46 protein-coding genes are annotated in these 52,794 nt (G+C 33.4%); 42 read left to right on the forward strand and 4 right to left on the reverse strand.

All coding sequences use genetic code 11. The features are described 5' to 3' along the window. Positions 1-3: 3 nt before the first annotated feature. From PP176A_RS09925 to PP176A_RS09985, 13 genes are all read left to right on the forward strand, one after another. The gene (locus PP176A_RS09925; RefSeq protein WP_071140316.1) at positions 4-1,068 is read left to right on the forward strand and encodes a GNAT family N-acetyltransferase; all 1,065 of its coding nucleotides are present in this window, start codon (positions 4-6) and stop codon (positions 1,066-1,068) included. A gap of 9 nt (positions 1,069-1,077) precedes the next feature. Beyond that, the gene (locus tag PP176A_RS09930) at positions 1,078-2,010 is read left to right on the forward strand and encodes a PIG-L deacetylase family protein (RefSeq protein ID WP_071140317.1); all 933 of its coding nucleotides are present in this window, start codon (positions 1,078-1,080) and stop codon (positions 2,008-2,010) included. Between the two features lie 44 nt (positions 2,011-2,054). After that, entirely contained in the window at positions 2,055-3,182 is a 1,128-nt protein-coding gene (locus PP176A_RS09935) for a glycosyltransferase family 4 protein (protein ID WP_071140318.1), read from the forward strand. Then, positions 3,182-3,673, forward strand: a complete 492-nt coding sequence (locus PP176A_RS09940) for a DUF4330 domain-containing protein (protein WP_071140319.1) — start codon at positions 3,182-3,184, stop codon at positions 3,671-3,673. Before PP176A_RS09935 ends, PP176A_RS09940 begins: the two co-directional genes overlap by 1 nt. An 18-nt stretch (positions 3,674-3,691) precedes the next feature. Beyond that, positions 3,692-4,249: a hypothetical protein gene (locus PP176A_RS09945; protein WP_071140320.1), complete on the forward strand. Its 558-nt coding sequence runs from the start codon at positions 3,692-3,694 to the stop codon at positions 4,247-4,249. Continuing rightward, entirely contained in the window at positions 4,240-5,577 is a 1,338-nt protein-coding gene (locus PP176A_RS09950) for an O-antigen ligase family protein (RefSeq protein ID WP_083381900.1), read from the forward strand. Before PP176A_RS09945 ends, PP176A_RS09950 begins: the two co-directional genes overlap by 10 nt. Before the next feature lie 14 nt (positions 5,578-5,591). Further along, on the forward strand, positions 5,592-6,698 hold the full coding sequence (gene csaB, locus PP176A_RS09955; RefSeq protein WP_071140321.1) for a polysaccharide pyruvyl transferase CsaB: 1,107 nt from the start codon (positions 5,592-5,594) through the stop codon (positions 6,696-6,698). A gap of 4 nt (positions 6,699-6,702) precedes the next feature. Continuing rightward, positions 6,703-7,458, forward strand: coding sequence for a WecB/TagA/CpsF family glycosyltransferase (locus PP176A_RS09960; protein ID WP_071140322.1), 756 nt, complete (start codon positions 6,703-6,705; stop codon positions 7,456-7,458). A gap of 14 nt (positions 7,459-7,472) precedes the next feature. Further along, the gene (locus PP176A_RS09965) at positions 7,473-8,333 is read left to right on the forward strand and encodes a YitT family protein (protein ID WP_071140323.1); all 861 of its coding nucleotides are present in this window, start codon (positions 7,473-7,475) and stop codon (positions 8,331-8,333) included. 10 nt (positions 8,334-8,343) lie between these two features. Next, positions 8,344-9,171 carry a transketolase gene (locus tag PP176A_RS09970; RefSeq protein WP_071140324.1) on the forward strand — a complete coding sequence of 276 codons (828 nt, stop codon included), beginning with the start codon at positions 8,344-8,346 and terminating at the stop codon, positions 9,169-9,171. After that, positions 9,164-10,093: a transketolase family protein gene (locus PP176A_RS09975; RefSeq protein ID WP_071140325.1), complete on the forward strand. Its 930-nt coding sequence runs from the start codon at positions 9,164-9,166 to the stop codon at positions 10,091-10,093. The genes PP176A_RS09970 and PP176A_RS09975 overlap by 8 nt, the downstream gene beginning before the upstream one ends. A 114-nt stretch (positions 10,094-10,207) precedes the next feature. After that, positions 10,208-10,645 carry a protease complex subunit PrcB family protein gene (locus PP176A_RS09980; protein WP_071140326.1) on the forward strand — a complete coding sequence of 146 codons (438 nt, stop codon included), beginning with the start codon at positions 10,208-10,210 and terminating at the stop codon, positions 10,643-10,645. 103 nt (positions 10,646-10,748) lie between these two features. Beyond that, positions 10,749-11,756 (forward strand): LysM peptidoglycan-binding domain-containing protein, encoded by a 1,008-nt coding sequence (locus tag PP176A_RS09985; RefSeq protein ID WP_071140327.1) that lies wholly within the window; start codon positions 10,749-10,751, stop codon positions 11,754-11,756. Positions 11,757-11,819: 63 nt separating this feature from the next. Here PP176A_RS09985 and PP176A_RS09990 read toward each other — a convergent pair whose 3' ends face one another. Further along, positions 11,820-12,401, reverse strand: coding sequence for a 5-formyltetrahydrofolate cyclo-ligase (locus PP176A_RS09990; RefSeq protein ID WP_071140328.1), 582 nt, complete (start codon positions 12,399-12,401; stop codon positions 11,820-11,822). 190 nt (positions 12,402-12,591) lie between these two features. On the opposite strand from PP176A_RS09990, the gene ftsE reads away from it, so the two are divergent. The 5 genes from ftsE to PP176A_RS10015 all read left to right on the forward strand — a co-directional run bounded on the left by ftsE (position 12,592) and on the right by PP176A_RS10015 (position 17,939). Further along, positions 12,592-13,287 (forward strand): cell division ATP-binding protein FtsE, encoded by a 696-nt coding sequence (gene ftsE / locus PP176A_RS09995; protein ID WP_071140329.1) that lies wholly within the window; start codon positions 12,592-12,594, stop codon positions 13,285-13,287. Continuing rightward, positions 13,268-14,164 (forward strand): permease-like cell division protein FtsX, encoded by an 897-nt coding sequence (ftsX, locus tag PP176A_RS10000; protein WP_071140330.1) that lies wholly within the window; start codon positions 13,268-13,270, stop codon positions 14,162-14,164. Before ftsE ends, ftsX begins: the two co-directional genes overlap by 20 nt. 18 nt (positions 14,165-14,182) lie before the next feature. Next, the gene (locus PP176A_RS10005; protein ID WP_071140331.1) at positions 14,183-15,316 is read left to right on the forward strand and encodes a murein hydrolase activator EnvC family protein; all 1,134 of its coding nucleotides are present in this window, start codon (positions 14,183-14,185) and stop codon (positions 15,314-15,316) included. Positions 15,317-15,515: 199 nt separating this feature from the next. Next, a complete protein-coding gene (locus PP176A_RS10010; RefSeq protein ID WP_071140332.1) occupies positions 15,516-16,742 on the forward strand; it encodes a S41 family peptidase in 1,227 nt (408 codons plus the stop codon). A 24-nt stretch (positions 16,743-16,766) separates the two neighbouring features. Further along, positions 16,767-17,939, forward strand: a complete 1,173-nt coding sequence (locus PP176A_RS10015; protein WP_071140333.1) for a hypothetical protein — start codon at positions 16,767-16,769, stop codon at positions 17,937-17,939. A gap of 37 nt (positions 17,940-17,976) precedes the next feature. Here the strand turns inward: PP176A_RS10015 and PP176A_RS10020 are convergent, their stop codons facing one another. Further along, the gene (locus PP176A_RS10020) at positions 17,977-19,560 is read right to left on the reverse strand and encodes a TolB family protein (protein ID WP_071140334.1); all 1,584 of its coding nucleotides are present in this window, start codon (positions 19,558-19,560) and stop codon (positions 17,977-17,979) included. Positions 19,561-19,712: 152 nt separating this feature from the next. On the opposite strand from PP176A_RS10020, the gene uvrB reads away from it, so the two are divergent. The 4 genes from uvrB (at position 19,713) to PP176A_RS10040 (ending at position 26,974) form a co-directional block, all read left to right on the forward strand. Further along, positions 19,713-21,683: an excinuclease ABC subunit UvrB gene (uvrB, locus tag PP176A_RS10025; protein WP_071140335.1), complete on the forward strand. Its 1,971-nt coding sequence runs from the start codon at positions 19,713-19,715 to the stop codon at positions 21,681-21,683. Between the two features lie 4 nt (positions 21,684-21,687). Continuing rightward, positions 21,688-24,507, forward strand: coding sequence for an excinuclease ABC subunit UvrA (gene uvrA / locus PP176A_RS10030; RefSeq protein WP_071140336.1), 2,820 nt, complete (start codon positions 21,688-21,690; stop codon positions 24,505-24,507). Positions 24,508-24,563: 56 nt separating this feature from the next. Continuing rightward, on the forward strand, positions 24,564-25,112 hold the full coding sequence (locus PP176A_RS10035; protein WP_071140337.1) for a hypothetical protein: 549 nt from the start codon (positions 24,564-24,566) through the stop codon (positions 25,110-25,112). Between the two features lie 83 nt (positions 25,113-25,195). Next, positions 25,196-26,974, forward strand: coding sequence for an aminopeptidase P family protein (locus PP176A_RS10040; RefSeq protein ID WP_071140338.1), 1,779 nt, complete (start codon positions 25,196-25,198; stop codon positions 26,972-26,974). A gap of 36 nt (positions 26,975-27,010) precedes the next feature. Here PP176A_RS10040 and PP176A_RS10045 read toward each other — a convergent pair whose 3' ends face one another. Then, positions 27,011-27,691, reverse strand: a complete 681-nt coding sequence (locus PP176A_RS10045) for a hypothetical protein (RefSeq protein ID WP_071140339.1) — start codon at positions 27,689-27,691, stop codon at positions 27,011-27,013. Positions 27,692-27,822: 131 nt separating this feature from the next. On the opposite strand from PP176A_RS10045, the gene uvrC reads away from it, so the two are divergent. From uvrC to PP176A_RS10095, 10 genes are all read left to right on the forward strand, one after another. Beyond that, on the forward strand, positions 27,823-29,679 hold the full coding sequence (gene uvrC / locus PP176A_RS10050; protein ID WP_071140340.1) for an excinuclease ABC subunit UvrC: 1,857 nt from the start codon (positions 27,823-27,825) through the stop codon (positions 29,677-29,679). A gap of 12 nt (positions 29,680-29,691) precedes the next feature. Then, positions 29,692-29,880: a PspC domain-containing protein gene (locus tag PP176A_RS10055; protein ID WP_071140341.1), complete on the forward strand. Its 189-nt coding sequence runs from the start codon at positions 29,692-29,694 to the stop codon at positions 29,878-29,880. Positions 29,881-29,900: 20 nt separating this feature from the next. Continuing rightward, complete coding sequence (hprK, locus tag PP176A_RS10060; RefSeq protein WP_071140342.1) at positions 29,901-30,842, forward strand: HPr(Ser) kinase/phosphatase; 942 nt, start codon at positions 29,901-29,903, stop codon at positions 30,840-30,842. A 213-nt stretch (positions 30,843-31,055) separates the two neighbouring features. Continuing rightward, the gene (nifJ, locus tag PP176A_RS10065; protein WP_071140343.1) at positions 31,056-34,580 is read left to right on the forward strand and encodes a pyruvate:ferredoxin (flavodoxin) oxidoreductase; all 3,525 of its coding nucleotides are present in this window, start codon (positions 31,056-31,058) and stop codon (positions 34,578-34,580) included. A gap of 80 nt (positions 34,581-34,660) precedes the next feature. After that, positions 34,661-35,638: a S66 family peptidase gene (locus PP176A_RS10070; protein ID WP_071140344.1), complete on the forward strand. Its 978-nt coding sequence runs from the start codon at positions 34,661-34,663 to the stop codon at positions 35,636-35,638. A 132-nt stretch (positions 35,639-35,770) separates the two neighbouring features. Further along, positions 35,771-37,090, forward strand: a complete 1,320-nt coding sequence (locus PP176A_RS10075) for an ABC transporter substrate-binding protein (protein ID WP_083381901.1) — start codon at positions 35,771-35,773, stop codon at positions 37,088-37,090. Between the two features lie 98 nt (positions 37,091-37,188). Next, complete coding sequence (gene murB, locus PP176A_RS10080; protein WP_373419514.1) at positions 37,189-38,049, forward strand: UDP-N-acetylmuramate dehydrogenase; 861 nt, start codon at positions 37,189-37,191, stop codon at positions 38,047-38,049. Positions 38,050-38,059: 10 nt separating this feature from the next. Further along, positions 38,060-38,794, forward strand: a complete 735-nt coding sequence (locus PP176A_RS10085; protein ID WP_071140345.1) for a PHP domain-containing protein — start codon at positions 38,060-38,062, stop codon at positions 38,792-38,794. Positions 38,795-38,817: 23 nt separating this feature from the next. Then, complete coding sequence (rapZ, locus tag PP176A_RS10090) at positions 38,818-39,669, forward strand: RNase adapter RapZ (RefSeq protein ID WP_071140363.1); 852 nt, start codon at positions 38,818-38,820, stop codon at positions 39,667-39,669. Positions 39,670-39,687: 18 nt separating this feature from the next. After that, entirely contained in the window at positions 39,688-40,716 is a 1,029-nt protein-coding gene (locus PP176A_RS10095; RefSeq protein WP_083381902.1) for a gluconeogenesis factor YvcK family protein, read from the forward strand. Positions 40,717-40,724: 8 nt separating this feature from the next. On the opposite strand, the gene PP176A_RS10100 is transcribed toward PP176A_RS10095, so the two are convergent. Next, on the reverse strand, positions 40,725-41,252 hold the full coding sequence (locus tag PP176A_RS10100; RefSeq protein ID WP_071140346.1) for a hypothetical protein: 528 nt from the start codon (positions 41,250-41,252) through the stop codon (positions 40,725-40,727). A 310-nt stretch (positions 41,253-41,562) separates the two neighbouring features. On the opposite strand from PP176A_RS10100, the gene PP176A_RS10105 reads away from it, so the two are divergent. From PP176A_RS10105 to PP176A_RS10150, 10 genes are all read left to right on the forward strand, one after another. Next, a complete protein-coding gene (locus tag PP176A_RS10105; RefSeq protein ID WP_071140347.1) occupies positions 41,563-41,970 on the forward strand; it encodes an NUDIX hydrolase in 408 nt (135 codons plus the stop codon). 15 nt (positions 41,971-41,985) lie between these two features. Continuing rightward, positions 41,986-42,945, forward strand: coding sequence for a DNA-binding protein WhiA (whiA, locus tag PP176A_RS10110; RefSeq protein WP_071140348.1), 960 nt, complete (start codon positions 41,986-41,988; stop codon positions 42,943-42,945). A 1-nt stretch (position 42,946) separates the two neighbouring features. Beyond that, positions 42,947-43,213, forward strand: a complete 267-nt coding sequence (locus PP176A_RS10115; protein ID WP_071140349.1) for an HPr family phosphocarrier protein — start codon at positions 42,947-42,949, stop codon at positions 43,211-43,213. A gap of 103 nt (positions 43,214-43,316) precedes the next feature. Then, complete coding sequence (locus PP176A_RS10120; protein WP_071140350.1) at positions 43,317-46,793, forward strand: DNA polymerase III subunit alpha; 3,477 nt, start codon at positions 43,317-43,319, stop codon at positions 46,791-46,793. A gap of 155 nt (positions 46,794-46,948) precedes the next feature. Continuing rightward, positions 46,949-47,143 (forward strand): hypothetical protein, encoded by a 195-nt coding sequence (locus PP176A_RS10125; protein ID WP_071140351.1) that lies wholly within the window; start codon positions 46,949-46,951, stop codon positions 47,141-47,143. A 40-nt stretch (positions 47,144-47,183) separates the two neighbouring features. After that, positions 47,184-48,143 (forward strand): 6-phosphofructokinase, encoded by a 960-nt coding sequence (gene pfkA / locus PP176A_RS10130; protein ID WP_071140352.1) that lies wholly within the window; start codon positions 47,184-47,186, stop codon positions 48,141-48,143. A gap of 22 nt (positions 48,144-48,165) precedes the next feature. Continuing rightward, positions 48,166-49,923 carry a pyruvate kinase gene (pyk, locus tag PP176A_RS10135; RefSeq protein WP_071140365.1) on the forward strand — a complete coding sequence of 586 codons (1,758 nt, stop codon included), beginning with the start codon at positions 48,166-48,168 and terminating at the stop codon, positions 49,921-49,923. 32 nt (positions 49,924-49,955) lie between these two features. Then, a complete protein-coding gene (locus PP176A_RS10140) occupies positions 49,956-50,348 on the forward strand; it encodes an FxsA family protein (protein WP_071140353.1) in 393 nt (130 codons plus the stop codon). Positions 50,349-50,468: 120 nt separating this feature from the next. Beyond that, positions 50,469-51,818, forward strand: coding sequence for a 23S rRNA (uracil(1939)-C(5))-methyltransferase RlmD (rlmD, locus tag PP176A_RS10145; RefSeq protein ID WP_071140354.1), 1,350 nt, complete (start codon positions 50,469-50,471; stop codon positions 51,816-51,818). 356 nt (positions 51,819-52,174) lie between these two features. Next, entirely contained in the window at positions 52,175-52,786 is a 612-nt protein-coding gene (locus tag PP176A_RS10150) for a helix-turn-helix domain-containing protein (protein ID WP_071140355.1), read from the forward strand. Positions 52,787-52,794 lie beyond the last annotated feature (8 nt).

Genomic DNA, 52,794 nt, shown 5'->3' on the forward strand with positions numbered 1-52,794 from the left:
TAATTGGCGGAATTAAGACCTTACAAAATAGGAGACGAAGAAGGAATAGTCAAACTTTTTAATGAGGTATTTAATAAAAATAGAAATGTAGAATATTGGAAATGGGAATTCCTTAAAAACCCTTATGGACAAGGAGTAATGGCTTTGGAAGATGAAAATGGCCGAATAGTGGGACAATGTACTCTTCTTCCTTCCAAAATGCAGTTGGGAGGCAGAGAAGTTTTGGGAGGACAATCAATTGATGCCATGGTTCATAAGGATTTTAGAAGAAGGGGATACTATGAGCATATGGCATTTTATTCCTATGAATTGGGAATAAAAAGAGATATTAAATTTAGATACGGGTTTCCGAGTAAACCAGCTCTTCAGGGAATACTTGAAAAGCTGGGAGGAAGCTTGGTTTGTGATATTCCCCTATATATGGATGTATACAGGATAGATAATTTAATGGAGGACTTGATTAAAAATAAAATTTTAAGTAAAATATTAGCTGTACCTGCAATGCTCATGGTAAAAATATATAGAGGAAAAGTTATCAAAAGCAAAAATACTTATGAAATAGAAGAAATCACTTCTTTTGATAACAGATTTGATGAATTTTGGAAAGAGGTAAAAGATAAGTATCCTACAATGACTGCAAGAGAAAGTGTATTTTTAAATTGGAGAGTGAAGGACCATCCTACCATACCTTATAAGACTTTTGCAGCAGTCAAAGACGGCAATATTAAAGGATACATAATTTTTAAAGTTGAGGAAAAATTTGTCAGAGGAAAATATCCTTTAAAATTTGGGAGTATTGTAGACTTGGTTGGAGAAAATGAAGATGTTATAGTGTGCTTATATGAAAAGGCTAAAGAATATCTGAAAACTGACGGAGTTAATTTTACTGTATGCTGGATATTGAATGGGATGATATATGGAGAAACGATTAAAAAATTGGGATTTATTAAAACTAAAAGTACCATTCCCTTTGCAGTGAAAAATTTGACTGAAAATCATGAAATAGACCCTTATATCTTTGAAGAAAAAAATTGGTATTTAATGCCAATAGAATCGGATATATATTGAGGTGAGAATATGATAAAAAGAATAATAAAGATATTATTGAAATATCCCATTATCCTATTTAATAAAATTTATACTTATTATTATTATAAAAACAGTTCTAAAAATGATAATATTGATGTGGATGATATGTTTAAAAGAGGGAAAAATGTTCTTGTATTTTCACCTCATGTGGACGATGAGACGATAGGATTGGGAGGAGCCTTATTAAAGCATAAAGATAACTCTGATGAAGTATCTGTCGTATATATAACAGACGGGAGAGGAAGCACATCAGAATTTTCTGAAGACAGAACGATAGAACTGAGAAGAAAAGAAGGAGAAGAATTAAAGAAAGTTTTAAACATAAAGGAAATGTATTTTTTAAATGAAGAGGACGGACAAGTAGATTCAAATAAAATTGAATTAATCAATGAAATATGTGAAATACTTAATTCAGTTAAACCGGATATTATCTATACTCCATTTTTGATTGATGGGCATAGGGATCATGTAGAGACTACTAAATTACTTATAAATGCCTTGAGCAAAGAGGGAGGAAATTTTGAAAATATATATATGTATGAAGTTAACTGTCCTATTATGCCTGAAATTATAAACAGTATGAATATTATGGAAGATGATATATTTAAAAAGAAGGAAAAATTATTTTCAATATTTAAATCTCAATGGGCAATGGGTTTCGACGCCTTTATCCTTTTGAACCGGAGAAAAAAGCTTATATTAGATAAGGGAGCCGCGGCAGAAGTATTTGTTAAGGGAAATTATGAGGAAGTCAAAAAAATTAAAGAGTTTCTTGAAACAGAAAAATTTGATTGCAACAACTTTAGACAATTAAGTAGTGAATACAATCTTTTTTTATCATTTCGAAAGGGGAAAGCTTATAAAAAAAAGTACAGCCACGTAGTAAATGAATTTATTGAAAGAAAGGCAGTATCACAATAAGGAAATCAGAAGGGAGGAAAGCTCCATTGAGGAGCTGAAGAATAATGAAAGTACTTCATCTTATAAGCGGTGGAGACACTGGTGGGGCTAAAACTCATATTATATCTTTGCTTAAGGGTTTAGGGAAAAATATTGATGCCAAGGTTATTTGTTTCATAGAGGATACATTTTATGAAGACGGGTTAAAAGCAGGTATTAATATAGAAGTTTATAAGCAAAAAGAAAGATATGATTTAAGTGTAATTACAAGACTTGAAGAAGAGATTGAAAAGGAAAATTATGATATTATCCATTGCCATGGAGCAAGGGCCAATACTATCGGTATGCTTTTAAAGAGAAAAATTGATAAACCTTTTGTTACTACTATACATAGTGATTATAAATTGGATTTTAAAGACAATGTTTATAAAAGAATAGTGTATACGGCAATTAATTCTATTGCATTAAAAAAATTCGATTATTATATTGCCATTTCCAATAACTTTAAAAAAATGCTTATCGATAGAGGTTTTGATGAAAAAAAGATATTTATTGTCTATAATGGAATAGATTTAAATGAAAAAATAGAGTATGTTAATAAAAAAGAATTTCTTGAAAGATATAATATTTCAGGAGAGAATAAAATTTTAGTTGGAATAGCGGCAAGGCTTGATGCCGTAAAAGATCATGAAACCTTTATAAAAGGGGCCGCTGAAGTTTTGAAGAAGAGAGATGATGTTATATTTCTCATTGCAGGTGAGGGAAATGACCAAAAAGAGCTCGTCTCTTTGACGGAAAAATTGAATATATCGGATAAGGTATATTTTTTAGGATTTGTAAAGGATCAATATTCGTTTTTTAATGCAATTGATATTAATGTCCTTACTTCTTTAAGTGAAAGCTTTCCTTATGTAATATTAGAAGGAGCGAGGGTTAAGAAACCTGTAATAAGTACTAATGTAGGAGGTATAAAAGATTTGATAGAAAACGGATACAATGGTTTTCTTATCGATGTGGGAGATTATCGTGCTCTTTCAAAATATATACTTAATCTTTTGGAGGATAAGAGTATAATAAAAACTATGGGAGAAAATCTATATAATAGTGTAGAAGAAAAATTTTCTTCTGATAAAATGGTAAAAGATCATATTAAAACTTATAATGAAATTTTGAAAAACAGGAGGCAAAAATAATGAAGATAATAAATGAAAAGGGAAAATTATTTGGAATAATAAATATAATTGATTTGGTGGTAATAGTTGCTCTTGTATTATTAATAGTAGGCGGGGTTAAAAGATTTGTAACAACAAGGCCTGAAATGGTTTCGGATTCTAAAAAGGCAATTATAACGATAGAAGTTTCCGAAATAAGAACTCCTACAGTAGAGGGGCTTGTAGTTGGAGATCCTTTGTATCATTATGACAAGGGAACTTATCTTGGAAAGATAGTAGATAAAACCGTTGAGGATTACAGAGAACCTGTGGAAAGCGGAGACGGACGATGGGTTAATGCAGTGGTTCCCGACGAATATGTAGCGATACTTACTGTTGAAAGTGATGATGCAAAAGAAACACAGGATGCGGTAATAGCAGGAGGAGAACAGATTAGGATAGGTGCTCAGTACAGACTTAAAAATAAAAAAGTTGCGGTATTTGGGACTATTTTAGGTGTTGAAGTAAAATAGATTCTTAGGAGTGGTAATATGTACAGTAGTATATTTGTAGGCATACTTTCAAAGATATGGAACTTTATTAGAAAAAATTACGAATATAGTATATTAAAAAGAATTTTGAATTTTATAGGAAGAGGAATTAAAGCTTTATTTAAAGGTTCTGTATTTGCAGGTATTTTTATTTCAAACAGAAAGCTTATAGAGGAAAGCTTATTATATAAAATTTATAGGATATTTATAAAAGGCATTAATAAATTCATCGAGTTTATTAAGAAAATAGTTACTAAAGACAAGAAAGGAAGTATTATAAGTAATTGTTGTTCCGTGTTATTTAAAGATGATGTTTCTATAATAAATACTTTTTCCTTTTTCTTTATTTCCTTTGGAATATTTATTATTATAAATGATATGGTCAGAGGGAAATTTACAGGTAAATCCTATATTGTATCTTTTATTTTAATTATTTTTTCTTTAATGAGCTTAAAATTGGAAAAAAATTATAAAGAAATATTGGAAAACAGCTTTATGTTTAATTTTGTAAAAAATTTATTTTTAATAGATGAGGAAAGAGGGGAGAAATGGTGGTAGAAAAAATTCATAAAAAAGAACTAGTCCTCCCTATAGCTTTGGGAATAATTTTTTCTCTAATATATTTTGAATTGCCTTTGAAATATTTCGCCGCTTTATTTATGGGAACGGTAGTAGGAATATTGATACTTCATGATATAAAAATAGGAATATTTTTGGCTCCTCTTTTCATTCCATTTTTGCCTGATATGGCAGGATTGATTTATTTGATTTTCATTTTTGCTGCTTTTTTGTATAAAGGTACTTTTAAGAAGATAAATCCTTTAACTACGAATTCCATAGATACTCCTATTGCTCTTTTTGTTATTGCGATAACTATTTCGACTATTACAAGTTTAAATCCAATGGGAAGCTTCAGGGATTTTGCTATTCATATTTCTGCTATTGCTTTTGCTTTTACGGTAATGAATAGTATAGATAGTAAAAAGGATTTGAATATATTATTAACGGTAATGGTATTTTCTGCAACTTTAATAGCCCTTTACGGATTTTATCAATATAAAGTAGGAATCAAGATGGAGGATAAATGGCTGGATATGGCCAATAATCCGGGTGTAACCACTCGAATATTTTCTGTATTCGGTAACCCTAATATATTGGCGGAATATTTAATAATGTCTACGCCTATATCAATCGGATTATTTTGGTATAATAAAAGGTTTTATAAAAAGATCATGTTTTTGGTCACTTCTTTAATATTGATGCTGGCATTGATTTTGACTTTATCCAGAGGAGGCTGGCTCGGATTTGCCTTTGGAATGTTGGTGTTTGTTTTATTGGTGGAAAAGAGGCTTTTGCTTTTGCTGATTCCTCTAGGAATAGGAGGAGTATATTTACTTCCTGAAACGATAATGAACAGAATAATGAGTATAGGGAATTTAGCAGATTCATCCAATGCTTACAGAATTAAAATTTGGAAGATTGCTATTGATATTATAAAAGATTTTCCCATTGCCGGTGTAGGATTTGGCTATATTCCTTTTAAACAAGTTTTTGAAACTTATATAAGAACTATGCCTGCTTATCATGCCCATAATACATATCTTGAAACTTTGGCTGAAATGGGGATAGGAGGATTTATTATATTTATAATATTAATATTCATTTTGTACAAATATTCAATAAAGAAACTTATAGTAAATCAAAAGGATAGATATATCCGTACTGTGTCGGCAGGGGTTCTTTCAGGGCTGTCAGCTATATTGGCCCATGGAGCTGTGGAAAATGTCCTATATCTTCCTAAAATAATAATTACATTTTGGTTCTTAGTATCTTTTATTTTAGTACTCATGCGTATATCAGATAAATCTGTAGGATTAGATAGGTAAGAAGGAGAATATATATGAAAGCAGATAAGAAGGTACTTATTTCCGGATACTATGGATTTGATAATAGCGGAGATGACGCTATACTCAAAGCCATAGTAAAGGATTTTCAAAAAATGGATGATAAGGTGAAAATACTTGTTTTATCCAAGCGGCCGAGCCATACGGAGAAGATGTATGGAATAAAAGCTATAAACAGATTTCAAATTCATGATATTGTAAAGGAAATGAAAAATTGTGATCTGTTTATAAGCGGCGGCGGAAGTCTTCTTCAGGATGGAACAAGTACCAGATCTATTATATATTATCTGACTTTAATAAAGTTAGCGTTAATGAATAAAAAGCCCGTTATGATCTATGCCAATGGGATAGGGCCCATAAATAAGAAATTTAATAGAAACTTTACAAGGAAGATACTTGATAAGGTGGACTTGATAACCTTAAGAGATGAAGACTCTCGGTATTATTTAAAGGAATTGCAGGTAAAAAATCCAAATATATATGTGACTGCGGATCCGGTTTTTACCCTTGAGCCTTCCAACAATGAAAAGATAGAAAATATATTTAAAGCTGAAAAAATACCTTTAGACAAACCTCTCATAGGGGTATCCGTAAGAGAATGGAAAAGTGCGAAAAATTTAATTTCAAATATTTCTCAGGCCATAGAATATATGATAAAAAAATTTGGAGTTAATGTGGTACTCATACCTATGCATTACCCCGAGGATTTGGATATAAGCAAGAAAATTTATGAAAAAATTACGATAGAAGGTTGTTTTGTTGTATCCGAAAAATACAGCGTAGAGGATATTATGGGAATAATCAGGAGGTTGGATATGATTATTGCCATGAGGCTTCATTCTCTTATATATGCGGCTACTCAGAAGGTTCCCATGGTAGGATTGATTTATGATCCTAAAATAGAGGGCTTTTTAAAATTTATTGAAATGAAATACATGTGTAATGTAGAAAATGCAGAAGTAATAGAACTTTGTTCAATTATTGATAAAGCGTGGAACAATAAAGGTAATCTCAAAACCAAATTAAAAGAAAAAGAAGACGTATTTAAAGAAAAAGCTCTGGAAAATGTCTACATGGCATTAAGATTGATAAATGGTAGGTGATTTCATGGGGAAGATAAACATATTAGGAATAGGAGTGGATAATCTTACTTCAGAAGAAGTAGTGAAAAATATTAAAATCTTTCTAAAGGAAAACAAGCCTAAAATTATATATACTCCGAATACAGAAATGATAATGATGGCGCAAAAAGACAAGGAATTGATTAAAATAATAAATTCGGCGGATTTGGTTATTCCTGATGGGATAGGACTTATTTATGCTTCAAAGATAAAGAAAAATCCATTGAAGGAGAGAGTCACAGGATTTGATACATCCCTAAAAATGCTTGAAGTAGCAAATGAAGAAAAGTTAAAGGTTTTTCTTTTGGGAGGAAAAGAGGGAGTAGCCAAAGCTGCTGCTGAGAAAATAAAAGAAAGATATCCTCATTTATATATATCAGGTTACAATAATGGATATTTTAAGGGAGCTCATACAGGATTTCCGGGAAATGATGAAGAATTAGAGGTAATAAGGAAGATAAATGATTCTGAGCCGGACATCCTGTTTGTCGGTTTGGGAATACCTAAACAAGAGAAATGGATAAACTTATATAAAGACAAGCTTAAGTGTAAAGTGATTATAGGAAATGGAGGAACAATGGATATTATTGCAGGTAATTTAAAAAGAGCGCCGGAGGTATTCCAGAGATTAGGCTTGGAATGGTTCTACAGGCTTATTAAAGAACCATCGAGGATTAAAAGGCAGATAGTTCTTCCTCAATTTATATTAAAGGTTATTTTTAATAAGGATGCTGTAAAATAGGTAAGGAGATATGTATGGTATATATTGAAAAATGGTATAAAAAATTTATTTCATACTCAGGGATTACAATAGGTGTCGCTATAATGGCCGTATCATTAAATTTTTTCTTGGAGCCCAATACTATAGCTCCTGGTGGAGTTACAGGACTTGCCATTGTTATTAAGAAGATTACAGGCGCTCCGGTATATATCACAAATTTAGTTATTAATATTCCTTTATTTATATTAGGAATGTTGATGTTAGGAGGAATATTCGGAGCCAAGACTCTTTTTGCCACAATCGGTCTTTCGTTTTTTTTAAAAATTGTTCCTTATAAGGTTGTAACTACTGATTTGCTTTTATCATCAATATTTGGAGGAGTACTGATGGGAATAGGTCTGGGAATTGTATTCAGAGAAGGAGGAACAACAGGAGGTTCCGACTTAGCCGGTGCAATCCTTAATAAAAAATTCCCGGCTTTAAGTACTTCCGTATTTATGATGGTTATAGATACGTTGGTAGTAATAATTGCCGGTGTAGCGAATAAGAAAATAGAAGTTTCTCTTTACTCTATTATATCCTTATACGTAAGTGTTAAAGTAATAGATTTGATGCTGGAAGGATTCGGATATTTAAAGGGATTTATGATTATAACGGATAAACCTTTAGAAGTAAGTGAAACAATAATGGAAAGATTGAATAGAGGAGTGACTTTGTTTAAGGGAAAGGGTATGTATACTAAGGAGGAGAAGGATATACTTCTCTGTGTAGTAAACAGATCTCAGTTTGCTAAAATAAAAGAAATTGTTCTGGCCATTGATAGGGATGCGTTTATTATGATTACTGAGATGAATGAAGTTATAGGAGAAGGTTTTAAAGAGATAGAAAAAAAGTAGGAGGGATTTTATGGAAAATTATAACGAACTAAAGTCCGTTGCAAAAAAATTGAGAATTGACATTATTAAAATGCTGGAGAAATCAAAATCCGGCCATCCGGGAGGGTCTCTTTCGGCATGTGAAATATTGACGGCTTTGTATTTTAAAGAAATGAAAATAGATCCTAAAAACCCAAAATGGGAAGACAGGGATAGGTTTGTCCTTTCCAAAGGCCATGGTGCTCCCGTACTTTATGCAGCTTTAGCCGAGAGGGGATATTTTCCTAAGGAAGAGTTGATGCATTTGAGACAAATTAATTCAATGCTTCAGGGCCATCCGGATATGAAGGGTACTCCGGGAGTCGATATGACGACAGGCTCTTTAGGGCAAGGCTTTTCTGCAGCGGTAGGAATGGCATTGGCAGGTAAAATTGATAAAAAGAATTATAGAGTATATACTCTCATCGGAGACGGAGAATCTCAAGAGGGAATTATATGGGAGGCATCCATGTTTGCCAGCCATAACAAATTGGATAATCTGACTGCTTTTATGGATCACAACGGATTGCAGATTGACGGAAAAAACGATGAGGTAGTAAGAATAGAACCGATAGATGAAAAATTTAAAGCTTTTGGATGGAATGTTATAAATATTGACGGACATAATTTTGAAGAAATATTTTCTGCAATTGAAAAGTCAAAAAACACTAAAGGAAAACCTACAATGATTATAGCCAAAACGATAAAAGGAAAGGGAGTTTCCTTCATGGAAAATCAAGTAGGTTGGCATGGAAATGCTCCCGATAGAGAACAGGCAGAAAAAGCATTAATTGAACTTGGAGGTGAAATAGATGACTAAGGCAATGGCGACAAGAGATGCATACGGAGAAGCATTAAAAGAACTCGGAAAACTCAATAAAAATATAGTAGTCCTTGATGCGGATTTGTCTAAATCCACCAAGACTATAGTTTTTAAAGAAGAATTTCCGGAAAGATTTTTTGATGTGGGAATATCTGAACAAAATCTTATGGGAATTGCAGCAGGGTTATCGACCTGCGGGAAGATACCTTTTGCAAGTACCTTTGCTATGTTTGCGACAGGGAGAGCTTATGAGATAATCAGAAATTCAATTTGTTATCCCAAATTGAATGTAAAGATAGCGGCAACTCATGCAGGACTTACCGTAGGAGAAGATGGAGCAACTCATCAAGCTATAGAAGATTTAAGCCTTATGAGATCTATTCCTAATATGGTAGTATTGAATCCGGCTGACGGAGTGGAAGCCCGTCAGTGTATATTTAAAGCAGCGGAACATAAAGGGCCTGTATATATTAGACTGGGAAGAAGTAAAGTACCGACTATATTTGACGACAGTTATAAATTTGAAATAGGAAAAGGAGTAGAGCTTAAAAAAGGTAAGGATGTAACCATTATAGCTACGGGGATAATGGTAGAAAAAGCTTTGAAAGCCGGAGAAATGCTGGAGAAGGAAGGGATATCTCCAAGAATAATTGATATTTCTACAATTAAACCTATAGATAAGGATATTATAATCAAGGCTGCGAAAGAAACCAAGAAAATAATTACTGCCGAAGAACACAGTATTATAGGGGGATTGGGCAGTGCAGTAGCTGAAGTTCTTTCTGAGAATTACCCTGTTTTATTGTCAAGAATAGGAGTGGAGGACACCTTCGGAGAATCCGGTACAGTAGATGATGTTCTTGAAAAATATGGGTTTACCGCAGAAAATATTTATAATAGAGTAAAGAAGATTATATAAGAACTTTAAATTTAACGGATAGATAATTATTAGTATGTTATCTATCTTTTTTTTTACATAAACCATTTCGATATAGAATAATATTATGGTAGAGATAAAGTGGAGGGGGTACAGGTGAAGAGAGCCATAGTTATTATTGGAATAATAGGGATAATCATATCAGGAATGATTTTTATTCCAAAATATTTGAATGAAGGTGATAAAAGAGTGAAATTCAAAGTTTTGAAATCTGATGAAGTTCCACAAAAGTTAGAAGATATCCTTCCTAAGTATTTAGTTCAGGAAAAAGCATTAAGCTGTAAAATTGGTGATGAGGTTTATGTTGTAGTAACAAGAGGTGAAAAGATGTCAGGAGGTTATAGTGTATTTATTGATAGAATTGAAAAAATCACAGATAGGAAAGGCACATCTGAGTTGATAGTATATGCCAAATATGTTGATCCAAAACCTGACGAAATGGTAACCCAATGTATAACTTATCCTTTTATTGTTGTTAAGACCAATATGGATGATATTCCTGACAGTATAAAATTGGAGGTGGAAAGAGAATAATAGGGCATATTTTGATTTAGCACCATAAATTGCTTAAAGGAAATAAACAATTTGTATAGAACCCTTATTGAGTTTTAAATTTTATCTGAAGGGAGAAATACAAATGAGAAAACTTAAAAAGAAGGTGGGCATAGTAATGTTGGCTTCAGTGGTGGGGCTGACATCTACATCTTTTGCTACACCTTATACTATTAAAGAAGGAGATTCCTTTTGGAAAGTAAGCCGGCAGTATAATGTAAGTTTAGAGGACATGCTTAAAGAAAATAAAGCTAATAAAAATACGGTGATATATCCGGGACAGATTATTCAGATTCCCGGCAAAGAAGAAGTTAAGATAAGCAGCAGAGGGGGAATAAAAAGAGATGTGCCGGATTTGACCGAATATACTGTGGTTGACGGAGATAATATTTGGGACATATGTAAAAAATACGGCGTTACTATAGAAAGCATTTTTGAGGCAAATAAAGGAATAGATGAGAATACAGTACTTAAAGTAGGGCAGAAATTAAACATAGCAAAACAAAATAAAGAACAACAGAACATAAGCGAAGGTTCCAAAAAAGATGAAACTAAAGTATCAAGTCAAAATGTCAATGAAAGTGTAGAGAAGCCATCCAACCAAAAAATTGATACGGAAGGAAAATATGGAGAGTATTTAGACTGGAGCAAAGTAGACGGGCTGATTCCAAGAGGTACAAAATTTAAGGTAATAGATTTTTATACAGGAAAATCTTTTATGGTTCAGAGGTCTGTAGGCAGCCTTCATGCGGATTGTGAAACCTTGTCTTTAGAAGATACAAATATAATGAAAGATATATGGGGAGGATTCAGTTGGGTAAGAAGACCTGTTCTTGTTCAAATAGGGGACAGGCTTATAGCCGCCAGTGCTACTGCTATGCCTCACGCAGGAAATGATAAAGCCGAGGGAGGAGCTTATACTACTTGGAGAAGCGGAGGATATGGAAAAGGGATAAATTTTGATTATGTAAAGGGTAATGGAATGGATGGACATTTTGATATTCATTTTTTGGGAAGTAAAAGACATATGGATGGACAAACAGATCCCCAGCATCAGCAATGTGTTAAAATTGCAGCAGGCTTGAATAAATAATAAAGTTGCTAAATAAATGATTTTAGTGTATCCTTGAAAGTAAAGAATACACTAAAATTGTTTTTAATCAGGATCTTTGCAGTTGATTAATTCTTTATTTGTAATTACATAATCTACAGGTAAATCATATTTTCCGGCTGGAACCTCAGGAATGATTTGGATATCAAAAGCAAGGCCTAACTTTATGGTATGAGAATCTAATTTTTCAAAAAATCTGTCGTAATATCCTCCTCCATATCCTATTCTATAGCCCTTCCTGTCAAAGGCAACAGCTGGGACTAATACTAAATCAATTTCTTTGGGAGATATTTTTCTTATGAATTCTTTTTTGGGAGTTAATATGTTATAAACCCCGTTTTCTAACTCTTTATCGAAATCGAATAGCTCAGAGATTATTAATTCTCTTGTTTTGGGAATAGAAATGGGAACTCCTATTCTTTTAGATAATTTTAATGAATATTTAATTATTTCTTTTGTTTCCACTTCATTCCTGAAATCAATATAAGCCATAATAAATTTGGAATTCTTATAGATGCCTGAATCATACAATCTTTCTTTGATTAATTTATTTTTTTCTTTTATATCGTCGGTGTTCATATTTCTTCTTTTTTCTAAAAGTTTTTTTCTGAGCAAAATTTTATCCAAAAATACCACTCCTCATAGTTTATTTATTGTTTCTTTTATATTATAATAATATCATTGTATGGATATATTTTGTTGAAAAAAATTATATAAAAATAAAGGAGTTATGAAATTTACATAGAAAGTATTAATATGTTGTATTTTAAATTTTAATTATAAATTATCCATGATATGTGCTAACAGAGGTGATATAGTGATTAGATTCGTTAATGCAAGCAAAACTTATGACAATGGAGTAAAGGCTTTATCAAATATAAATGTTAAGGTAGATAAAGGAGAGTTTGTTTTTATAGTGGGGCCAAGTGGTGCCGGAAAATCAACTTTGATTAAACTCCTTTTAAAAGAAGAGGATTTGACTTCAGGAAGTGTATTTTTAAATGAGATGGATATAACGAAAGTGAAAAGCAGAAGAATCCCGTATATAAGAAGAATCATAGGGGTAGTTTTTCAGGATTTCAGAATTCTTCCCAATAAAACTGTGTATGAAAATATAGCTTTTGCTATGGAAATATTAGGTGCACATCCAAAGGAGATACGAAGGAGGGTACCTATGGTGTTAAGTATGGTTGATTTAAGCAATAAAGCAAATTGTTATCCCAATCAGTTGTCGGGAGGTGAACATCAGAGGGTTTCCATTGCAAGAGCAATAGTTAATAATCCGCCTGTACTTATTGCGGACGAGCCTACCGGAAATCTTGATCACGATACAGCATGGGGAATAATGGAAATATTTAAAGAAATCAATAGAAGAGGTACTACAGTTTTAATGGCTACTCATGCCAAGGAAATAGTTGATTTAATGAAAAAACGCGTAATAGCTCTTGAATCAGGAAGAATAGTAAGGGACGAAGAGAAGGGTGTGTATAACCATGAGACATCGCATATTTAAGAATATAGTCAAACAAGGTTTTCAGGGTATGTGGAGAAACAGAACAATGGGTTTGGCTTCCGTAGGCTCCATAACGGCAGTTCTTGTAATACTTGGTATGGTTCTTATTATTGTATTGAGTATAAATAATGTGGTAATTGAAACTAAGAATAAATTTGATGAGATACAGGTATTTTTAGATGATAATGCAGATGAGGAACAATTAACTAAAATTGAAAACCGTATTAAAGAAACAGATGGGGTAAATTCAGTAGTATTCCAATCTAAAGAACAAGCTTTAAATATAATGAAAAAAGAATGGGGAGACGAAGGGTATCTCCTTGAAGGACTGGAAGAAAATCCTCTTCCTAATTCTTACGTAATTCAATTGAAGGATATAAAATATGCTGATAACGTAGTGGACAAGATAAAAGGAATGAGCGGGATAGAGGAAATTAAATATTATAAGGATATTATAGATAAGATGTTGACTGTATCAAGGTATATAAAAATAGGCGGTATAGCAATAATTGCTATATTAATGTTTATTTCCGTATTTATTATCTCAAATACCATTAAAATTACTGTTGCAGCGAGAAGAAGGGAAATAAGCATTATGAAATATGTTGGAGCAACTAACGGATACATAAGAGGACCATTTATTATTGAAGGCATCCTTCTGGGAGTTGTAGGAGCCGGATTATCCATATTAATAGTCAATTTCGGGTACAAATATTTGTTTAAAGTAATAAACGAAAGGCTGTATATCATATTTACGGTATATTTAGTTTCTCCTTATGTTTTATTTCAGGATATAGTCATAATATTTCTTGCCATAGGTATAGGTATAGGGGTTCTGGGGAGTTTGTTATCACTTAAGAGATTTTTGGATGTATAACGGTAAGGAGGTAATTTGATGAAAAAAAGAATAATAGCCGTACTCTTAATCGGAATTTTTCTGTTTTCCTGTTCCGTATCCGGAGCGGAGAAATCCTTAAATGATTTAATGAAAGAAAGAGATAGTTTAAAGGAAAAAAGAGAAGAAAATCAAAAAAATATGAAAGAGACCAAAAAAAATATCAGCAATGTCAGTGAAGAAATAGCAGAGTTGGACAAACAAATCAATGATGTAAGTAAAAAGTTAGGTGATGCTGAGGAAAATTTAACTAAAATAAATGCCGACATAGGAAAAGTTAAAAAACAATTAGAAAAATCCGAAAAAAACATTTCGGAAAAAACCGATACTTTTAATTCACGGCTTAGGGTGATGTATAAAAATGGTAATATCGGATATTTGGAAGTTCTCCTTTCTTCGGCAAATATCAGAGATTTTCTTCAAAGAAAGGATATGATTCAATCTATAGTAAACTATGATAAAAATCTTTTAAAGTATATGAAATCCCAAAGGGACATTATCCAAACAAGTAAAACAAAATTGGAAGCTCAGAGAGCCTCGGCAGAAGTTGTGAAAAATGAGATTAAATCCAATAAGGCTGATCTGGAACTTGCTTCAAGAAGTAAGGGCAAATTTATGGAACAGCTAAGTTCAAATCTTGAAGCACAGAAGAAATTTGAAGAACAATGTGCAGAAGATGAAAAGAGGATTCAAGAGGAAATAAGCAAAAGACAAGTAAAGACCGGTCCTTATTCGGGAGGAATAATGGGTTGGCCTGTCCCCGGCTATTCAAGGATAAGTTCTCCTTTTGGCTATAGGATACATCCTATATACAAAATAAAAAAATTACATACTGGTATTGACATTCCTGCACCTACCGGGACTAAAATAGTTGCGGCAGCAGATGGTATCGTTATTTTTGCGGGAAGTCTCGGAGGATATGGAAAGGCCGTAATGATTGATCACGGAGGAGGAATCGCTACTCTTTACGGACATAATTCATCTCTTCTGGTAAGCGAAGGAGAGGAAGTAAAGAAAGGTCAGGGAATTGCTAAGGCAGGAAATACAGGTACTGCGACAGGTTCTCACTGCCATTTTGAAGTTAGAGTAAACGGCAAGTATGTGGATCCCATACCTTATCTTAAGGGAAAATAATCATATAAATGAATTTCAAAAAGGCTTCTTTTAACATGTTGATGTTTCAACAGAAGCCTTTTTTCATATGTAAAAGATTATAATAGATTACGTATACTGTAAACATTTTTTGAAAAGTGGAAATGCTAATGGTATAATGTTTACATGAGTTTAATAAAATAGATTACATAATGTTTTATAGATAAGGTGGGAATACAGAATGTCTAAAAAGAAAAAAATTATAGGTATAATCCTCTTATTAGTGGTTACTAATGTGTTGACTTTTATTTTTTCCAATGTTTTATCTTTAACTTATGATAATAAAGTGATTCTTCCGAAGGACGAATACAATCAGTTGAGTGATATGTATAAGAAATATTCCAAGAATTTAGCTTTAGAGGATTTTATCAAAAAAAATTATTTAAAAAATGTAGATGAAGAGACTCTTGCTAACGGAGAATTAAAAGGAATGTTTCAATCTCTAAATGATCCCTATTCTACATATATGACAAAAGATGAGTTTGAAGATTTCACGGAACATACAAAGGGAATATACGGAGGAATAGGGGTAATAGTTACTCCGGGGGATGATAATTTAATTACAGTTGTGTCTCCTATAGATGGAACTCCGGGAGAAAAAGCAGGAATCAAAACGGGAGATAAAATAACTAAAGTAAATGGAAAAGAGTTTAATGCAGATACTATGGATCAAGCAGTAAAAGTTATGAAAGGAGATCCCGGAACAAAAGTAAATATAACGATAGTCAGAAAGGATAAAGAAGGAAACAACAAGGAAATGGATATAACTATAGTAAGAGAGGAAATAAGGCTTCAAACGGTAAGCTCGGATATTATCGAAGGCAATATAGGGTATATAAATATAACAAGTTTTGATGATTTGACTTATAAGGATTTTAAGAAAGAAATTAATGGTCTAATGGATAAAAATATTAAGGGGATAATATTGGACTTAAGAAATAATCCGGGAGGACTATTGGATGTATGTGTAGATATTGCAGACGAATTCTTAGATAAAGGTATTGTAGTATATACGCAAACTCGAGACGGGCAGAAAGAATATTTGAGATCTGATAATGATAAAATAGATCTTCCTTTGGTAGTTCTTGTTAATAAGGGAAGTGCCAGTGCATCTGAGATATTAGCCGGGGCTATAAAGGACAGAGGAAGAGGAACCTTAGTCGGAACAACTACTTTTGGGAAAGGGATAGTTCAGCGGATAAAACAACTTTCAGATGGCTCGGGATTTAAGCTAACAGTATCTCAGTATTTTACTCCGAAGGGAATTAACATTCATGGAGTGGGAATAAAACCTAATGTAGAAGTTGAACTTCCGGAGAATGTGGAAACGATAGGTGTGGAAAATTTGAAAAATGATACTCAGCTTCAAAAGGGATTAGAGATATTAAAGGGAAAAATAAATCAGTAGATGGTGTCAATAGGGGAGTTGCATATGTTTGAGCTGAAAGAAATATTTAAGTCTTCTTTATATACTGTACTTTCTTCTGTGAAATTACCGTTATATTGGATAGTTATAATAATAATATTTTTTCAGTATTATAAACAAAACAAAATAGAAAAAACAATATTAAAACAGTCTAAGCAGCCGTTATTTTTAAAAGTAGTATCATCGGCTGCTTTTGGCCTCTTTGGAGGAATCATAGGAAGCGTCATAATTATTCTTTTGAGGATTACTTTGAATCCTAAGGATTTTGAGATGATATTTTTGTTGGCATTGGTCCTTGCATTATTTCATCCAAGATTTTTATGTTTTTCTTATGGAGGAGGAATTATTTCTCTTATAAGTCTTATATTTGGATATCCTCATATCAACGTTGAAAATGTACTATCAATAGTTGCCGTTTTGCATATGGTAGAAAGTGTTTTAGTAATACTTGACGGGCAAAGTTCGAAGATTCCTATATTTATGGAAAGAAATGATCAGATAGTGGGAGGATTTTCAATGAGCAGATTTTGGCCGGTACCTTTCTCGGTATTTGTCAATGGATATGGAAATTTTCCTCTTATTACAATTGCGGCTTTGGGGTACGGAGATTATGCTTTAACGAAATATCCGTCTCAAAAGGTAAAAGAAACGGCAGGGCGGCTTTTCCTTTTCAGCTTTATTTTGCTTTTTCTTTCTCAAATATCTAAGAACAGTTTGCTGTTTAAATATATAGGTTCTGTTTTTTCTTTTTCTGCCCATGAATTTATAATCCAATGGGGAAGAAGAGAGGAGAGTAGGGGAATACCTATATTTAAGCCTTCCGAATTTGGAATAAAAATTTTATATGCTTTTCCTAAGGGAATAGGAAAAAAGATGAAGTTGAAAACCGGAGATGTTATTATTTCAATCAACGGCCATAAGATTTTATCAAGGGATGATTTAACCAGAGTTATGAGCCTATGTCCTAACTATATCCGGATGGAAGTATTTGATAGAAAAAGAGGAGTTGTTGTTAAAGAGTATAAGGATTATAAAAATCGAATAAAAAATCTGGGTATTTTTATCATACCTAAGGATCCGGAGTATGCCTTTGTGATGGAGGAGGGAGAACCCAGGATCAAAAAAATCATAAAAAAACTTATATTAAAAGAGAAAGAGAGAGAATATCTTAGAAGATAATTAGAGATGTATTTAAAAAGAGGCTTATTAGGCCTCTTTAATTTAATCCTATGTTGGATTTATTGAAATTGATAGAATATATGATATTCCTTTTGGATTCATTTATTGAAGGACTTAAATTTAAATATCCGGTATTTTGATTACTGTCATAGAATAAGTTATCTCCTACTATTTTGGCTATGGAAGTTTCGGAATAGTTATCCATATCCAATTTTACAAGAGTATAATCGTTATTATAAGTGTTTCTTGTTATAAGTACCAAATCGCTATTGTTGATCAGTAAATAATTTTTAATATCCAGCTGATCTTCCACAATCTTTGAATCCTTATTTAATGTGTAAGAACATAATATGTTGTTATCATTCTTCTGAATATTTTTTAAGTAAAGCACATCTTCTTTACCGGCAAAGTTGATGTTAAATCCCTCATCTATTTTTTTAAGATCTGATCCTTCTTTTGTAATGTAAATATTTTTGTTTAAATCTTTATCATCAAATTCCGTAAAGACAAAATATTCTCCGTTAAAATCGAAGCTTGATACATTTTTATTTATGGAAAACAGCCCTTCTGTTTTTCCCACATTCAATGTATACTTTGAAAATAGCGATGATTTTTCGGAACTGTTATTTACGAAGTAGAGGTGATTTTTATCTGCCCATTTCATCAGCCAAATGTGATACTGACCTGACGGAGTTATATTTTTTGATGATTTGTCATTTATATTGATTAAGTATATACTTGAATTTTCATTATGGTTTTCAATTAAGGACAGATTTTTATAATCCGGACTAAATTTAGCATCATATATTAAATTGGTTGTAGAAAAAATTTTTTCCTTTTCTTTAGTCTTAATATTATATAACCAAAGAATTTCATATTTTCTTTTGTCAATTAAAACTTCCTGCTTATAAAGAAGATATTTATTTTGGCTATAGTCAACAACAATTCCATCATCTATATAATCAGATATTACGTTTTTTTCAGAAGAAATTATTTCCCCTGTATCGGCATTTGCTTTAACTTTTAAATTTACAAGGGGAAGTTTGGAATTTTCTTTGTCAAAGATACTGTTAAAGGTTATGGACCATATATAATCATCTTTATATCTTAAAAGATTTACATCGGGTATTGTATTAGGCGATATTTTAAATTGAGAATATATTTTGTTTAATATTTGGGTTTTGCCAACAGCTATATTAATGGGTGTGTAATTTTCATTTATTATGTTGAATTTTAAAGTATCCAATTTCTCAGATACATTTTTATCAAAGGATAGTAGTATTTGTGGTATTGACAGTTGAATTTTATCTTCTTCCAAAAGACGGTTAATATATATATTTACTTCGTTATCTACTTTTGTTATTTTATCGATTGTTACTCCCGAACACTCTACTAAACCCAATGAAACCAATACCGTATTATCGTTATTTTTTTTCGTTATTTCTACGTTAGGTTCTATTGATTGATAACCCTTTGAAAGAACAATATGTTCTATTTTATATCCTATAGGTTCTTCTTCATTTTTTTTGGAAGTTTTAGATTGAGAATTATTTGTATTATTACAGCCGACAAGCATAATCCAAATAATCGCTGTAAATATGAATAAAGATATTTTTTTCATATCATATCCTCCTTATATATCAGTTTATAATATTAATTGCATAATATCAACTTTCTTTTTTCAAAAAATAAAAAATCTATTTATTTTTTATATGATATATATTATAATGGTATTATTGCATACGAACATGCGTTCAATGAGAGGTGATAAGTATGGGTAAATTTAAAATAAGATCGGATTTTAAACTTGAAGGAGATCAACTAAAGGCGGTAAATCAGATTTCCAAGGGGATTATAGATGGGATAAAATACCAGACCCTTTTGGGAGTTACCGGTTCGGGAAAGACTTTTACTATGGCCAATATCATTGAAAGAGTTCAAAAGCCTACTTTGATAATTGCACATAATAAAACCTTGGCATATCAACTTGCTAGTGAATTCAGAGAGTTTTTTCCGGATAGTGCGGTAGAATATTTTGTAAGCTATTATGATTATTATCAACCGGAAGCTTATGTGCCTCAGACGGATACTTATATTGAGAAGGATGCATCCATCAATGATGAAATAGATAAATTAAGACATTCAGCCACTGCAGCTTTATTTGAAAGAAGAGATGTGATAATTGTTGCCAGTGTATCATGTATTTATGGATTGGGAGATCCTATAGATTATGAAAATCTTGTTGTTTCTTTAAGGCCGGGAATGGTAAAGGATAGAGATGAAATAATCAAGAAGTTGGTAGATATACAATATATAAGAAATGACATTAATTTTACAAGAGGGACATTTAGAGTGAGAGGGGATGTTTTGGAAATATTCCCCGCATCATCCAGTGAACATACTATAAGAGTAGAATTCTTCGGAGATGAAATTGACAGAATAGTGGAGGTAAATTATATTACAGGAGAAATTATAGGATTGAGGTCCCATGTATCAATATTTCCGGCATCTCATTTTGCCACTTCGGAAGATAAAGTAAAATCTGCGATTATAAGGATTCAAAATGAGCTGGAGACAAGGCTTAAAGAACTCAGGAGTGAAAATAAACTTTTGGAAGCTCAAAGACTTGAACAGAGAACTAAATATGATTTGGAGATGCTTAAGGAGATGGGGTACTGTCAAGGAATAGAAAATTACTCCAGACATTTAAGCGGAAGGGGAGCAGGAAGCAGGCCTTTTACTTTAATAGATTATTTTCCCAAGGATTTTCTTATGATGATAGATGAATCTCATGTAACGATACCCCAGATAAGGGGTATGTATGAAGGGGATAAATCGAGAAAAACCACTTTGGTAGAATATGGTTTTAGACTTCCTTCGGCATTGGATAACAGACCTCTTAAATTTAATGAGTTTGAAGATCATATTAATCAAATAGTATTTGTAAGTGCAACTCCCGGGCCTTATGAGATTAAACATTCGGCAAAAGTTGTAGAACAGATTATAAGGCCTACGGGATTATTGGATCCGGAATTGGAAGTAAGGCCTACACAACATCAGATAGATAATCTGATTAAGGAAATAAGGATAAGAGCTGAAAGAAAAGAAAGAGTTCTTGTTACGACTTTAACTAAAAAGATGGCAGAGGATTTAACTAATTATTTTAAAGAGATAGGAATAAAAGTTACTTATCTTCATTCTGATATAAAAACCATAGAAAGAATGGAAATCATCAGGGATTTAAGAATGGGTAAGTATGATGTCTTGGTAGGGATAAATTTGTTGAGAGAAGGATTGGATTTACCGGAAGTATCATTAATAGCCATACTGGATGCGGACAAAGAAGGATTTTTAAGAAGCGAGACCTCCTTAGTTCAGACTATAGGGAGAGCTGCAAGAAATGTGAATGGAAAGGTAATAATGTATGGAGATGTTATTACGGAATCAATGAACAAAGCAATAACTGAAACTTACAGAAGAAGAAAGATACAAGATGAATATAATAAAGAACATCACATAATTCCTAAAACTATAAAGAAAGGGATACGGGATATTATAGAGGCTACAAAGGTCGTGGAAGAAGACGGTAAATATGATACAAAGGTATCCAAGGTTGAGGCTTTAGATATGATCGAAAATTTAAGAGAGGAAATGCTGAAAGAGGCAGAAAACTTAAACTTTGAAAAAGCAGCGGAATTAAGAGATAAAATGATAGAGCTAAAGAAAAAGGTAAACCAGAGGTGATAAAATGTCAAAGGAAAATATAATAATAAAAGGGGCAAGAGAACATAATTTAAAGAACATTGATGTAGAACTTCCAAGAAACAAGTTGATAGTTATTACAGGGCTAAGCGGCTCAGGAAAGTCTTCTCTTGCTTTTGATACTATTTATGCAGAAGGACAAAGAAGATATGTCGAAAGCCTTTCTTCCTATGCCAGACAATTTTTGGGACAAATGGAGAAGCCGGATGTGGATTACATAGAGGGACTTTCTCCTGCTATATCCATAGATCAGAAGACGACTAATAAAAACCCCAGATCTACAGTAGGAACCGTAACTGAAATATATGATTATCTGAGACTTCTGTTTGCACGAATAGGAACTCCTTATTGTTATAAATGCGGAAAGGAAATTTCAAGTCAGACGGTAGACCAGATGGTAGATAAAATAATGAGTCTAAATGATAAAACAAGAATCCAAATTCTTTCTCCTATAATAAGGGGAAAGAAAGGAGAACATCAAAAAATCATCGAAAATATAAAAAAGGACGGTTTTTTAAGGGTAGTAGTAGACGGTCAAACCTATGAGGTATCGGATGAAATAAAAATGGAAAAGAATAAGAAACATACTATTGAAGTAGTAGTTGATAGGGTGATAGTAAAAGAAGGAGTAGAAGGAAGACTTACGGATTCCCTTGAAACAGCCCTTAAATTATCCGACGGCCTTGTAATAATTGATATTATAGGGAAAGAAAAAATAATGTTCAGTGAAAAACTTGCATGCCCTGACTGCGGAGTTGTTATAGAAGAACTTTCTCCAAGGATGTTTTCCTTTAACAGTCCCTTTGGAATGTGTCCGGAGTGTAATGGAATAGGATATTATAAAAAAATTGATCCGGACCTTATAATTCCAAATCCCTCTTTAAGTATAAATCAAGGAGGGCTTGCTCCTTACAGCGGTTCTGCAGAAGATACTTATTATTATCAGATATTTAAAACAATAGCCGATTCCTATAACTTTAGCATGGATGCCCCATTAAATACTGCTCCCAAAGAATTTTTGAATGAAATTTTATATGGAACTAAGGGGTCAATTAGTTTTGAATTTAACAGCCATTTTAGCGGAAGGCGAAGTTTTAACGGAAGATTTGAAGGTATCGTTCCGAATTTGGAAAGAAGATATAGGGAGACCAATTCAGATTATATAAGGGATAAGATTAATGATTTTATGGCTGAAAGGCCGTGTACCAAATGTCACGGAAAAAGGCTTAAAGATGAAATATTGGCGGTAAAAATTAATGGCCTGAATATATGGGATGTTACCAATCTTTCTTTAAAATCGGCTCTTGATTTTTTTAACAACATAAAGCTTACGGAAAGACAAGAACTCATTGCTCATCAGATTTTGAAAGAAATAAGATCAAGGCTGAAATTTCTTCAAGATGTAGGCCTTGAATATTTGACGTTGTCAAGAAGCGCCTCAACATTATCGGGAGGGGAGTCTCAGAGAATCCGTCTAGCTACTCAAATAGGGTCAAGCCTTGTGGGAGTTGTATATGTATTGGACGAACCGAGTATAGGGCTTCATCAGAGAGATAATGAAAAGCTTCTAAAGACGCTGAAAAATTTAAGGGATCTGGGCAATACTCTTATAGTCGTGGAGCATGATGAAGATACAATGAGAAATGCCGATTATATCGTAGATATCGGTCCGGGAGCGGGAATTCACGGAGGATATTTAGTTGCCGAAGGGACGGTAAAGGACATAGAAAAATGTAAAGAGTCCATAACAGGACAGTATTTATCGGGGAAGAAAAAAATCGACATTCCTAATAAGAGAAGAGAACCAAATGGAAAATGGATTGAAATTGTAGGGGCTAAAGAAAATAATTTGAAAAATATTGATGTCAAGATACCTCTTGGAGTACTTATATGTGTTACCGGAGTGTCAGGTTCGGGCAAAAGTACTTTGATAAATGAAATATTATATAAAAGCCTTGCTCAGAAATTGAACAGATCAAAGGCAAAGCCCGGAAAATACGACGAAATAAGGGGAGTAGAAAATTTGGACAAAGTAATTGTTATAGACCAGTCTCCTATAGGAAGAACTCCCAGGTCTAATCCTGCTACTTATACAGGAGTTTTTGATTATATAAGGGACGTATTTGCTATGACTCCAGATGCTAAAATGAAGGGGTATAAAAAAGGAAGATTTAGTTTTAATGTAAAAGGCGGAAGATGTGAAGCGTGTAACGGGGACGGGATAATTAAAATTGAAATGCATTTTCTCCCCGATGTGTACGTGCCTTGCGAGGTGTGCAAAGGAAAGAGGTACAATAGAGAAACTCTCCAGGTAAAATATAAGGGAAAAAGCATATCGGATATTTTGGATATGACAGTAGAAGAGGCAGTTGGATTTTTTGAGAATATCCCTAATATAAAAAGAAAAATTCAAACCTTGTATGATGTAGGGCTGGGATATATAAAATTGGGGCAGCCTTCAACCCAACTTTCCGGAGGAGAAGCACAGAGGATAAAGCTTGCTACGGAATTGAGTAAAAGAAGTACCGGAAAAACTTTGTATGTTTTGGATGAGCCTACGACAGGTCTTCATGTAGCTGATATTCATAAATTAATAAATATATTGGAAAAATTGGTGGAGGGAGGCAATTCCGTAGTGGTAATCGAACATAACATGGATGTAATTAAAACTTCTGATTATATACTGGATTTAGGACCCGAAGGTGGAGATGAAGGCGGAAGAGTCATAGCCCAAGGAACTCCCGAGGAGGTAGCGAAAGTAAAGAATTCTTATACGGGACAATTCTTAAAGAAAATCCTTGAATAAATTGAGTTTAAAATCCTCAAATTTTGTCTATAATTCCTTTAAAGGAGGGGTTATAGATGAAAAAGAGGATTTTTTTATTTATTGTTGTTATGGTTATGGCTTTTATGATATATTCAATGGCATTTTCTCAAGGGGAATCGGTAAAGATAAATGTGTTCTTTAAGGAGTTTGTATTGAAAGTAAAAGACGAATGGACGAATTTGGGCAGAAGTGTATTCATATATAATAACAGGATATATGCACCTATTTCCGAAATAGTGAGAATCATGGGAGGAGAGGCGGCCTTAGATGAAGAGAACAAAACAGTAGAAATAAAAACATATAAGGATTTTTCCGAATGTGATTATCTTAAAGGAGAAAAATTTGTCTATGGTTTGATTACTGAAATAAATTATGAAAAGAATGAGGTGGAAATAGAACAGCATTTTGATGATAATTCCGTAGAAGTATTTCCGGTATTGAAAGTAAGAAAGGATGTAATAATTCTATTTGAGAGAAATGAAAATAAAATGAATATTTCATTTAATGATTTAAAAGTGGGAGATGTAATAGGGGCGACATTGGATAAGAATGGATATGTGAGAGGAATTATCCTGTCAAGGTAATTAATTAATATTTGTTAAAATAAAATACTCTTATCTTGTGATATAATGAATGTAATATAATGAAATTACAAGGAGGTAAGAGGATGATCATTAATGAAAGAATTAAAAGCTTGAGAAAATTAATGAAGGAAAAAGGGATAAATGCTTATATTATACCCACTTTTGATCCTCATCAGAGCGAATATCTTGGAGATCATTGGCAGGATCGGGTATGGATTTCAGGATTTACCGGTTCTGCAGGGACTGTGGTGATAACTGAAAGAAAAGCAATACTGTGGACTGATGGCCGATATTTTATTCAAGCGGAAAAACAAATTGAAGATAGTGAAATAGAGTTGTTTAAAATGGGAATGCCGGGAGTTCCTACTTATCAGGAATGGATTATCGATAATTTGAAGCCGGGAGATACTGTGGGAATAAACGGAAAAATATTTCCCCAATCAGATGTGAAAAATATGGAGAAAAAGTTTTCTTCGAAAAATATAAAGATTGTAGATAGTGAGGATCTGATAGGAGAATTGTGGTCGGACAGGCCTGAGCTTCCGATGGATAAAATATTTGTTCATGATGCTAAATATGCCGGGAAGACTCCAAGAGAAAAAATTGAAGAAGTAAGAGGGGAATTGAAAAAGAAAGGGGCGGACTATTATATACTGGGCAGCTTAGATGATATAGCATGGCTTTATAATATCAGAGGCAATGATGTCAGATGTAATCCTGTAGTTACCTCTTATGCTTTGATATCCATGGAGAAGGCATTTCTTTTTGTTCATCAAGAAAAAGTTCCGAATGAAGTCAGAGAAGAGTTAAAGAAAAATGGAATCGATATAGAAGAATACAATGAAATAAGAAAATATGCAGAAGAAATTCCGAGAGGGAAAAATGTATTTTTAGATCCTTCAAGGATTAACAGATGGCTGTATAAAAGCATACCTAAGGAGTGCCATATAATAGAAGGAATTAATATTACAACAACATTAAAGGGAGTTAAAAATTCCGTAGAGATAGAAAATCTGAAGAATGCTTATATAAAAGACGGAGTAGCTTTGGTAAAATTCATCTATTGGCTTAAAAACAATATAGGCAAGATTTCCATGACTGAAATATCTGCTGAGGACAAATTGGAGGATTTCAGGAAACAGCAAAAACTATTTGTTGAACCGAGTTTTGATACCATATGTGCCTATAAGGATCATGCTGCAATGATGCACTATTCGGCTACAAAAGAATCTCAGTATACTTTAGAAAAAGAAGGTATGCTACTTATAGATTCGGGAGGTCAATATTTAGACGGAACTACGGATATAACCAGAACCTTTATTCTCGGAAATATTTCCGAAGAGGAAAAAAGAAGTTATACACTGACCTTGAAAGGGCATATAGATCTGATAAAAACCAGATTTTTATATGGGGCTACAGGTTCGAGTTTAGATATTATGGCAAGATTTCCTTTATGGCAGGAAGGAATAGATTATAAATGCGGCACAGGTCATGGAGTGGGATTTTTCTTGAATGTTCATGAAGGACCTCACAGAATAAGTCCCGTCCCTAACGATATTAAGATGGAAAAGGGTATGGTAGTGACCGTTGAACCGGGAGTATATAAGGAAGGAAAATATGGTATAAGAATAGAAAACGATGTTGTAGTTCATGAGGATATAAATACTGATTCAGGACAGTTTATGAAATTTGAAATTCTGTCTTACTGTCCTATAGATTTGGAAGGAATAATTCCGGAACTTCTTGATGAAAGTGAGAGAAAATGGCTGAATAATTATCATGAGAAGGTATATGATAAATTATCTCCTTATTTAAATGAAGAAGAAAAAAGATGGCTTAAGGAAGTAACAAGGAATATATAATTTTATATGAATTTAAGAAAGATCAGCTATAAAAAATCAACTGATCTTTCTTGTTTCTATTCCATTCTTTTTAAGAATGGATATTATTTTGTTTATGGTATTCTTATCTTCTTTTAATACTAATTTTCCCTGTTCGTATTGAATAAATATCTGAATTTTATCGGGGTAGAAAATATAACTGTCTATTGCATTATAAGGATAGTACCCTTCCAAATTGTCTATAGGTTTTCCGAGAGGAATATATAATCTTAAGTCCAATCCGGCCACTATTATTCCTCTTTCCGTAAAATAAGTTTTCAAACTATTTTTTGAAACTCTTAACAAAAGTTCAAATATTACAATCGAAGGGAAAAACATAAATATATTAATTAAAGGAACGTTTTTGAACGATAAATCCCTTATAAGAGGGGTAAAATATATAAGAAATACTAATAAATAAATCCAAAGTTTTTCTGACAATGTAAATTTATCGATGTTTGCGGAAAGAAGTACCTTTTCCTTTAGTAACAGTTTTTTATTCCATCTTTTATTTAAAGAGCCTTGAAAAGTTATAAAAAACATAAGACCTAATGTCAATATGAGGTTTATTAAAATAGTTCTGGTGCTTTGGTTATTTAAATTGAAAAAAAGGCTCATGGTATTGGAAAGAGCGTATATAAATATTATAGTTACTAAAATGGATATAAAAAAGGATAAAGATTTTTTAACTGATATCATTCATTTACCTCCCGATTTTCTGTATTAATATTATTATACAATAATAAAAAAATCTGTTCAATTGTATACTGATAATATGATAATATATTTTAGAAGATTAAAACTTATATTTTAATGACAAAGGTGATTTTATGTTTAATATAGAAGAGGAATTAAAGAAGATACCGGATAAGCCCGGAGTGTATATAATGAAAAGCATAAACGACGAAATAATATATGTGGGGAAGGCAATTTCATTAAAAAAAAGGGTGAGACAATACTTTCAATCTTCACGTAATAATACTCCCAAGGTAAATGCAATGGTGAAAAATATCAGTGAATTTGAGTATATAATAGTAGACAATGAAGTGGAAGCCCTGATTTTGGAGTCCACTTTAATAAAGAAACATAAGCCTAAATACAATATACTTTTGAGAGATGATAAGTCTTATCCATATATTAAAATAACAACTAATGAGAAATTTCCTCGGATAATAAAGGTAAGAAGGGTTTTAAAAGACGGGGCTAAATATTTTGGACCATATCCAAGCGGATATGCAGTAAACAATACATTAGAAATAATAAATAACCTTTATCCTATCAGAATGTGTAATTTAAACTTGGAAAAGGATATGGGAAAGAAGAGACCTTGTTTAAATTATTATATAGGAAGATGTTTGGCGCCTTGCCAGGGCAATATAGATGAAAAGGAATATATGAAATATATTGACGAGATAATAATGTTTCTCAACGGAAAGGAAGAAAAATTAGTAGAGGTTATAGAAAATAAGATGAAGGATGCTTCGGAAAAACTTGATTTTGAAAGTGCTGCAAGGTATAGAGATCAGTTTAATTCTTTAAATATTATATTGGAAAAACAAAAGGTAGTATCTACAAACGTAACTGATCAGGATGTAATAGGAATGGCTAAAGGCACAGACGATTCATGTGTTCAGATATTCTTTATAAGAGGCGGAAAAATAATAGGACGAGAACATTTTATATTGGAGGATACTTTTGAAGAAGAGAGAGGAAGGATATTGAGTTCCTTTATTAAACAGTTTTATATTGGAACAGCATATGTTCCAAAGGAAATATATGTAGAAACAGAATTTGAAGATATGGAGCTTATATCTAAATGGCTTGGTGAGAAAAGAGGTTCTAAGGTTAAGTTTAAAATACCTCAGAGAGGAGAAAAAAGCCAGTTAATGGAAATGGTGAAGGATAACGCTCAGGACATGTTAATTAAACATAGCGAAGAAATAAAGAAGAAGAAGATGGAGAAAGAAGGAACTTTATTGGAGCTTAAAAATATTTTATCTATGGATAAAATTCCCATGAGGATAGAAGCTTATGATATTTCTGATATTCAGGGGATAGAGCCTGTTGGCTCTATGGTGGTCTATGAAAACGGGGATGCCAAGAAGAGTGATTATAGGAGATTTAAAATAAGGACGGTTACAGGTCCTAATGATTATGCAAGTATGGAGGAAATAATAAAAAGAAGATTTAAGAGAGGGGTAGAAGAAAGAGAAAACTTTAAGGAGAAGGATATAAGATTCGAGGGATTTTCATCCTTTCCGGATTTGATAATGATAGATGGAGGAAAAGGACAAGTATCTATAGCCGAAGAAGTTATAGACAACATGGGGATAAGAATTCCCGTATGTGGATTGGTAAAAGATGATTACCACAGGACCAGAGGAATAGTGTATAATGGAAGAGAGATATATATAGAAAAAAATTCTCCTCTTTTTAGGTTTATAACTCGTGTTCAAGATGAAGCTCATAGGTTTGCGATAAGTTACCATAGGAGCTTAAGAAGTAAGGATATATTTAAATCACAGTTAGACGATATAAGAGGAATAGGTAAAAAAAGAAAGGTTTCTCTTTTGAAACATTTTGGTTCTGTTGAAAATATAAAGAATGCATCTTTGGAAGAGTTAAAAAAAGCAGAGGGAATGAATATAAAAGCTGCAGAAGAAGTATACAATTATTTTAGAAAATAAGGGGGATTCAATATGACAAAAAGGTTGTACAGGTCGGCAAAGGACAGGAAGATATGTGGGATATGTGCAGGAATAGGTGAATATTTGGATGTTGATCCTACCATCATAAGATTAGTCTGGATATTGTTTACTGTTTTTTCTGCCGGCATTGGTGGAGTTTTAGCATATTTTTTAGCTTGTTTGGTTATACCGGAGCAATAGAAGGGAGATAAAGGTAATTTATGAATTATGTTACTTTGGATAAATTGGTTAAGGATTTGGACTTGGAAATTATATATGCTTCAGATGATATAAGTCAGGTGAAAATCAATAAAAGTGAGGTAAATAGGCCGGGGCTTCAAATGGCAGGTTATTTTGAACATTTTGCTTTTGAAAGGCTTCAGGTAATCGGAACTGTAGAATGGTATTACAGCAATAATCTGGAAGAAAAAACGAGGATTGAAAGGATGAGAAAAATTTTTTCTTATCCTATTCCTGCTGTAATTATCTCACGAGGATTACCGGTTTTTCCTGAAATGCTGCAGTTTGCCAAGGAAAAAAATATATCGATATTTAGAACGGGTATTTCCACTACTAAACTTATCAATGTATTGATTAATCACCTTGACTATGTTTTGGCTCCGGAAATGACGGTTCACGGAGTATTGGTTGAAGTATACGGCATGGGCATCCTTTTAATGGGACAAAGCGGAGTGGGAAAATCGGAAACCGCATTGGAGCTAATAAAGAGAGGCCATAGACTTATAGCGGACGATATAGTGGAAATTAAAAGGATGGAAGATGAAATAAGAGGAGTATGCCCTGAAATAATACGACATTTTATGGAGATCAGAGGTATAGGAATCTTAGATATTGAGAGACTATATGGTGTAGGAGCGGTAAAGAGCTGGAGCTTTATAGATTTAGTCATACAATTGGAATATTGGGACGAAAGTAAGGAGTATGACAGAGTAGGGCTGGATGAAGAATATACGGAAATATTGGATAAAAGGATTCCCAAATTGGTTATTCCGGTACGCCCGGGCAGAAATACGGCAACTATAGTGGAAGTTGCTGCCAGAAATACCAGGCAGAAACTTTTGGGATATAGTGCGGCAAGAGAAATGGATAAAAGAGTAAAATCTGAAATTGAAAGAAGAAAAAAAGAAGTTCAGGGACATTGATACAAAATAATCAAATTTATTTAAATTAATTTTAATTATAATAATACAAGAATAAAAATGTTTTCAATTAAAAGCATTGGCAGTTAGATGTTGACTTTAATATTAATGTTTACTATACTTAAATTGTGAATTGTTTGAGAAACTAAAAAAGTATTATATTTCATTTATAGTGTTAGTTTTTCTACAAAGTATTTATTTAGGGGGGTTTATTTAATGTCAAAAGTTATGAAGACCATGGATGGAAATACGGCAGCTGCATATGTAGCCTATGCATTTACAGATGTGGCGGCAATATATCCTATTACGCCTTCTTCTACAATGGCGGAATTGATTGATGATTGGTCGGCCCATGGCAAAAAAAATATTTTCGGACAAAGGGTAAAGGTTACAGAAATGCAATCGGAAGCAGGAGCAAGCGGTGCAGTCCATGGCTCACTTTCAGCCGGAGCATTGACTTCGACCTTTACGGCATCTCAAGGCTTGTTGCTTATGATACCTAATATGTATAAGATTGCAGGAGAATTGCTTCCCGGAGTATTTCACGTTTCAGCAAGAGCATTGGCAAGTCATGCATTGTCTATCTTTGGAGATCACCAGGATGTTATGGCTACAAGGCAGACAGGATTTGCATTGCTTTGTTCGGGAGGAGTTCAGGAAGTAATGGATCTGGCAGGAGTTGCACATCTAAGTGCAATAAAGGGAAAGGTTCCTTTCTTGCATTTCTTTGACGGGTTTAGAACAAGTCATGAAATTCAAAAGATAGAAGTAATAGATTATGATGTATTTAAAGATTTAATTGATATGGATGCAGTTAATGAATTCAGGAATCGTTCTTTAAATCCTGAAAGACCTTATATAAAAGGAACTGCTCAAAATCCTGATATTTATTTTCAGGAAAGAGAAGCTTCAAATACATTCTATGAAAAGATACCTGACCTGGTTAACGATTATATGCAGGAGATAAACAAAGTTACAGGGAGAGATTATAAGCCCTTTAATTATTACGGAGATCCGGAAGCTGAAAATATAATAATAGCTATGGGGTCGGTAACGGAAACTATAGAAGAAACAATTGACTATTTGAGAGCAAAGGGTGAGAAGGTAGGAGTAATAAAGGTACATCTATACAGACCTTTCTCAGCAAAATATTTCTTCGATGTTCTTCCCAAGACTGTTAAGAAAATATCCGTGTTGGATAGAACTAAAGAGCCGGGAGCAATAGGTGAACCCTTATATATTGATGTGAAATCATTGTTCTATGGGAAAGAAAATGCTCCTTTAATTGTAGGTGGGAGATACGGATTAGGATCAAAGGATACTACTCCGTCACAAATAAAAGCGGTTTATGACAACCTTAAATCAGGAAGTCCAAAAGATGGTTTTACTATAGGCATAGTAGATGATGTAACTCATTTATCCTTAGATGTAAAGGAAGTAATAAAGACCGCTCCTGAAGGAACGATCAGATGTAAATTCTGGGGGTTAGGCTCAGACGGTACAGTTGGAGCCAATAAGAGTGCTATAAAAATTATAGGTGACGAAACAGATCTTTATGCTCAAGGATATTTTTCCTATGACTCCAAGAAATCCGGAGGAGTAACTATATCCCATTTAAGATTTGGAAAGAAACCTATAAAATCGACTTACCTCATTGAGGAATCAGATTTTATATCATGTTCAAAACAGGCTTATTTGCATCAATATGACGTTTTAGACGGACTAAGAGACGGAGGGACATTCCTTCTTAATTGTACTTGGAAAAATGAAGAATTGGAAGAAAAGCTTCCTGGAAATGTAAAAAGATATTTAGCAGAACATAATATAAATTTCTATACAATAGATGCTACGGATATAGCAAGTAAAATAGGCCTAGGGAACAGAACAAACATGATTATGCAGTCGGCTTTTTTCAAACTTGCCGATGTTATTCCCATGGATGATGCGGTTAAATACCTGAAGAAATCCATAGCTAAAACTTACGGCAGAAAAGGTGAAGAAGTAGTTAATATGAACTATAAAGCCGTAGATAAAGGAATTGAATTGTTAAATAAAGTTCAGGTGACCTCTTCATGGAAAGGTGCCAAAGACGATAAAGAAGTTTCCAAGAAAGAAGTCCCAGATTTTATAAAGAATATTTTGGAACCTATGAATAGACAAGAAGGAGATAAACTTCCGGTAAGCACTTTTGCAGGAATGGAAGACGGAGTATTCCCCAGCGGAACTGCTGCTTATGAAAAGAGAGGGATAGCAGTAAATGTTCCCGAATGGCAGATAGATAAATGTATTCAATGTAACCAATGTTCTTTCGTTTGTCCTCATGCAGTAATAAGGCCGTTCTTGCTAAATGAAGAAGAAGTTGAAAACAAACCTGAAAGCTTTGAAACCAAGAAAGCTTTAGGGAAAGGCCTTGAAGGACTGGAATACAGGATTCAGATAAGTCCGTTGGATTGTACCGGCTGCGGAAATTGTGCGGATATTTGTCCTGCCAAAGGAAAAGCATTAGTTATGAAGCCATTGGAAGAGCAAGCGGAAACTCAGATTCCGAATTGGGAATATGCAATGAAAGTATCGGTTAAAGATGATTTGATGTCTTTAAACAGTATTAAGGGAAGCCAGTTTTCACAGCCTCTGCTTGAATTCTCGGGAGCTTGTGCCGGATGTGGAGAGACACCTTATGCAAAACTTGCAACTCAGTTGTTTGGAGACAGGATGATTATAGCTAATGCTACAGGTTGTTCATCAATATGGGGAGCAAGTGCGCCTTCAATGCCTTATTGTACTAATAAAGAAGGTAAAGGACCGGCTTGGGCAAATTCCTTGTTTGAAGATAATGCCGAATATGGTTATGGAATGGCTGTAGCAGTTAAACAAATGAGAAGCAAAATTGAAGATTTAATGAAGGAGTTTATTGCGTCAAATATAGACCAAGAGATATCAAATGTATTTGATGAGTGGATAAAGGGAAAAGAAGATGCAAGAAGCTCAAAAGCTGCGGCTCTTAAGATACTTCCTCTTTTGAAAAAAGAAGTGTCTGATGAGAGAGGCAAGGAAATACTTGCAGAAATTACGGAATTAAAGGATTATCTAATCAAGAAATCCGTATGGGTCTTCGGTGGTGACGGCTGGGCATATGATATAGGCTTTGGAGGACTTGACCATGTGTTAGCATCGGGAGAAAATATCAATGTATTGGTATTTGATACAGAGGTATATTCAAATACAGGAGGCCAATCTTCGAAATCCACTCCGACAGCGGCTGTTGCTAAATTTGCTTCTTCGGGAAAAAGGATTAGAAAGAAAGACTTAGGAATGATTGCAGCATCTTATGGATATGTATATGTGGCACAGGTATCCATGGGAGCAGATAAGAATCAGTTCATTAAAGCTCTGACTGAAGCGGAAAATTATGACGGACCATCTTTAATAATAGCTTATGCTCCATGTATTAATCATGGAATCAGAGCAGGGATGGGAACTACTCAAAATGAAGAAAAGAAAGCGGTAGATACAGGATACTGGCATCTGTATAGATATAATCCTCTTCTTAAAGAAGAAGGAAAGAATCCGTTTATATTGGATTCCAAGGAACCAAAAGAACCATTTATGGATTTCATCAACGGTGAAGTAAGATATACTTCTTTAAAGAAGACTTTCCCCGAATCGGCAGATGAGCTATTCAAGAAGGCCGAGGAAGATGCTAAGGAAAGATATGAGAAATATAAAAAGATGGCTGAATAAATTTGAATCAATAAAAGATGGAGAAGCTCAGCTTCTCCATCTTTTACATATAAGAAAAATTTATTTTAGAAGGTGAGCTTATGGTTATACCTGAAAAGTTAAAAGAGGGAGACGAGATTAGAGTTATAGCTCCCGCACGAAGTTTAAAGATTATAAAGGAAGAACAAAGAAATATTGCAAATAACCGATTGACACAAATGGGTTTGAAAATTAGTTTTTCTAAAAATTGTGAATCCAGTGACGAATTTATGTCTTCAACAATTGAAGAAAGAATAGAGGATTTACATGAAGCCTTTTCGGATAAAAATGTAAAGGGAATTTTAACTGTGATTGGCGGACATAATTCCAATCAGTTATTAAAGTATATAGATTATGATTTGATTAAGAATAATCCTAAAATATTATGCGGTTATTCCGATATAACGGCACTGGCAAATGCAATATACGGGAAAACCGCCTTAGTTACATATTCGGGTCCGCACTATTCCACCTTTGGAATGAAAAAAGGAATAGAATATACTATCGAATATTTTAAAAAATGTCTTTTTTCAGAGAGACCTTTTACCGTTTTGCCTTCCGAAGAATGGAGCGATGATCCATGGTATTTATCCCAAGATAACAGAAAGTTTTATAAAAATACAGGATATAATGTAATAAATAAAGGCAGGGCCTGTGGAAAAATATTGGGAGGGAATCTATGTACTTTAAACTTACTGCAGGGAACTGAGTTCATGCCGGATTTAAAGGATGCAGTATTATTTATTGAAGATGATGAATTGACTTTTCCAGAGAATTTTGACAGGGATTTACAATCCTTAATACATCAGCCGGATTTTGAAAGAGTAAAAGGAATTGTTATAGGAAGATTTCAACTAGCATCCAGAATGGAAGATGAAAAATTAGTTAAAATAATAAGATCTAAAAGGGAATTAAAGAATATACCCGTAATTTCAAATGTGGATTTTGGACATACAACTCCCAATATGACTTTTCCTATTGGAGGACATGTGGAATTAATTGCAGATAAAGAAGCTGAGATAATGATTAAAGACCACTAATTTGTATTTAAATTTAATGTTAAACTTTTAAGAGAAATATCCGATATGAGTTTTTATGACGGGTATTTCTTTTAAGTTTTTTGTACATAAAGATTTTTGAATTTGAATATTTATAGTTAGGAGGTGAGTCTTATGAGTGTAAGAGTAATTAAAATATTATCGGGAATTATTTTAATTATTTTCATGATATTTTGGAGTTATAATATGATTTTTAAGGATATAAAAAGTTTAATTCCCGCTGAAGAAGAACTTTATTCCGGAATTATAAATATTGGGGATTTTCCCCGGTTAACTGCTGAGACAGGAAGTAAATACGGGTGGATTCAGGAAAGAATAAAAAGATTTGAAAAAAGATATCCGGGAGTATACATTGAATTTACTCCAATGGATGAAAAAGAAGGATATAGTAAAATGAAGGAAGAAATGGATAAAGGGAATTTTCCCGATATTATTCCGGTGAACAATATGTTTCCTTATTTTGATAAATTGCAACCTTTAAACGAGTACTTTACGGAAGAAGAATTGGAAAGTTTGAGAATTCAGGCAACGAATGAAATTAAGGAAGAAAATGATTTTTTATCTCTTCCCGTAATGCTTACCACTTATACTATGTATCTCAATTTAGATTTATTTAATGAAAGAGGGGTATCTCCTCCTCTGGACGGAAATTGGACCTATAAAGAATTTGTTGACGTTCTTAAGAAGCTCACTTATGATTCTGATGGAGATGGAATAGTCGACAGATATGGTTTTTTATCATTTGTAGAAGAAGACAGCTATAATATTTGGGGAATGATTATCAGTGACGGAGCTCAAATAATTGATCCGAAAAGGGATAGATATGCTTTTTATGGGGAAAAATCTATGAAGGGGTTAGAAAAGGTAATGGACCTGAAAACCAAATATGAGGTAGCTCCGGGGCTGTTCGGGTACTTAGACGAGAGTGAATGTTGGGAAATGTTTACAAAGGAGAAGGTTATTGGGGTATATCCCGGAGGAAGCTGGTTGATTCCAACACTTCAAAGACTAAAGGATTCGGGAGAGGGATTTAACTTTGATATTGCAAATTATCCTATGGGGGATGAAAAGCTTCCGACCGTACTAAGCAGCGGAATAATTTCTTATGGAATAATGAAAGGGGAAGATGAGAAAAAAACGGATATGTGTGTAAGGTTCTTAAAGTATCTGTTAGAAGAAAGTTCTCAAAGATCATTGGAATCTATAGGAACATTTCCGGTAATAAGGGGAATAGAAGGAATGTATTCAGACGATATATATATGCAGAGAATAGAAGACAGTCTGTCTTATACAAGGTATATTCCCGTAAGTGAAGAATGGATTGGAATAGAGAAGGTAATACAGCAGGAAGTTAAGTTTGCAATACAGGGGTATAAAACTTCTTATGAGGCTATAGAGGATGCTAAAAATAGAGTGGAATTATTACTGCAATAAGGTATAATAATTAATATGAGATGAATATTGTTATAGGAGTGGTTTTCTTGTTGGAAAATATCAAAAATATTTTTAACGATGTTATAATTAAAGGAAGCATGCTTATCGGTGAACCGATGAAAGCTCATACTTCATTTAAAATAGGGGGACCGGCAGATTTAATGGTTATACCGGGAAATGAAGGAGAACTTTTAAATGCTATAAATATATGCAGAAATAATAAAATTAACTTTTATATAATGGGAAATGGAACTAATTTGTTGGTGAGCGACAAGGGAATAAGGGGAGTAGTCATAAAGCTCGGAGATGGGTTAGGTGAGATAAGGATAGAAAATAATATTATTAAAGCGGGAGCCGGAGCGTTGTTAAGTACTATAAGTAAGGTTGCCATGAAGAATTTCCTTAAAGGGATGGAATTCGCAAGCGGGATTCCCGGGAGCATAGGCGGAGCCGTAATGATGAATGCGGGAGCTTATGGCGGTGAAATGAAAGATATAATAAGCCGAGTGAAATGCTTAAATAAAGATGGCGATATAGTATATTTTAACAGAGATGAGATGAATTTCAGGTATAGAAAAAGCCGAATAGGAGATGAAAATTTAATAGCATTGGAAGCAGAAATTGAACTCAATTACGGAGATAGAGAAGAAATTGAAAAGAAAATGAATGAATTAAGAGACAGAAGAAATTTAAAACAACCTCTGAATGTTCCCAGTGGGGGAAGTACCTTTAAAAGGCCTGAAGGATTTTTTGCGGGGAAACTTATTGAAGATTCGGGACTTAGAGGTTTGAGATTCGGAGGAGCACAAGTTTCGGAAAAACACTGCGGATTTATTGTTAATATAGATAATGCAACATGTGAAGATGTTAAGAAATTGATAGGAATAGTACAGAAAGTTGTTCAAGATAATTTTGATCTTATATTAGAACCTGAGATAAAAATAATTGGAGAAGAGTAGAGGACATTTTATGAAAATATACGGAGACTATCATACTCATACTGTATTCAGTCATGGAAAAGGTACTATAAGAGAAAATGCGGAAGCAGGGATTAAAAAAGGACTTAAGGAAATTGCCATAACAGATCATGGATTTAGGCATATATCTTATGGAGTAAAGCGAAAGAATATCAAGGTAATGAGAGAAGAAATAAATGCCTTGAATCAGGAATATGAGGGAAGAATAAGAATATTGCTTGGAATAGAAGCAAACGTAATAGGATATGATGGGAAAATAGATGTAGATGATGAGATGCTGAGTTATCTTGATATTCTGCTTTTGGGATATCATTTTGGAGCAATCCCGTCTACATTTTCCGACGGAAACAAGCTATATTTTTTAAACCCTTTGGGGAAAATATCTTTATCAATTAGGGAGAAAATGGCAGGGCAAAATACGGAGGCTCTTATAAATGCTATGAATAGATATCCCATAGATATTATTACCCATCCAGGCTCAAAAGTACCGGTGGATATTAAGCGGCTATCTCGTGCAGCTGCTGAGAGAGGAGTTTCTCTGGAAATAAATTCTCACCACAGTCAGCTTTCTGTGGAAAATATCCGAATTGCAATGGAAGAAAAAGTTACATTTTATATAAACAGTGATGCTCATATACCGGAAGATGTAGGAAATATTGATGAAGGTATAGAAAGAGCATTAAAAGCGGGATTACCTTTTGAAAGAATATTAAACATAAGAAAATAGAAAAGAGGTGAAGAAATATGACTATGGAATTTTTAATAATAACAGGCCTTTCCGGCTCAGGAAAAAGCCAGGCTATGAAAGCCATGGAGGATATCGGCTATTATTGTATGGACAACCTTCCGCCTCAACTTCTTCCTAAATTTGCTGAATTATGTTATCAGTCAAAGAGTAATATACAAAAAGTAGCGGTAGTTGTTGATATCAGAGGAGGAATATTTTTTGATGATTTATTTGAGAGCCTTAATACACTGAAAATTCAAGGGTTTAAATACAGAATTTTGTTTTTGGATACGGCAGACAGTGAATTGGTAAAAAGATATAAGGAATTGAGACGTCCTCATCCTTTAAGTCCTACGGGAAGAATAATAGATGGAATTTCTAAGGAGAGGGAACTTTTTAGGGAAGTTAAAAAGAGGGCTGACTATATTATTGATACCACCAATTTAACTATTGGTATGCTTAAGAGGGAAATAGAAACCATATTTCTTGAAGGAAAAGAATCTAAAAAGCTTACAATTTTGGTAGTTTCTTTCGGATTTAAGCATGGTATATTGCTGGATGCGGATTTGGTCTTTGACGTGAGATTTCTTCCCAATCCTTATTATATTCCGGAGCTTAAGAACTTTACAGGAAATGATGATAATGTAAGGGATTATGTACTGAAGTGGGAACAGACAAAAATTTTTATTGAAAAGTTGAAAGATATGCTTGACTTTCTCATACCATATTATATAAAGGAAGGAAAAACTCAATTGGTGATTGGAATAGGATGTACCGGCGGGGTCCATCGCTCGGTGTCCATTGCCAATGTTATATACAAAGAATTAAAAGAAAAAGGAAACAGAATTATTTTGCGCCATAGGGATTTAAAGTAAGGGGGAAGATATATAGGTATGAATACTGGAAAATCGGTAAGAAAAAAATTTTTGTCCAAGGGACCTAAAATTGTGGCTATAGGAGGAGGAACGGGACTTTCCATATTATTAAGAGGAATGAAAGAATATACATCTAATATAACCGCTATAGTAACGGTAGCAGATGACGGGGGGGGTTCTGGAATATTAAGAGAAGATTTGGATATGCTTCCTCCGGGAGATATAAGAAGTTGTATTCTGGCTCTTGCAAATACGGAACCGACAATGGCAAGATTACTACAGTACAGGTTTAAAGAAGGAAGTCTCAAGGGACAGAATTTCGGGAATCTTTTTATTGCTGCAATGAATGAAATATATGGAAGTTTTGAAGTAGCAGTGAGGGAAACCTGTAATGTTTTGGCGGTAACCGGAAAGGTTCTGCCGGTAACTCTGGAAAAGGTAAAGCTTCATGCGGTTCTTAAAAACGGGGAAAAAGTTCACGGGGAGTCAAATATTCCTTTGATAAATAAAGCAATGTCCAGCCAAATTGACCATGTATATATAGAACCGGAAATCAGTTTTCCCATGAAAGAAGCTATTGATGCTATAGAAGAAGCGGATGCTATTGTACTGGGACCCGGAAGTTTATATACCAGTGTTATACCGAATCTTTTAATAAAGGATATGGCCGATACCATATCGGCTGCAGATGGAATTAAAATTTATATTTCTAATGTAATGACTCAGCCTGGAGAAACTGACGGATATTCCTTATGGGATCATGTAAATGCAATAATTTACCATAGCAGAGAGGATTTAATAGATTATGTAATTGCAAATGTAGAAGAGATACCTGAAGAGACTCTCAAAAAATACAGTGAAGATGGGGCTACTCCTGTAATTTTTTCAAAGGAGGATGAAGAAAAGTTGAATTCCATAGGAATTGGGATAATAAAGGAAAATCTTATTGATATAAAGAAAAATTATATTCGCCATGACAGCATAAAATTATGTGAAATAATTACAAGAATGGCAAAAGAAAAGAGAGCGAAAAAGGCTTTTGATTAGATTTTAATTTAATGTTTTCTGCTTTTTTCATTGATCATCTTTGATATGAGATTTCCGGCGGATTTTTTAGTTAAATTTTCATAGGCGATGTTCATATTCAGTTCATCGGATAATTTTTTAATTGTGTCAATCTGCCTTTTTGTGGGCAATTCATCGATAAAATCCGTAACCTCTTTTTTATCTTCCGAGGGAACATCTTCATTAAACAATATTTCTTCAAAAGCGGTCATTCCTATATTTGTTAAATCTCTTAAAGCTCTTGCTTTCGCCCTGGTAGAAGCTATTCTGATTAGATGAGGTACTAAGTTAGAATTTACCGATTGAGGATTAGCATCTCCTATGTCTGTAAATTTTTCTTTATCTGTAAATGCGGTAGCTTTACAAATAGCAGTATAATTATTTTCCTTCTGTGGAAATTGAATTAATTCCACATCCATGGATTTTAAATTTTTTTGGTGAGCCAGGTCTAAAAGGCCTTCATAAGTTACAAAATTTTTTCCGTTAATATTTATTATGAATTTTTCATTTATATTCATTATTATCATCCTCTATAAAATATTTAGGTTTTAAGATACCTATAAACTAAACTGTAAAATCAATTAAATTAGTAAAATTTGTTGACTTATCGTAAAAATCCTTTATAATATATTGTTATAAAATTTATTTAAAATAAACCAAGGAACTTATGACAAATGGACCATTATATGATAAACTTAAATAAAAAATAACTGAGTGCTTTAATTTGTTAAAATATTTTGTTAAAATTATTTTTTTTATAGTATAATTAATTTAAATGATATCATTGCAATTTATCTTTATTTATATATAGAATTAGGAGTGAAGAATATGTTGCAGGAGATAAGTGCTGGAGGTGTAGTAGTGTTTAGCAATACTATTCTTCTTTTAAAAAAATTCAATGGCGATTGGGTATTGCCTAAAGGGAGAATTGAAAAATCAGAAAAGATAGGAGATACGGCTTTAAGAGAAGTATTTGAAGAAGGTGGGGTAAAGGCACAAATACTAAAGTATATTGGAAAAGTAAGTTATAAATTTAGCAATGTACGAGAAGATGAAATTATTTATAAAACTGTTCATTGGTATCTTATGACTACGAAGAGTATGGAGTGCGTCCCGCAAAAAAGTGAGGGATTTGCTGAAGCGGCTTTCGTTTACATGGGTCGGGTTCCGGATATAATTAAATATGAAGATGAAAGAAATATTGTTTTAAAAGCAATATCTTTGATTAATATATAGATGGGGGAGATGAATATGTCTTTTTCCACGCTGACAAAGAATGAACTTTCAAGAATTCCTATTAAAAATAACTGTTGTATGAAGGCAGAATTAGCTTCTCTTTTGAAGACCAATGGGTCAATTCAGATAAATGGCAAAAGAAAAATACATTTAAAATTGATAACTGAAAATGCCGCTATTGCGAGAAGGATATTTACATTATTGAAAACGTTATATAATAGTGAAATTGAAGTAATGGTAAGAAAAAACAGGCAGCTTAAAAAGAATAACAGCTATTTCATAGTAATTTCAAATAGTCAGCAGACGATAGAAATATTAAAGGACTTAGGATTGATAGAAGATATTTTATCAAAAAATTGTTTGACCACTTATAAAATACCGAAAAAATTAGTAGAAAAGAGGTGCTGTAAGAGGGCCTATATCAGAGGGGCTTTTTTAGGGGGTGGCTCTATTAGTAATCCGGAAAAAACATATCACTTAGAGTTTGTTGTAAATTCTCTGGAACATGCTGAAGGACTTTCCCGTTTAATTAATAGTTTTTCTTTAAATTCCAAAATTGTCTTAAGAAAAGAGAATTATGTTGTATATTTAAAAGAAGGAGAACAGATAGTGGATCTCCTGAATATAATGGGTGCACACTCTGCCTTGCTGGATTTGGAAAATATCAGGGTGATTAAAGAAGTGCGAAATAATATTAATAGAATAGTGAATTGTGAGACTGCTAATCTGGGAAAAACTATAGATGCTTCTTTAAGGCAAATTGAAAATATAGAGTATATTAAAAGTACCATTGGATTAAATAAAATTCCTAAAAGTCTTTCCGATTTGGCATATGTGAGATTGAGTCATAAAGATTCAAGCCTTAAAGAATTGGGAAAGATGCTTGATCCTCCGGTAGGTAAATCCGGAGTCAATCATCGATTTAGAAAAATAGAAAATATTGCAGAAGATATCAAAAGAGAAAGGAGAAATTAAAATGTATTCAAAGAAGGTTATTATAAATAATGAGGTTGGGCTCCATGCAAGACCTGCAGCGTTGTTTGTTCGAGTTGCAAATAAGTTTTTAAGTCAGATAAATATTGAATCAAAAGGCAGAAAAGTAAACGGCAAGAGTATAATGGGAGTGATGTCCTTAGGAGCATTCCAGGGAGAGGAGATAATTATTACAGCCAGAGGAGAGGACGAAAAAGAAGCTGTTGAAGCTTTGGTAGAATTGCTTTCAAAGAAGTTGGAAGATATATAGAGTAGGGTATCCTACTCTTTTTGTTAGTTAGAAATTTTTTCTACATGTTATATGTTTATATGTTAAAATATAATTAATAAAATTGTTGGAAAGGATAATAGATATGTCTGAAACGGGGAAATTTGTCCACCTCCATGTTCATACGGAATATAGTCTTCTTGATGGGGCAAATAGGATAAAAGATTTGATAAACAGAACAAAGGAATTAAATATGGATACTATAGCTATTACTGATCATGGAGCTATGTTCGGAGTAATAAATTTCTATAAGGAAGCTATGAAAAATGGTATCAAACCTATATTAGGCTGTGAGATATATATATCAAGGGGAAAGTATACTCAGAAAGATCCTAAAGGAAGGGAGCAGTACCATCTGATTCTTCTTGCGGAAAATAATGAAGGACTTAAAAATTTGATGAAAATTGTTTCAGAAGGATATGTAAATGGTTTCTATTATAGGCCGAGAGTGGATAAAGACGTACTTAGAAAATATTCCAAAGGAATAATTGCATTAAGTGCATGTTTAGCGGGGGAGATCCCTCAAAACCTTCTTGAAGGTGATTTTCAAAGAGCAAGAAAAATTGCCCTGGAATATAGAGATATATTCGGAGAGAATAATTTTTTCTTAGAGTTGCAAGATCATGGTATGAGAGAAGAAAAGCTGGTAGATGAAGAAATAATAAATTTAAGCAGAGAAACGGGTATACCTCTTGTTGCAACAAACGATGCCCACTATTTAAAAAGAGAAGATGCTAAGATTCATGATGTACTTCTCTGTATACAAACAGGGAAGAAAGTCGATGACGAAGACCGAATGAAATTTCCTACAGATGAATTCTATATAAAATCCTATGATGAGATGAAAGAAATATTTGGAAATGTAGAAGAAGCATTAGACAATACAGTTAAGATTGGGAAACGATGTAATGTAACATTAGACTTTGGGCATTTACATTTACCCAGATATGATGTACCCAAAGGATATACCAATGTAGAGTATTTGAGAAAACTTGCTGAGGAAGGGCTTAAGAAGAGATATGGACAAATAGATGAAAATATAAAAAAGAGGTTTGAATTTGAATTTAACACCATAGTTAATATGGGATATACGGACTATTTTCTTATAGTGTGGGATTTTATAAAATATGCTAAGGATAATGGAATAATGGTGGGACCGGGGAGAGGCTCGGCTGCCGGAAGTATAGTTTCCTACGCGTTAGGGATAGTAGATATTGATCCCACTAAATACGGGCTTCTTTTTGAGAGATTTTTAAATCCTGAAAGAGTTACTATGCCTGATATTGATGTGGATTTTTGCTATGAGAGAAGAGAAGAAGTTATAGATTATGTAATAAATAAATATGGGAAGGACAGAGTAGCTCAAATAGTTACCTTTGGAACTATGCAGGCAAAAGGAGCCATAAGAGATGTAGGAAGGGCTATTAATATGCCTTATGGAGAAGTTGATTATATTGCAAAACAAATTCCTATGGAACTGGGAATGACAATAGATAAAGCTCTTGAAGTTAATAAGGCATTAAAAGATGAATATGAAAATAAGCCGGAAATAAAGGAGCTCATAGATTTAGCGAAAGCGGTGGAAGGACTGCCGAGGCATACTTCTACTCATGCTGCGGGGGTTGTTATATCCAAAGATTCTATAACCGAATATGTTCCTCTGTCCAGAAATGGTGATTCCATTACTACCCAATATACGATGACGGAATTGGAAGAAATGGGATTATTAAAAATGGATTTTCTTGGGCTTAGAACTCTTACGGTAATAAGGGATGCGGTAAATTTAATTGAAGAGAATCACAAAATTAAAATAGATTTTTCTAATTTTTCTTATGATGATGAAAATATATACAATATGTTTTCCAAAGGAGATACTTTAGGAGTATTTCAGTTTGAAAGTGCAGGAATGAGAAGATTCCTTAAGGAATTAAAGCCTACGATGTTTGAAAATATAGTGGCTGCCAATGCCCTATTCAGGCCTGGCCCTATGAATCAAATACCAATGTATATCGAAAATAAGAATAATCCTTCTAAAATAGAATATCTCCACATAAAATTGGAACCAATATTGAAAGTTACCTATGGCTGCATTGTATATCAGGAGCAGGTAATGCAGATAGTCAGGGATATAGGAGGATATTCTATGGGAAGGGCCGATTTGGTCCGCAGGGCTATGAGTAAAAAGAAAATGGCCGTAATGGAAGAAGAAAGAAAAAATTTTATATATGGGAAAACAGATTCTGACGGTAATATAGAAATACCAGGGGCTATAAGAAATGGTGTAGATGAAAAAAGTGCCGGGAAAATATATGATTTGATGATTGATTTTGCAAAATATGCCTTTAATAAATCTCATTCTGCCGCTTATTCTATGATTGCCTATAGAACGGCTTGGCTTAAATATTATTATCCGGTGGAATTTATGGCAGCACTTATTTCCAGTGTTATGGGAGATACGAACCAAGTCTCCCTTTATATTCAAGAGTGTAAAAGACTTAATATAAATGTACTTCCTCCCGATATAAATGAAAGTGATAGAAAATTTACTGTTTCTAATAATGAAATACGATTTGGATTGTCAGCAGTTAAAAATGTGGGGGACGTATTAATAGATGTTATAGTTAAAGGAAGAAAAGATGGCGGCAGATATAGAAGTTTTACAGATTTTTGTCAAAGGGTTGAAAAGATAAATTCTTCTGTAATGAACAAAAGAGCCATTGAGAGCCTGATCAGATGTGGTGCCATGAAAAGCCTTGGAGGAAATAGAGCGCAATTGATAAAGGTATTTGAAAGAATAATGGATAGAGTCCATAAGGATAAACGTAATAATATAGATGGGCAGACTTCATTTTTTGATGTAAACAATAGTGATATCCTTAAGGATGATCTTCCTGATGTCAAAGAATATTCCCAAGATGAGCTTCTCACCATGGAAAAGGAGATGCTGGGGATATATGTTAGCGGACATCCTTTAGCACCTTATGAGGAAGATTTAAAGAAAGTTTCTAATATGTCCACAATAGATATATTGGAAACGACAGAAGAAGGAGAAATGTCAGTAGGCGGAATTTCAGATGGGCAGGCTGTTACCTTAGGGGGTATAATAATATCTAAAAAGAACAAAATAACAAAGAATAATAATATGATGGCATTTATAACATTGGAAGATTTATACGGGGTAATTGAAATAATTGTTTTTCCTGCTGTTTATGATAAATTTAATAAATATATAATTGAGGATAGCGTGGTGGTAGTTAAAGGAAGAATTTCTTTAAGCGAGGAGGAGGATCCCAAAATAATATGTGAATCTGTTAAACCGCTACAAAGATTTAATAAGGATAAATTATATATAAAGATACCCAATATAAATAATAAAGATATATTTAGTGAGATCAAATCTATTCTTATGAAATATAAGGGGGAAACTCCTGTGTATATTTACATGGAAAAAAAGAATAAGACTATTATGGCTAACAGAGATCTTTGGGTTGATTCCCATGACAGTGATTTGATCGAAAAATTGGAAGATGTACTGGGAAAAGATTGTATAAAAATTTGCTAAAACGTTTATAATATCAAGTATTTATAATTATGCTATAATATTTTTATAACCCAGAGGGAAATCCAGATTTCCTTAATGTAAATTTCCCGTTAAATGAGTTTCAAGAATAGGGCAGTTCTATTTTCATTAATATTTAATTAAGGAGTGCGAAAGGTATGTGGACAGCGGTGTATGTAATAGAAGGAAAGGGAAATGCAGCGGAATTGGAAAAGAAGCTGAAGACAGAAGGATTTTTAATAAAAGTGAAACCTTTTGCAAAAGAAGGAGAAGAGATGCTTTATGAAATATTAGCACCTGAATTTGAGGCTGAAGAAGTACAAACTGTATTAATTGATTTAGGTTATATGTAGTTTTATATTTTGTTATTATATAAGGGAGGGTCTATCTATAATGAAAACTATAGGAATATTAACAAGTGGTGGAGATGCACCTGGAATGAATGCAGCAATCAGAGCAGTTGTAAGAACCGGAATATTCAATAAGATGAAGGTAATGGCTGTAAAGCAGGGATACAACGGGCTTATAAATGGCGATATTGATGAGATGAACCTTTCTTCTGTAGCAGATATTATTCATAGAGGAGGAACTATAATCAGAACTGCCAGAAGTGAGGAATTCATGACTGAAAAGGGTTTAAAAAAAGCATTGAATGTAATCGATGTTTTTGGAATTGACGGTTTGATAATACTTGGAGGAGACGGTTCTTTTAGAGGAGCTCAAACTTTAAACGAGAGAGGAATTGCCTGCGTAGGGATACCTTGTACCATAGATAATGATATGGGATATACTGATTATACTATCGGATTTTTTACAGCGGTAGAGACCGTAGTAGATGCTATAAGTAAAATCAGAGATACATCTGCCTCTCATGGAAGAGCCAATATAATAGAGGTCATGGGAAGAAGATGTGGCGATATTGCTTTATATTCGGGAATGGCAGGCGGAGCTGAAAGTATAATTGTTCCGGAAGAAGAATTGGATGTAGACAAAGTTTGTAAGAGACTTATACAAGGTCGAAACAGAGGAAAACTTCATAGTATTATTATTTTGGCTGAAGGAGTAGGCAATGCTTATGAGTTATCTAAGAGCATTGAAGAAAAGACGGATATAGAAACAAGAGTTACAATATTAGGCCATATTCAAAGAGGAGGAACTCCTACTGCCTTTGATAGAATAGTAGCAAGTAGGATGGGCTTTAAAGCTGTAGAACTTTTGATGGAGGGAAAATCCGGGGTTGCTGTTGGAATAAAAGAAAATAAAATATATTCTATACCTCTGGAAGAAGCTTTAAATGTCGAGAAAGTTTTTGATGAGAAGATGTTTGATATTGCAAAAGTACTTTCAATTTAAAAGGGAAATGGGAGGAAAAATAATGAAAAAAACTAAAATTGTTTGTACTATAGGACCTTCATCTGAAAAAGAAGAGGTATTGAGAGAGCTTATAATTAATGGAATGAATGTTGCAAGATTAAATTTTTCACATGGAAGTCATGAAGAGCATCAGAAAAGAATCGACGCTATTAAAAAATTAAGAGAAGAGCTTGATTTACCTATTGGGGTTATGTTGGATACAAAAGGGCCTGAAATTAGAATTAAGGAATTTGAAGACGGAGTATGCGAATTGGAAGAGGGACATGAATTTATTCTTACTTCAAGAGATGTCCCGGGAAATAAAAATATTGTAGGAATCAGTTATGCCGAACTTCCAAAGGACGTTAAGAGGAAAGACACTATACTTATAGATGATGGACTTATAGAATTAGAGGTAGAAGATATAATTGATGGCACGGATATTAAATGCGTTGTTAAAAACGGGGGAACTTTATCAAACCATAAGGGTGTTAATGTCCCGGGTGTAAAAACAAATCTTCCTGTTCTTACTGATGAGGATATAAAGGATATTAAATTTGGAATTAAAAATGAAGTTGATTTTATAGCAGCATCTTTTATAAAAAAAGGTAAAGATGTTATAGAAATAAGGAAGATACTTGAACAAAATGGAAATAATAATATAGAGATAATTTCAAAGATTGAAAGCCGTGAAGCGGTGGAAAATATTGACGAGATAATAAATGTATCAGACGGGATAATGGTGGCACGGGGAGATTTGGGAGTGGAAATACCTACTGAAGAGATTCCCCTGATACAGAAAAGTATTATCAGAAAATGTAATTTGGTTGGAAAGCCTGTAATTACAGCAACTCAAATGCTGGATTCCATGATCAGAAATCCGAGGCCTACAAGAGCCGAAGCTACAGATGTAGCTAATGCTATATTGGACGGCACCGATGCTATAATGTTGTCGGGAGAGACGGCAGCAGGAAAATACCCCATAGCAGCAGTAAAGACCATGAGAAGAATCGCTGAAAGAATAGAGTCTTCTTTAGATTACAGACAATTATTTAAAGTTAAATCCATGAGAAATGAAATAACAAGCACTAACGCTATCAGCAGAGCTACATGTGCCACTGCTGAAGACTTGGGAGCAAGTGCTATTATTACAGCAACGTCTTCAGGATATACGGCCAGGGCTGTATCAAAATTCAGACCTAAAGCTCCTATTATTGCTGCCACACCTTCGGAAAAAATAATGAGAAAATTATCATTGATATGGGGAGTGTATCCTGTATTATCGTTGAGAAGTGCATCTACAGATGAAGTAATAGATTTATCAATCCACTGTGCATTGAAGAAGGGATACATAAAAGAAGGAGATCTGATAATCATAACGGCAGGCATACCTGCAGGTATTCCCGGTTCCACTAATCTTATTAAGGTTCATACAGTAGGGAAAATCCTCCTTAGAGGAACAGGAGTCGGAGCCAAAGCGGTAACGGGAAAAGTTTGCATAGGAAACAGTCCTGAAGAACTAAAAGGAAAATTTGTAAAGGGCGATATATTGGTAAGTAAAGCTACGGATAAGGATATAATTGAATATATAAAAATTGCATCGGCCATTATAGCGGAAGAAGGCGGGCTTACCTCCCATGCTGCTATAGTAGGGTTAAACTTAGGGATACCAACTATTGTGGGAGCAAAGAATGCAACGAGTATACTTAAAGACGGCAGTGTCGTTACTGCAGATAGTATTACCGGATTGATATATAACGGAGAAGTGAGAGTTCTATAAACCAAAATAAAAAGGGAAACGGAGAGTGCTATATGAATAAATTAGTATTATTCTTAGTTATAACACCCATACTTGATTTGTTCATACTGATTAAGCTTTTTAAAAATATGGGGTTTTGGACTACTGTATTACTTATAATTCTTACAGGAATCGCAGGATGTTATCTGGCAATAACTGAAGGAAAAGTAACTGTTATAAAAGTAAATAAAGAATTGGGTCAAGGTAAAATACCGGGTAATGACATCATAAGTGCTTTATGTATATTTTTAGGAGGAATATTTCTTGTGATGCCGGGAATTATTACGGATATTATAGGGATAACTCTTGTAGTCCCCCCTACGAGAGATTTTTACAGGGAATATTTGATAAGAAGATTTACGAAAATGATTAAAAAAGGAAATGCACATTTATTTTTAAAATGGTAAACAAATAAGGTATAGAAAAAATTTTTTTGGTCGATAATTGATTTTAAGAAGGAAAAAAGGGATACTGATTCTTTTTGGGGCATTTTAAATGCCCCTATTTTTTTGGAAAGGAAGAAACATATGAAGGAAGAATTTTGGAAAGGCAAAGAAATAGAATTAAAAATACGGGATATGACAAAAGAAGGACAAGGAGTAGGAAAGGCAGATGGGTTTACGATATTTGTTGAAGGAGCTATTTTGGGAGATCAAGTGATTGCCAAAATAGAAGATATAAAAAAGAATTATGCCTTAGGAAAAATAGTAAAAGTAATTTCTCCCTCTGAATACAGAACGGATTCAAAATGTATATACGACATGGATTGTGACGGATGTCAATTTCACAGATTGAATTATAATAAGCAACTGGAGTTAAAGACAAGCATAGTGAAAAATGCATTGGAGAGAATAGGAAAAATTCAAGGAGCAGTAATACATCCGACTATAGGAATGAAGTTTCCATATAGGTATAGAAATAAGGGGGAATTTAAAGTAAAATCAGTAGGAGGAAAATCATCTGTCGGCTATTTCAAAAGAAGAAGCCATGATATAATTAATATAGAAAGATGTATTATACAGGATGAGTTATCTGATAAAATAATGAATAGTATAAGAGATATATTAAAAAATGAAGATACTTCCGAATTAAAGAATATAACAGTCAGAACAACGAAGCATAAAGAAGCAATGATAATACTTACTACAACGCGCAAAGGATTTTCGTTTAAAGAAAAATTAATAAAAAGGCTTTCAAATATAAAAGAAGTGAAAAGTATTTATCAGAATATAAACCCGAGGGCAGATTCGGAAATGATGGGAAGCAGAAACATTAAATTATACGGACAAGATACCATAACAGATTGTATAGGAGGTTTCAGATATAGTATTTCTCCCAACTCCTTTTTTCAAGTAAACAGAGAACAGGCGGAAGTATTATATGAAAAAGCAGTGGAATACCTTGATTTGAAAAAAGATGAGGTAGTCGTAGATCTTTATTGCGGTATAGGTACTATAAGTTTATATCTGGCCCAAAAGGCCGGAAAGGTCTATGGAGTCGAAGCAGTAGAAGAAGCCGTAAAAAACGGGCAAGAGAATGCGGTACTTAACAGAATAGAAAACGTAGAATTTATACAAGGCCTTAGTGAAGATGTGTTTCCCAAGTTATTAAAAAGAGGAATAAAGGCAGATAAATTAGTAGTAGATCCTCCAAGAAGAGGATGTGAAAAAGAAGTATTAGAGACAATAGCTCAGATGAAGCCCAAACGCATAGTATATATATCCTGCAACCCTGCAACCTTAGCGAGAGATTTGAGATACTTAGAGGAAAGAGGATATAAAACTTTAGAAGTGCAGCCTGTAGATTTATTTTGCTGGACGGGGCATGTGGAGAGTATAATAATGATGACGCATTGTGGCGATAAGGAGAAAAGGTAGGGTTCAACCACAACATATAGTGGTTTGAGGACAAAAATTGGGTCAAAAATCGGAGTAAAAACACCGTTTTTTGACCCTTAAAAATAGGGTAAAATATAGATGACATAGGAAAAATGAAAATTTTAGTTGATAAATCGGTGGATGAATTATATTATATATTACAGAAAAGTAGAGTAGTGAAACATGAATGATTTATAAGCTATTAGACAAATAGGAATTTGACTCTTCCTTTGATATGAAAAAACCGCAAAATTAAGCAATGTAAAGTCTAGTTGCGGTATTGTAAAGCTTATGTGGTAGTATTTTAGCATGATTTTAACTACAATAAAATTACCAAAACAAAGGAGGATTTTATTGTGAAATTATCAGATAAGATTATAATTTTAAGGAAACAACATGGTATGTCTCAAGAGGATTTGGCCGAAAAACTGAATATATCTCGTCAAGCAATCTCTCGTTGGGAAAATGGGTCTGCCACACCTGATGCATCAAATATTTTACAACTCAGCAAACTTTTTAATGTTACCACCGACTATTTGTTGAATGATGATTTTAAAAGTGATAATGACTTGCCAAAACTCAAGGAGACGAAAGAAAATAACCTAAAGCAAATAATGATATATTTGATTACGCTTGAGGTCATGGTTTTGCTGATGCAAATTATGGCTACTATCATCCTACAAAATGTTTTCTTTGTTGTTTTAAGTATCATACCATTTGTGGCGTTGGTCGGTGGTTTTGAATATGCATATCAAAAAAACGGGAATGAAACATCTGCTATTTTCAGAAAGAGTTTCTATAAAATATCTGTATGGCTTGGATTATATTTCCCTACAAGGTTTCTGGTAACTTTAGCAATGCATTTTTACCCTCACCCCTATTCGACCATTATTTTTGAAATTATGGTAGTGAGTGTGTACCTGATGCTTTCCATGATAGTGATGCTATCCATTGATGAAAAAGCATAAATTGAAGC

Source organism: Sporanaerobacter sp. PP17-6a (genome assembly GCF_900095615.1).
Taxonomy (GTDB): domain Bacteria; phylum Bacillota; class Clostridia; order Tissierellales; family Acidilutibacteraceae; genus Acidilutibacter; species Acidilutibacter cellobiosedens.

Bases quoted from the DNA above. Each gene is read 5' to 3' on its own strand.
- PP176A_RS09930 (WP_071140317.1), top strand. From the start codon at position 1,078: ATGATAAAAAGAATAATAAAGATATTATTGAAATATCCCATTATCCTA.
- PP176A_RS09935 (WP_071140318.1), top strand. From the start codon at position 2,055: ATGAAAGTACTTCATCTTATAAGCGGTGGAGACACTGGTGGGGCTAAA.
- PP176A_RS09940 (WP_071140319.1), top strand. From the start codon at position 3,182: ATGAAGATAATAAATGAAAAGGGAAAATTATTTGGAATAATAAATATA.
- PP176A_RS09945 (WP_071140320.1), top strand. From the start codon at position 3,692: ATGTACAGTAGTATATTTGTAGGCATACTTTCAAAGATATGGAACTTT.
- PP176A_RS09950 (WP_083381900.1), top strand. From the start codon at position 4,240: ATGGTGGTAGAAAAAATTCATAAAAAAGAACTAGTCCTCCCTATAGCT.
- csaB (WP_071140321.1), top strand. From the start codon at position 5,592: ATGAAAGCAGATAAGAAGGTACTTATTTCCGGATACTATGGATTTGAT.
- PP176A_RS09960 (WP_071140322.1), top strand. From the start codon at position 6,703: ATGGGGAAGATAAACATATTAGGAATAGGAGTGGATAATCTTACTTCA.
- PP176A_RS09965 (WP_071140323.1), top strand. From the start codon at position 7,473: ATGGTATATATTGAAAAATGGTATAAAAAATTTATTTCATACTCAGGG.
- PP176A_RS09970 (WP_071140324.1), top strand. From the start codon at position 8,344: ATGGAAAATTATAACGAACTAAAGTCCGTTGCAAAAAAATTGAGAATT.
- PP176A_RS09975 (WP_071140325.1), top strand. From the start codon at position 9,164: ATGACTAAGGCAATGGCGACAAGAGATGCATACGGAGAAGCATTAAAA.
- PP176A_RS09985 (WP_071140327.1), top strand. From the start codon at position 10,749: ATGAGAAAACTTAAAAAGAAGGTGGGCATAGTAATGTTGGCTTCAGTG.
- ftsX (WP_071140330.1), top strand. From the start codon at position 13,268: ATGAGACATCGCATATTTAAGAATATAGTCAAACAAGGTTTTCAGGGT.
- PP176A_RS10005 (WP_071140331.1), top strand. From the start codon at position 14,183: ATGAAAAAAAGAATAATAGCCGTACTCTTAATCGGAATTTTTCTGTTT.
- PP176A_RS10010 (WP_071140332.1), top strand. From the start codon at position 15,516: ATGTCTAAAAAGAAAAAAATTATAGGTATAATCCTCTTATTAGTGGTT.
- PP176A_RS10015 (WP_071140333.1), top strand. From the start codon at position 16,767: ATGTTTGAGCTGAAAGAAATATTTAAGTCTTCTTTATATACTGTACTT.
- PP176A_RS10020 (WP_071140334.1), bottom strand. From the start codon at position 19,560: ATGAAAAAAATATCTTTATTCATATTTACAGCGATTATTTGGATTATG.
- uvrB (WP_071140335.1), top strand. From the start codon at position 19,713: ATGGGTAAATTTAAAATAAGATCGGATTTTAAACTTGAAGGAGATCAA.
- uvrA (WP_071140336.1), top strand. From the start codon at position 21,688: ATGTCAAAGGAAAATATAATAATAAAAGGGGCAAGAGAACATAATTTA.
- PP176A_RS10035 (WP_071140337.1), top strand. From the start codon at position 24,564: ATGAAAAAGAGGATTTTTTTATTTATTGTTGTTATGGTTATGGCTTTT.
- PP176A_RS10040 (WP_071140338.1), top strand. From the start codon at position 25,196: ATGATCATTAATGAAAGAATTAAAAGCTTGAGAAAATTAATGAAGGAA.
- PP176A_RS10045 (WP_071140339.1), bottom strand. From the start codon at position 27,691: ATGATATCAGTTAAAAAATCTTTATCCTTTTTTATATCCATTTTAGTA.
- uvrC (WP_071140340.1), top strand. From the start codon at position 27,823: ATGTTTAATATAGAAGAGGAATTAAAGAAGATACCGGATAAGCCCGGA.
- PP176A_RS10055 (WP_071140341.1), top strand. From the start codon at position 29,692: ATGACAAAAAGGTTGTACAGGTCGGCAAAGGACAGGAAGATATGTGGG.
- hprK (WP_071140342.1), top strand. From the start codon at position 29,901: ATGAATTATGTTACTTTGGATAAATTGGTTAAGGATTTGGACTTGGAA.
- nifJ (WP_071140343.1), top strand. From the start codon at position 31,056: ATGTCAAAAGTTATGAAGACCATGGATGGAAATACGGCAGCTGCATAT.
- PP176A_RS10070 (WP_071140344.1), top strand. From the start codon at position 34,661: ATGGTTATACCTGAAAAGTTAAAAGAGGGAGACGAGATTAGAGTTATA.
- PP176A_RS10075 (WP_083381901.1), top strand. From the start codon at position 35,771: ATGAGTGTAAGAGTAATTAAAATATTATCGGGAATTATTTTAATTATT.
- murB (WP_373419514.1), top strand. From the start codon at position 37,189: ATGCTTATCGGTGAACCGATGAAAGCTCATACTTCATTTAAAATAGGG.
- PP176A_RS10085 (WP_071140345.1), top strand. From the start codon at position 38,060: ATGAAAATATACGGAGACTATCATACTCATACTGTATTCAGTCATGGA.
- rapZ (WP_071140363.1), top strand. From the start codon at position 38,818: ATGGAATTTTTAATAATAACAGGCCTTTCCGGCTCAGGAAAAAGCCAG.
- PP176A_RS10095 (WP_083381902.1), top strand. From the start codon at position 39,688: ATGAATACTGGAAAATCGGTAAGAAAAAAATTTTTGTCCAAGGGACCT.
- PP176A_RS10100 (WP_071140346.1), bottom strand. From the start codon at position 41,252: ATGAATATAAATGAAAAATTCATAATAAATATTAACGGAAAAAATTTT.
- PP176A_RS10105 (WP_071140347.1), top strand. From the start codon at position 41,563: ATGTTGCAGGAGATAAGTGCTGGAGGTGTAGTAGTGTTTAGCAATACT.
- whiA (WP_071140348.1), top strand. From the start codon at position 41,986: ATGTCTTTTTCCACGCTGACAAAGAATGAACTTTCAAGAATTCCTATT.
- PP176A_RS10115 (WP_071140349.1), top strand. From the start codon at position 42,947: ATGTATTCAAAGAAGGTTATTATAAATAATGAGGTTGGGCTCCATGCA.
- PP176A_RS10120 (WP_071140350.1), top strand. From the start codon at position 43,317: ATGTCTGAAACGGGGAAATTTGTCCACCTCCATGTTCATACGGAATAT.
- PP176A_RS10125 (WP_071140351.1), top strand. From the start codon at position 46,949: ATGTGGACAGCGGTGTATGTAATAGAAGGAAAGGGAAATGCAGCGGAA.
- pfkA (WP_071140352.1), top strand. From the start codon at position 47,184: ATGAAAACTATAGGAATATTAACAAGTGGTGGAGATGCACCTGGAATG.
- pyk (WP_071140365.1), top strand. From the start codon at position 48,166: ATGAAAAAAACTAAAATTGTTTGTACTATAGGACCTTCATCTGAAAAA.
- PP176A_RS10140 (WP_071140353.1), top strand. From the start codon at position 49,956: ATGAATAAATTAGTATTATTCTTAGTTATAACACCCATACTTGATTTG.
- rlmD (WP_071140354.1), top strand. From the start codon at position 50,469: ATGAAGGAAGAATTTTGGAAAGGCAAAGAAATAGAATTAAAAATACGG.